The following is a 56772-nucleotide window of genomic DNA, read 5'->3' on the forward strand; positions in this document are numbered from 1 at the left end:
TAGGAATCTGACTTTACCATCTTGATCTCTTGTACCCCCTTCGCGGAGCCGGAGGGGGTCGGCGAAGCCGGGGGGAGGCAAAAACTGAATAGCCGTGGCTGGCTGGGGTCGCGCCAAGCATTCCGCTGGCGCTGGTTGCCCTGGCGGCTCAGGCGAAGCGATCGGGGCGCAGCATTTCCAGAGCGATACTGGGGGATTCCCCTGCGAGCACCTCGCCGACCAGCTTGCCCGACACGGGCCCGAGGGAGAGCCCCATCATGGCGTGGCCCGTGGCGACCACCACATTGCTCCATTTTTCAGGCCGACCCAGGTACGGCAAGCCATCGGGGGTGACCGGGCGCAGGCCGCTCCATGTCGGCAAGCCCGCGAAGTCTGCTTCGGAGAACGCGGGATAGTAGCGTGGCACGGACTTGACGATCCCCGCGACCCGGCGTGGGTTTACGGACAGATCATTGCCCGCGATCTCCATCGTCCCTCCGATTCGGAGTGCGCCACCCATCGGCGTGACCGCGACACGCGCCTCGACGAAGATCGAGCAGATCTCGGGGAGCTGTTTTGGGTTTTCCAGAGTTATGGAATAGCCTTTTCCCGCCTGCATCGGCAGCGTGAGACTCAGACCACGCGCCGCCTCGGGGCTCCACGCGCCGCCCGCCAGCACGAACTGATCGGCCTCGAACTGCCCCGCACTGGTCAGCGCCGCCGTCACCTGGCCCTTTGTCGTCACCCAGCCCGCCACCGACGCGCTGTAAACAAAGCGTACGCCGCGCTCTTTGAGTCGCCGTGCCAGCCCCGCCATCAGCTTGCTGGGCGAGAGGTGACAGTCGTTAGGAAAGTACACCGACCCGGCGATCTCCATGGTAATATTCGGGTCGAGCTTCGCCGTCTCCTCGGGTGTCAGCACCTCGGCGGGAATGCCCAGCATACGGGCTTTGGCCGCCATCGCCGTCTCTTCCTCAAAAGCAGGCGATGTCTTGGTGAGCATGAGCAGGCCACGCTTTACCAGTCCAAACTCATTGCCAAATGTCTGGGCGAGCGTCTCATACTCCGCCCGGCTGGTGTTGTTCAGATCGCGTAGCAGAGGCGCACTTCTGTCCACGTGCTCCTGCGTCGCGGACTTCATGAACTTCAGCCCCCAGTCCACCAGCTCTTTTGTGGGCTTGGGGCGAATCCAGAACGGGCTCTCCGGGTTAGCGAGCTGCCTCAGGCCGTAGAGCATCATCCCCGGCGCGGCCAGCGGGACAAAGTGACTCGGGACGATCATCCCGGCGTTGCCCAGCGAGCAGCTATCCCCGCCCTCAGGATTGCGCTCCAGCACGGTTACCGAGAAGCCCCGCTCCGCCGCATACCACGCCGAGCAGAGCCCGATAATCCCTCCGCCAATAATGCAAACCGTCAATGCATTCTCCTTTATCCGTAGCGGCGTTTGGGGAAGATACTCGTATCCCCGTGCGCTTCGGCAATACTTTCTAGGTAGGAATGAAGCTCGTCGGTGTAGCCCCAGCCAAAACCGTCCCCGTCGCTGTAGAGCTGCTTTAAGCGCGGGAGGAAATGTGAGTACAGAGTCTGGTTTTCCGGCTTCTCCAGAACTTTGGCAACGTCGCCCATCACGGAGAGAAGACTGCTGTAGAAACTATCGGTTATATCGCCGAAATCATTGGTGAACTGGGTTCCGGTCTCAATATAGTGCAGCTGCAAGTCGAGGTAGTTTTGCAGATCGCCGGGTCGGGCTTTCTTAAACTCGCTGAGCACCGCTTTCCCATCGCGCAGTTTGGGGTAGCCATTGGTGGGGCCATGTTTGCTGCGCGAGTAGAACGCTACCCGAATCCGCTCTTCGAAGTCGGCCAGAGAGATCTCGCCCCTCAGAACCCGCGCTTGCAAAAATGCCTTGTTGCTCGCCGATGCATCGTAGATGTCTTTGAGGAGGTTGAGCGTCTCTTCTTGATTGAGGAGGATCAGCTCTTTTTTGATCGTGGTCCAGGATACTCCAGATGCCATGCCGTTATTGTACCGCTACCAAACGAACCTGAAGGAGTTAGTAGGGGGGATTAGCGGGACCTTCGTAGCCGCACATTCCCAGACGCGGCGAGTTGACCAAGAGCACAGGCACATAGTCCTCCATGTGTCCGTGTGGCTCCAGGCAGGCATCGCACAGAACAACCCACTCCCCTTCTTCTGCCATGCACTCTGAGCAGAGCCAGCGGGCGGGCTTCTCGCACTCCTCGCAGCTCACCTCAGGGATCTTGTTGCGAACCATCAGCGCAAGAGGCCGATCCGTGGTCGGAGCCCCTTTGCGCTCGACCATCACCCGAAGCGTGGTCTCGGAGGTAGAGCCCATGTCGTAGAGGTGCGTGATTTCCTTGTGGTTTTTGAAGACGCTCTCTACCTTGCGCGAGGACGAGATCGTGTCCTCCCACGCCTCGTAGGCGAACTCGCTCAGGTGGCCGCAGCACTCCAGCCAGATCGCGCGAAGATAGGTGTCCAAGTCGCTCAAGGTCGCGGAGCCGCGCACCTCCAGATCGAGAAAGAACGCTTTCGTGTGAGCGGACTCGGCCCGCAGATAAAACAGCGTCTCGGCTTTCCCGGTCGCTGCGCCTATCGCCGCCTGACGCGGTGCACACTTTTCCAAGTGCTTGCCAATGCTCTGCTTGGCGACTTCCTCGCCGCAGTAGCGACAGATGCCTCGTGGTCTTGCTGCCATGTTGCTATTGTACCTTTAGCAGTCAAAATCAGCCACAATGACAGTATGAGCCAGAATGATGTCTACAATATCGAGCCGACTAAAGAGAATCCCCGTAGCTCCGAGGGGGCGTTTGTGACGCTCACCAACGGGCGGATTCTGTTCTGCTACACCCAGTTTTACGGAGGAGCTGCCGACGAAAGCCCGGCGCGGCTGGTGGGGATTGAGTCAGGGGACGGCGGCAAGAGCTGGAGCGTGCCGCGTGAGATTCTCATCAACGACGGGGGCAATAACGTGATGAGTGTCTCGCTACTGCGCCTCAAGTCCGGGCGCATCGCGCTGTTTTACTTAAAAAAGAATAGCTGGATCGAGTGCCTGCCCTACGTCCGCTTCTCCGAGGACGAGGCAAAGACTTGGAGCGCTCCAACTCTGATGACAGCCGCGCCGGGCTACTTTGTGCTCAACAACGACCGCGTGATTCAACTAAGCTCCGGGCGGCTGGTTGCACCGCTGGCGTTTCATCGCTCGAAGGGCACTGACCCCCACAGCTCGCGCTCGTTCGATGCCCGCGCCGTCGCACTCTGGTCGCTCTCCGACGATGAAGGGAAAACCTGGCGCGAGGCGCGGAGCTGGTGGGCGCTTCCCGTGGCGAGTGGTACGGGCCTGCAAGAGCCCGGCGTGGTCGAGCTCGCCGACGGTGCGCTGCTCTGCTTTGCCCGCACGGATAAAGGCGCACAGTACGAGATGCGCTCCACCGACAAGGGCGAGACCTGGAGTGCGCCCGTGGCTGGGCCGCTGCTCTCCCCGGTTGCACCCGCCAGTATCAAGCGCCTACCAAACTCCGCGCGGCTGATCGCCCTCTATAACGATCATTCTGGGCGCATCACGTTTCCCAAAGGCAAGCGCACGCCGCTCACCCTCGCGCTCTCCGACGATGGCGGCAAGAGCTGGCACGGGCACCGCGAGATCGAGACTGACCCCGACGGCTGGTACTGCTACACGGCGATTCATTTTTTAGAGAAAACCATTCTGCTGGGCTACTGCGCGGGAGATAAAGTCGTTGGGGGGCTTAACCGCCTGCGGATTCGGAGCATCTCGCTCCCATGAGACAGACAGAGACCCCACTCACTTACAGCGATCCCGCGCCCAAGCGCTATGCACTCACGGCGCGTGCCAGCCAGCTCGATCCGCGTGCCCGCCCCCACCCGGAGATCGGGTTTGTGTTTGAGAAAGACGGCAAGCCCGCCGACACACAGCATGCCGCCGTGGATACCCGGGTCGCGCCACTGGGCAGGCTGGTGATCTGGCTGATGGGCTACAGTGCGCCGCTCTTTGACCGACTGACGAGCTACGGCCTCCACGCGATTCAAGTGCACTACGCCAACGGTTGGTTCGGGCAGTTTGGCGACAAAGGGCCCAAGGGCGACACCACATTTAATGGCCGGATTCGGCTTGAGGCTGCCACGGGCGAAGACGTGAGTGAGGCGGTGAGCATCCCTAAGCCCGATAGCATCATGGAGAGGGCACTGCAATTCGTGCGCTGGCTGGCCAAAGAAAACCCGCAAGGAGGCTGGGAGTATTTCCTGACGGCGGATCAAAAAACCCTGCGCTGGGAGCGCGTGATACTCTCAGGCGCGTCGCACGGCTCCACAACGGCGGCGCGGCTGGCCAAGCACCAACGCGTCGCGCGGGTAGTGATGCTCTGCGGTCCGCGGGATCAGCTAGAAACCTGGCAGTCGCTGAAGTCGGCGACTCCCGCAAATCGCTACTTTGGGTTCAGTCATGTGCTCGACGGCGGCTGGACGGGAAACCACTACCCGCGCTCCTGGGAAATGCTCGGGCTGGAAAAGTTCGGCCCGATTGTGAACGTCGACAAGGCCAAAGCACCCTACGGCGGCACCCGCCGCCTCATCACCGATGCCGAGGTGCAAGGAGATGCCAACCGCGCCCATAGCTCCGTCACGCCGGGTGGCAATGCCGTGAAAGATGCCAGCGGAAAGTTTATCCATGAAGATGTCTGGCGCTATCTATTCACGCACCCCCTTGACTGAGAGGTGAGAAAAGTGAGAGGGGGGAGCTCAGGCGGCTTTGGAGAGGGTGCTGACCACATCAAAGGCCGTCGTGAGTTTTTCACGGGTCAGCAGGCGGCCCACGGCCTCACCCGGCATCAAGCTCACGTCGCACCCGAACTTCTTGCGCTCCTCCGCGAAGCGATGAAGCAGCGCGAGCGTCCCGATATCCAGAAAATCTACCTCGCGCATGTCCAGCTCGACATGGTCCAGAAAGCTAGGGAGCTGGCGCAGGTGGAGCTCCAGATACGGGCGGTTCTCCTCATTGGCTGCGCCATCAAGCACCAGAGCGGCCAGGTTGCCCCGGAGTGTCGTGCGCACTTCCAGAGTCTCCGGCAACTGACCGCGCAGGGCATCGGTGAAGGTCTGGTAGACCCGCAGTCGTGACTGCGCCTGCGAAATTTTCAAGACACTCTTCAGATGCGACGGCACCCCGACCAGGCGCACCTCCCGCCCCACAAACGCAGCGCGCTTGGGCAGGTTGAGCAGTGTTCCTAAGATCGCACTGTCCATGTCCGTTGTATTTTGAAGATCCAATACCAAGTGCGACGGCAGATTCAGCGCGTGCTCCGCCTTGGCTTGGAACTTCGAGAGCTGCTTGCTGTCTAGCGAACCCACCAGCGAGATCACGGTGCAGTCGCCCAGAGCAATATCCGCGACCCGCGCCTTCCCCTGCGTGTGCTTGCGGCGACGCATCACCCAGAGCTGAAGCGTGATAAAGCGCGCAAAGTGAACAATATCGCGCACGTAGCGCCGCCAGAGCCGCCTAGGTTCCTGGCAGAGCCGGTGGAGCCACTCAAACCCGGATTTTTGCATCCACTCGGGGGCGCGCACGGTCGCTCCCGCCAGAAAGTCAAATGTCCCCCCAACCCCGATGCACACGGGCACTTTTAGCCGATCCCGGTGCATGTGAATCCACTTTTCCTGCTTGGGGTTCCCAAAGGCAACGAGCAGAATATCGGGCTGCGCTGCCTCGATCTCAGCGAGTATTTTCTCGTTGTCCATCGTCACGATGTGCGAGGGAGCCGGGGAGCTGCATCCAACAATTTGCAGGCCGGGGTTCTCTTGCTCCATGCGGAGCTTCGCCTTTTGGGCGTTCTCCGGCTTGCCGCCTAGCATGAAGATCTTGTAGCCTTTTTGCGCCGCACGCTGTGCCAGCATCGGCACCAGATCCGCACCCGTGACACGCTCTTTCAAAGGCGCATCGAGCCACTTTGAGGCGAGCACAATGGGCATGCCATCGGGCACCACGAGATCAACCGTCCAGAGAATCGCCTTGAGCTCCGGATCATCGAGCCCCTGGATTAAAAAGTCCGTGTTCGCTGTCGCCACTTGATGAAATCGCTGCGATGCCACAAACTCATCGAGGCGCTCCATGACCTGCTCGGTGTTGAGATCATCTATAGGGATTCCCAGAATGGCAACGGTGTTTCGCATAGTTTCAGAGGTAGTATCGGAATTTCAAGACAACATCTGTACCGGGCAGCAGCAGAGCGCTTGAATCACTCGCACTCTAGTGCTACACTGCGCTACAATGCAAGAGCGACGGTATGAGACGAAAAGTATTCTCGGATGGACGGCAAAGATCAACGTCGTGCTGCGCCAACAAGATGCCGCTGCACTGGACTGGGCGCTGGTGCTACTGACCTCGCAGCTCAAGGCGATCTGTAAGCTCGTGCCACCCAAGCCACTTGTGGAGCTGAAACGCGTGACGCTCTGGCTCTCGCCGGAGTACCCGAGAACGCCGCCTCGCGCCGAGTACCATCCGGGCGCCGGGTGGCTGCGCGAGAATGGCCGCAATCCGGAGATGGTCAAGGGTGTCGAGATCACCGATGTGAAAAACTTCGACGCGGAAACCCGCCGCATGCCGCTGTTTGTGCTCCATGAGCTGGCCCATGCCTACCACGACCAGGTTCTAGGCAACGACGAGCCGCGCCTGCTGGCGGCCTACAAGAGCGCAAAAGCCAGTGGCAAGTACGACAGAGTGGAGCGCCAGGACTCCGAGGGCCGCAGGCGCTTTGACCGCGCCTACGCTCTTACCAGTGTGCAGGAGTACTTCGCCGAGGGCACGGAGGCATTCTTTGGGGCCAATGACTTTTTTCCGTTTAACACCGCTCAGCTCAAAGCCCACGACCCGGAGTTGTACGCACTGCTCGCGAAACTCTGGCGCTAAAACCAATGAATATCCTCTTTGCCTTTGCCGATGACTGGGGACGCTATGCCAGCGCCTACCGGGGGCTGGCCGGAGCGAGCCCGCTCAACGACTTAATCGAGACGCCGCACTTTGACCGAATTGCACGCGAGGGAGTGCTCTTCCAGAACGCCTTAGTGCCCGCCCCAACTTGCACTCCCTGCCGCAGTGCGCTGCTCTCAGGGTCGTACTTCTGGCAGACGGGCCTCGGGGCGATCTTACAGGGCGCAGTCTGGGACGAGAGCATCCCGACCTACCCACTGGAGCTGGAAAAGAGCGGCTACCATATCGGCTATACTTACAAAGTCTGGTCGCCAGGCCAGGCAATCAATGCACCGTATGGCGGAGCCCGCACACGCTACGAGCCCGCCGGAGATCTCTGGCGACACTTCTCGCAAAACGCCGTCGTCTCCGGCAAGCAGCCCCTCTACGACGAAGTCCGAGCCAACTTCGACGCGTTTCTGGCGGCGCGGCCTGCCAATACCCCGTTTTGCTACTGGTGGGGGCCAACCAACACCCACCGACTCTGGGAGCGCGGCTCGGGCAAGAAATTATGGAGTTTAGAGCCCGGTGATCTGCGAGGCCGCTTGCCGGCATTTTTGCCCGATGTCCATGAGGTTCGCGAGGATGTCTGCGACTACTTAGGGGAGTGCCTGGCGCTGGATGCAGGGCTCGGGGTGATTCTGGAGCAACTGGAAGCGACCGGTGAGCTGGACAACACGCTGATTGTGGCCAGTGGCGACCATGGTATCCCCGGCTTCCCTCGTGCCAAGTGCAATCTCTACGATCTGGGCTGTGAGGTCGCACTGGCCGCACGCCTGCCTGGAAAGATACCCGCGGGCCGCGTCGTGACGGACTTCGTGAATCTTATGGACCTAGCCCCAACGTTTCTAGAGGCGGCGGGTGTTCCCCTTCCCACAACGATGACGGCACGAAGCCTCTGGCCCGTGCTCACGAGTAGCCGCTCCGGCCAGGTAGATGCAACCCGAACATCTGTCGTCACCGGGCGCGAGCGGCATGTGGCGTCGGCACGCGAGGGCCACCGGCCCTACCCGCAGCGTGCTCTGCGCACGGCAGAGTTTCTCTACATCCGCAACTTCGAGCCGGAGCGCTGGCCCATGGGGAGCCCGGAGAGCATGGACGATCCCTTTGTCACACCGCCCTCCTACGACGAGCTGGCCAACAACACAATGGTCTGCTACCCCGACCTCGATGCCAGCCCGACCAAGGCGTGGATGATCCACCACCGTGCTGAGATTCCCACCGCGTTCGAGCTTGGCTTTGGTAAGCGCCCTGCCGAGGAGCTTTATGCGCTGGGCACAGACCCGCACTATCTGAATAATCTCGCAGCCGATCCCAGCTACACAGAGATTAAAGCTGCCCTAAGTGCCCAGCTCCTCGCTGTTCTTACCGAGCAAGCCGACCCACGGGTCGCTGAGACTCCCTGCCGCTTCGAGAATCCCCCCTACACGGAACCATCCTCATGAAAACAACGCTATTGCTCCTCGCTCTCTCTCTATCAGTGCTCCCCCACTCAGCAGGAGCTAGAGGGCAGGCAACGGAGAGACCCAATATCGTCTATTTCCTGGTGGATGATATGGGCTACGCCGACTGTGGATTTAACGGCGGCAAGGACATCAAGACCCCCCACATAGATAAGCTCGCCAAGGCGGGCGCGATTCTGAAGTCGTTCTATGTCCAGCCCGTCTGCTCGCCCACGCGCTCGGCGCTACTGACGGGGCGCTATGTCACCCACACCGGGGTCTATACCATCGTCCGCCCAGGCGCACCCTGGGGCCTGCCACTCGCGGAGCGCCTGCTGCCCCAAGCCCTCAAAGAAGTGGGCTATACCACGGCGATCTGCGGCAAGTGGCACCTCGGCGAGTTTCAGGCCGCCTACACGCCCACCAATCGTGGCTTTGATCATCAGTACGGCCATATGTTCGGCGCGATTGACTACTTCACCCACATCCGCGACGGCAAGGCGGACTGGTACCGCGACGATAAGCCGCTCAAGGAAGAAGGCTACTCCACGGAGCTGGTTGCCAAAGAGGCCGTGCGCCTCATCAACGCACAACCAAAAGACAAGCCGCTCTTTCTCTACCTGCCCTTCAACGGGATCCACGCCCCCCACCAGGTGCCCGAGCGCTATCTCACGACCTACAAAGACCTGCCAAAGCCCCGTCAGACCATTGCGGGAATGCTCTCCGCCGTCGATGAAGCCATTGGGCAAGTGGTCGAGGCTTTAGAGGCGAAAGGGCTGCACCAGAACACGCTGATTATCTTCTCCAGCGACAATGGCGGGCCGGGGCCGGGACGCGTCACCGTGAACACGCCGCTCCGTGCGGGCAAAGGAACAATCTTTGAGGGCGGCATCCGCGCTGCCGCGTTTGCAACCTGGCCGGGCAAGATCGCGGCAGGCCAGACCATTGACGAGCCTCTACACGCCGTGGACTGGTACCCCACACTGCTCAAGCTCACGGGGGCCTCGCCCGTGCAGAAGCTCCCCGTAGACGGTAAAGACCTCTGGCCCGTGCTCACGAAGCGTGCAAGATCACCCCACGATGCGCTGCTGCTCCATGGAACCCGCCCTGGTGTGGCCGCCGTGCGCAAGGGTGACTGGAAGCTACTTTTCAACGCCTCCGAGAAGGATGCCGAGGAGGGCAGCGACAACGATAAGCTCGCTGGCAAAGTAGAACTCTACAACCTCAAAGACGATATCGGAGAGCACAAGAATCTCGCGGCGACCCAGCCCGAGAAAGTCAAAGAGCTCCGCGCCGACTTAGAGGCGCTTCTCAAAGACGCCGTACCCAGCGGCGCGGACAAACCCACCACTGCCGCGCCGAGCGCGGCGAAGGGCCGCGATACCCTCTTCGATCAGAAAGACACCAACCACGATGGCAAGCTCACGCTGGAGGAGTTCCTGGTCGGCCCCAACAACCAGGCCGCGCCCCAGCAAGCCCGCATGCGCTTCACCAGCTTCGACACCAACAAAGATGGTTTCCTTAGCCGCGAGGAGTTTGTCAAGCAGGGCAAAAATCCGTCGTCTGGAGAAAGCAATGAATAGTGGATTATTTGGAGGATGGGTTGCACTGGTTGCCATGCCTTTTGTACTCCTGATTTTCAAACGCACGATGCCTCTACCGAAGGGCTACCGCGACGACGGGCCGTCTTTAGACGAGCTCAAAGAGCACTTAGGCAAGCGGGGGAGTGCCGCCGAGGGAAAAGGGGCAGCTATTGGCGCGGCGGTGGGCGTTGCGCTCTGCGGCGTAATTGGACTGGTGGCCTTCGGGCACTACCAGCGCTTCGCCAACGAGCCGCTTGCCGTGGCGGGGCAGAAGCTATTCTGGGCGATTCCGATGCTCTTCACGGTAATGGCGGGCGGGCTTGCCGGGACGTTCTACGGGCTGAGACGTTTTCTCGGGGAAGATTACGAGAGCTATGTTCGACTAAGTCGGTTGAAGGCGAACTACTGCGTGGATACGATCAACCGCTATCTTGTCGGGCTGATTTGTGGCATTGTTTTCTTGCTCTGTGGGCACTTTTTTGACAACTACACGGTGTTTGGCAAAGACACCATCACCCTCAACCCCTTCTTCTCTCTCGGCACGACAACCCATAGCTACAGCGAGGTCGAGAGCATTAAAGTGACGGAGAGCCTTCAAGCCCCCAACGGTAATATCATCCCCCGCCACGTCTGCGAGATTCGCTTCACCAGCGGCGATGTCTGGAACTCGGACTTTGGTCCCAGCTTCGAGGAAGATGACACACGGCTCAGCGAGATCGAGCAAGTGGTCTCCCAGAAAAGCCACAAACAAATCGAAGCCGTGGAACGCATGACCCGGTAAAATGGGAGTATGAACCCCCACTTCAAGCTCCCTGCCCAGCTCAGCAGCTTCTCCGCGTACTTCGATCTCAAGGCGCGGGCCGAAGATGTCGCGGCGGCGTGGGGCTACCATTTAGAGCGACGGGTTCTGGAGCTTCCGCAGAGCACAGGGCCACTGGCGTGGGTTCCGGCGCTTCAAGTGCGCCTCACGGACCTGCTGACCCTCACCGACCTGACCAGCGAGCAAGCGCGGCGTGAGGTGCTGATCGGCCCTGTGCTCACCGAGGCGGCACTGTACCTGCGGGCGCGGCTTGAGATTGAGTACCCTATCGAAGTGGCGGACAACCTCAAAGGGACACTAGACTATCTGCTGCAAACCACGCACCATCTTCTCGTGATCGAGGCCAAGCACGCCGACCCGACGCGGGGGTTTATGCAACTTGTCGCCGAGCTAATCGCGCTGGATAAATGGACAGACCTGCCCGACGAGACACTCTATGGAGCGATCTCGTTGGGAAGCTCCTGGCAGTTCGCCTGTCTCCAGCGCGAGAAAAAGTGCCTGATTCAAGATGTTAATTCCTATGCACTTCCTCGTGATCTGGAGACAATCGCCCAAACAATAGTTGGGGTATTACAAGCCTGAAAAATGAAAAAACCTAATATTTGCCTGATCTTCATGGACGACATGATGCACCGCTTGCTCTTAGACAAGGAAGTCGAGACGCCAAACTTAGACAAATTGGTGGCACGCGGAACGACGTTTACACACGCCCACAATCAGGGTGCGTGGTCGGGCGCGGTCTGCATTCCTAGCCGCGCGATGCTGATTACGGGCCTCTCGCTCTGGCACGCACGTGAGCGTATCGAGAAGACGACGCTGCTGGGCGAGTGGCTGGGTAGTCACGGCTACCAGACGCACTTTGTGGGTAAGTGGCACAACTCCGACGCGGCCCTTCAGCGCAGCTACCAGACCCTCGGGCCCCACGCCGGTGGCTTCTATCCTTCAACAGACGAAAAAGGCGATGCGTATTTTCGCCCCGTGCCCGGCAACAATTGGCGCGCCGACGACACCACGCGCAAGGGGCACTGGCTGGAAGTAAACGGCAAGATCGTCCACAGTAGCGAGCACTGGGCCAACGGGGCATTAGCCTTCCTCAAAAGCTCCCCCGTGCGCGGGGGGGGCACGGAGCCTTTCTTTCTGCATGTCGCGTTTCATGCACCGCATGACCCGCGCCAAGCTCCGACCGAATATCTCGACAAATACCCCGTTGAGCGTGTCAGCCTGCCGCCGAACTTTCTGCCCGAGCACCCTTTTGACAATGGAGACCTGAAAGTGCGCGACGAAAAGCTCGCGCCCTGGCCGCGCACGCCCGAGGCCATCAAGCTGCACCGCAAAGAGTACTACGCGATTCTGACACACGCCGACTACCACATCGGGCGCATCCTAGACGCGCTTCCCACCGATACCCTGGTCGTGTTTTCCGGCGATCATGGGCTCGCCGTGGGGGAGCACGGCTTGCTGGGCAAGCAGAACTGCTACGATCACTCCGTACGCATTCCGCTGGTCTTTGCCGGGCCGGGAGTTCCGAAAAACAAGAAAAATGATGCCCTGATCTACCAGAACCAGATCTTTGCCACGCTCTGTGACTTAGTGGGGATTCCTCAGCCACCCAGCCTCGAAAACCCCAGCCTCGCGCCGCTGGTCAAGGGGGCAAAGCAGGAGCGCGACGCGGCGATCTTCGGTGCGTATCTCACTGTCCAGCGCATGGTGCGCACGAGGGATTACAAGCTCATCGTCTACCCGAACGCCAAGCACGTCCAGCTCTTCGACATTCAGCGCGACCCGTGGGAGACCAAGAACCTCGCCGCCGAGCAGCCCGAGCAGGTCAAGAGCCTCTGGGGACGCCTCAACACGCTTCAGAAACAACTCGCCGACCCACTGGAGCTGCAGTTTTTTCCTAACGGTTCGTGATTCCCCAGCAAAATGGGTCAGTATCATCAAGAAGCAGCATCGCTTCGGCGCTAATCCACGCGCGGCCCGTGATCGTGGGAATCACCCCTTCGGCTTCGCGAAGGGGGGTGAAAGTTCCCTCAAAGACACTGCCGATGACGCTCTCTTGTCGCCAGATTGCGCCGGGGGCGAGCTTCCCATCGGCGGCAAGGCAGGCGAGCTTGGCGCTGGTTCCCGTGCCGCACGGCGATCTATCGTAAGCACCACCAGGGCAGAGAACGAAGCTGCGGGAGTGGTTTTCGGGGTCGCGGGGCGGACCGAAAAGCTCGATATGATCCAGCTCCGGCCAGCGTTTATTGGCCTCGTGCCGAATCTCCCACAAGAGCGCCGTGAGCCGCTCCATATTACCAACATGAATGTCTTCGCCGTGATCCGCGCACAGAAAGAACCAGTTCCCGCCCCAGGCAATGTCCCCCGTCACGCTCTGGCCACTCGGAAGCGTCAGAGCCACGGCCTTCTCGGTACGGTAACTCACCACATTTTCGATACTCACGCGGCTATCGGAGTGGAGCGTGGCGCTGACGACACCGACGGGCGTGTCTATTTTATGCGTCCCCGACGCAAGCTTGCCCAGATGCGCCAGAGTCGCTATCAGCCCAATCGTGCCGTGCCCGCACATCCCGAGATAGCCGACATTGTTAAAGAAAATAATCCCACAGACACAGCCCGGCTCGTACGGCTCGACGATCAGCCCGCCCACGATCACCTCGGAGCCGCGCGGCTCGTTCACGGTCGCGCTTCGGTAGTGATCAAAGTCCCGCTCAAAGATGGCGACGCGCTCGGCGAGCGGGCCGTTGCCTAGCTCGGGACCACCGGAGATAATCAGGCGGGTAGGCTCGCCGCCGGTGTGAGAATCAATCACTGAAATACGTTGCATAGGCTTATCTCTTTTTACCATCTCCGAACGAAGAAGGTGGGAACCTGGAGTGTGCCGTGCTCCTCTAAGCAGTAACATTTGGAGAAGAGGAAATAACGATGAGATTTATAGCATGGATCGTGGTTGGCTTGATCGCGGGTGTGATCGCCAAAGCTCTGATGCCAGGGTCGCGGGAAGAGCCATCAGGCTTGCTCTTCACTATACTTTTGGGAATTGTAGGGGCGGTTATTGGAGGATTCCTTAGTGGTATGCTCCTGGGCGGTGGCGGTGCCAATGGGATTAATATCAGTAGTATCGTTATCTCCGTGATTGGTGCCTGTGTCTTTATCGGCATTCTGCGGCTGCTCAGGCGCTAAGGCTCATAAAGCTTTTTGAGGAGAGCATTTTTGAAGGCCGCTCCAAGGAGATAGTTATGTTCGCATCCTACCCCATCAAGAAACTAGCCATAACCCTCACCAACGCGATGGTTCTGATTAAGCTGCTGGCTATGGTTCCTTTTTTCAAGGTGATCGAGGATGACCCCGCTAGGGAATAGTGGTCGTGTTGCCACTCATAAACATCTGGACATAGTCCTAGCGCAAAAAGCTCTTCGGTAGTGATTGAGTTGCATAAGAAAAAAGAATCCCATCTGTGGTCTGAGGTTCCGGTACAATTCGCGCATGAGCAGTAGACTGATTTTGGGCGGGCACTCGTTTATCGCACAGCTGGGCTCCGACCCTGCGCCGGATGCGAAAACTCAAGATGCGATTGTGGCGGCGTGCTTGGATCACGGGATCACGACTTTCGACACCACGTATCTGCCCGAGCGGGTCGCGCTGGGCAACGCTCTCAAGCGCCTCGGCAGACGAAGCGAGGCCCAGCTCATCGCCTGGAACTTCTTCACGGACTTCGGGCCAGAAGGCTCCGTGGGTGGCCATGCGCCCTACGAGCCGCCGCACTTGGAGCAGCTGCTTGCGGAGCTTCAGAGCGAGCATATCGAGCACTTAGTGGTGCATCCCGTCAGCGATCCGGCGGCGCAGGAGCGGCAAGAGGCGCTCGCGGTGAAATGGCAAGAGGCAGGTCATGTCGGGCGGCTGGGGACGTGGATGCCGCCCTTGGACTTAGACTCCACCACCCCCGGCACGTATGCGTTTGCCGTCGCCCCGTGCAATGTCACCAACACTGATGACGCCACGCCGCGCTTTGCTGCCTACAAGGCCCTCGGCTGGGAGACCCTCGCCACATCCCCCTTTGTACGCGGCTGGGAGCTGGATAAGCAAGTCGAGAGCCAGGGAAAAGACAAGGCCACCGTCGCCGACGAAATGTTGCGTTTCTCTGCGTTCTTCCCCAACGTGGACAGACTTATCGTCGCCATGCGCCGCCCGGAGTGGGTCGCGATCAACTGCGCCAGTATCGGGCGTGGGCCACTGGCTTAAGGATCTGGCTATGTGCTATGGCAAATTTCACTTGCACTCTTGAGCATTGCCCCTCATAATAGCCGCGAGTCCACGAGACTCTTGTTAAGATCACGGAGGTTGTGATGCGCTTAGACTTTTCGTTTTTTGCTCTTCTTGCTCTGGTTCCACTGGCGGGATCGGGAAGAGCTCAGGAGCCCAGACGACTAATTCCAGTGCAGAGAAGTGAGAAGGTTGCAGTATCTCGGCTCGATACTCTCAGCTTTACCAACCCTATTGACACGCGGCTGACAGTGAAGCCACCTCGTCCTGCCAACCCCACCGAGCCACCCGACTTTGTCTTCCAGTCCAACAACCTGTCTGTAGGAGGAGTCCTTCCTCTGCCTGGTCGCCAAGAGAGAGGCGGGCTCTGGCCTGCTGTGGGGGCGACAGGGTGGTACCCACCCGATCCCGATCTCGCCGTGGGTACCAACCATGTTGTTGCTGTGGTGAACTCGTCCATCGCTTTCTTCACCAAGTCGGGGACGAAACAGTTTCAGCAGACTGCGGGGAGCTTCTTTAGTGGAGTGGCGGTGGACACCTTCATCTTTGATCCGAAGTGCTTCTACGACAGGGCACACGATCGCTTCGTGCTGGTCTTTCTGGAGCAGGACGACGCGACTCAGCTCAGCAAGCTCCTGCTGGCCGTGAGCGACGATGGCGACCCAAACGGAACTTGGTATCGCTATAGGATAGAGTCCAAGCTCACCTACAATGGCTCTACCTACTGGCTGGACTATCCCGGCTTTGGCTACAATAAAGATGCCTATGTTGTCTCGGGAAATATGTTTGGCTTTGTTTCCGGCTTCGCAGGGGCACAGTTTGTCGTCATTCCCTCCGCGCCCTTGCTATCAGGTCAGCCTGCCACATCTGTCTCAATCCACGATCCCGGCTCCTCCAGTGTGCAGATAGCGGACATGATGGACGTTAACCGCGAGGTGGTCTTTGGGGCCTCGCGCTCTTCTTCCACCACCGTCAAGCTCTTTGCGATCCAGAATCCTGGCACACCGAGCCCGACCCTAGTCTCCTCCAATGTCACGGTTCCCTCCAACTCCAGTCCTGCAGGGGCTGCCCCCAGTACTAGTGGACGAACTCTGAGCACGGTGGATGGGCGTGTCTTCAACGCTGTCTGGCGCAACGGGCGACTCGTGACAGGGCATACAACTGCGGTGGGCGGGATCAACGCTGTGCGCTGGTACGAGCTCAGCACCGGCACTTGGCCTGAGTCGGGGGCACCCTCGCTTGTGCAGGCAGGCAATATCGCCTCCTCTACCGAGCACTACTTCACCCCGGCTGTTGGGATCAACTCCCAAGGCGCGATCAGTGTGCTCTTCACGGCTTCCAGCTCAACTCTGACCGCCGACATCCGTATTGCCAGCCGGGCCGCCACCGACCCACTGGGCGCGATGTCTACCCCTACCACCCTGGAGTCCAGCGCGGGGAACAACTACCCAGATGGGCGCTGGGGGGACTACTTCGGTGTGGATGTCGACCCTACCGATGACACGACCTTCTGGGGAATCGGTGAGTCGGTTTCCTCGACCAATGCCTGGCGAACCTCGGTTTTTAGCTGGAATGTCAGCTCACCTACCAACACCGCGCCAAGCGTGACGATCGCTGCGCCTACAAGTGGGAGCACCTTCACCAGTGGCTCGCTGATCACCTTCACCGGCACAGCCAACGATATCCAAGATGGCAACCTGAGCTCTGCCCTTGCCTGGACTTCCTCGCTCCAGGGAGTGCTTGGCAATGGCTCAACCTTCTCGCGCTCGGATCTGGTGGTCGGAACCCATGTCATCACCGCCAGTGCCACAGACTCGGGTAGCCTGACGGGAACGGCAACCACCACGATCACGGTTCAATCGCTCAGTTCGCCTCCGTCGGCTCCGAGCAACCTTGTGGTGGCCAAACAATCTGCAGGGGTGGCTCGGCTGACCTGGATCGACAACGCGAACAACGAGACAGGTTTTGCGATCGAGCGTGAGAAGAAGTCAGGTGGCAACTGGATCAATCCCACGACCCTCACCGCAGGGGCCAATGTCACGACTCTGGACAACGCGGCGGGCTCGGGGAGCTTCCGCTACCGCGTCCGCGCGGTGAACGCTTCGGGGGCTTCCAGCTGGACGGCTTGGGTAAACTCCCCCCGCCTCTAAAACGAAGTTAGTTCCTTTGTGCCGCAGGCTCGTCCCTGCGGCACTTTTTTCAAAGTACGGCGTTTTTCAGGTCGCCGTGACCTCTACTTCCCTCTTGGCTCCACACCCAGCAGGTTCTTGACAAAGAAATCCATGCGGCGGCGCTTTCCATACGGGCTCTCGCCTGCGCCGTGGTTGGCTCCGGGAAAGACGATCAGCTCGTAGTCTTTGTTGGCCTTGATCAGCGCGTCCGTAACTTGCATCGTGCTTGCCGGATCCACGTTGCTGTCCACCTCGCCGACCGTGAGCAGGAGCTTGCCGGTAAGAAGATGGGCGTTCACGACATTGGAGCTCTCTTCGTAGCTCTTGTCCACGGGGTAGCTCATCCACTGCTCGTTCCACCAGACTTTATCCATGCGGTTATCGTGGCAGCCGCAGTCGGCGACGGCGGCTTTGTAGAAATCTCCGTGCCAGAGCAGGGCGGCCAGCGCGTTTTGCCCCCCCGCGCTCCCGCCGTAGACCCCGACGCGCGTCAGATCGAGCGACGGGTACTTTGCCGACAGTGCCTTCATCCAGGCGATCCGGTCCAAAAAGCCCGCGTCTTTGAGGTTCTTGAAGCACACATCGTGGAAGGCTTTGCTGCGACTATCGGTGCCCATGCCATCTATCTGCACGACCAAAAAGCCCAGCTCCGCGATTTGCTGCGCATTGCCGGAGCTGCTGCTCCACTGTTTAGGCACAAAGAACCCCTGCGGCCCCGCGTAGATCTGCTCGACCACGGGGTATTTCTTACTCGGGTCAAAGTTCGTGGGCCGCCAGAGGACGCCCCAGATGTCGGTAGTGCCGTCGCGACCTTTCGCCACAAAGCGCTCGGGCTGCTTCCAGCCAGTGGCGAGAAGTGCTGTTGCATCGCCTTTCTCCAAGAGCGCCAGCTTCTTGCCATCGGTAGTGCTTCGTAGCTCCGTGACGGTCGGCAAGTCCACGCGGGAGTAGCTGTCCAGATAGCGCGAGCCGTCAGGCGAGAGTGCGATTCTATGGGTGCCGTCACCGTCGGTGAGTGGCGTGAGTGCACCCGTAGTCACAGAGACTCGTGCGTAGTGGACATGATAGGGGTCTTCGCCGGGCGTGCGGCCCGCCACTTTGAGGAGTAGCTCGCCTTTGTCTTCGTCGAAGCTCTCGACACCGCGCACTGTCCATTCGCCTTTAGTGAGCTGCCGCTTGAGCTTTCCCGTGGTGGCATCGTGGACGAAAAAGTGGTTCCAGCCGTCGCGCTCGCTCATCCAGAGAATCTCGTTGGACTTCGCTAAATACCGCGCCCAGAACTTGCCCGAGTAGTTAATAAAAGTCTTAGTGCTGTCCTCGAAGAGTGTCTTGGGGGTGCCGCTGGCCGCGTCCACACTCAGCACACGCAGGAGCTGATGCCCGCGCTGGTTGTAGGCGAAAAAGAAGCGCGACGAGTCCGCGCTCCAGGTGATACCCGCCCCCCAGCCGGAGTCGCCGAGCGCGGGCAGGCTCCAGGGATCGGGAAAGAGCGACTCACTCAACGCTGTGGCTTTCTTTGCCGCCACATCAAAGAGCACCGGGCGCGGGTGCTCGATCTTATCGCCGGGCTTTAAATAATCCAGGGTCACCAACTTGGGCTGTAGCTGGTCTCTGGGCGATGACTGCACGGTGTAGACTTTATGCTCCTGCGCCGCCTCCGTACGAAAGGCAACGAGCTTGCTGCTATCGGGCGACCAGAAAAATCCCGTGCCGCTGTAGGAGTCCTTGGTCTTGCCCTCACTACTCAAGGAGATCGCCTCGCCGCCTTGTGTGGGCCGCACCCAGAGATTATCGCCTTTCGTAAACGCGATCCACTTGCCATCGGGCGAGGCTCCATGGTTGCCGCGCGGTGTCTCGCGGCGTGTCGGGGGGGCGCGCTTTCCATCCACGATCACGGTGGCGGCGACACCCGGCGCGCTCACATAGCCCAGCGTCTTACCCGCCGCATCGCGCACTTCCCAGGCATGGCCTCCAAAGGTTCCCATCTCGCGCTTCTCGCCTGGCTTGACGGTTCCATACGGCGTCCGCTCGCCCCCGTTCACCCAGAAGAGCGCGAGCTCCCCGCTGGTCTGGTTGTCAAAAGTAAGCCCCACTCGCTCGCCCACCTCGCCCGGCTGCACCCGCGCCGAGAGCCGCAGAACACTCTCAGTACCCAGCTTTCCCCCCAGCGCCGCTCTGAGCGCCGCCTCGCTGGCAAAGCGCGTCAGCTTGCCATCGACCTCGACCAGCACCCACTCAAAAACATTCGGGCCGCTCTCTAGCCGATACCAGAGCCGTCCGCCTTCAAGCCAGTTGGGGGCCACACTCGCGCGGAAGACTTTTCCGCGCGACAGCTCGCCTAGCTTGCCCGCCCGCTCATAATCCGCCTTCGTTCCCTGTGCCCGTGCCATGCCTGTTGCTCCCAAAAGTAATGCCGCGAGAGCCGCCCACACGAACGTGGGCGTCTTCGGGCGGAACGCCGTAATGTCGCGGAGCGACTTTGTGGCCGAAGGATCGTAGATGTCGCTTTCAATCGGCGGGAGGGGTAGCGGATTTCCGTAGTGTTTCATAGTTAAAATATCTCAGCAGGAAGTTCGTCATTGTTGGCCGCAGCGACTTTCCCATTGCGCAGGATAAAGACCGTGCGCTGCGAGTCTTTGGCACGGGCGAAAAGCTCGTAGTTGTTGCCGCCGAGCGGCTGGAAAAAGAGAATGCGCTTGTCCTCAAGCGTGTCGAGAAGTGGACGAGGAATGTTCAGCTCTTTCACGCTCTGCGGAGCACTCTCACGGCCGACGAGCGTGAGCGAGAGGGCCTGGAGCGCCGCCTGGGTCGCGAGGCGTGCTTTAACATCGGCGATCAGCGTGGGTAAGTGCAAGACGCTTTCCAGGGCTTCTAGGGGAGGGAGAAATGTCTCCTCGAAAAAGCCTGAGAGCTTATCAAAAACGCCTCCACCGAGACGGGCTAGGGTCTGATCGGCGCGGCTCAGGACACTCGTGCGCTCGTCGGAGGCAGGGGCGGGAGCGGCGAGGACTCCGTTTTTACTGACACTTTGCTGACCGGCGGACACAATTGTTTTTTTATTGCGCACGACCATTCGCGCATCGCCCGTGCGCACCGTGAGCACCGAGCGGGCACCGTCGCTGCCGACACTGAGCACCGCGCTTCGGCTGCGAACACGGATGCGAAACGTCCCCGCTAGTACCTCAAAAAGGGCATCACGACGGAGCGGATCCACCTGTGCGATCACTGTCCCCCGCTTGAGAGAGAAACGCCGGATCGCACCGTGGGAGTAGCGTGCGGTCTTGACCAGAAGCGCCGTGTTTTGCCGCAGGAGCAGGCGTGCGCCACGGGTCGTCAGCGCCAGTGTCGAGGTTCCGTTGGTGGAAAAAGCAACCTCGGGTGCGAGCCGCACCCGCATTCCTGGAACCGCGGGCTTCTCCTCGCCACTTTCATTGATCACACGTGGCTCGCCAGTAACGGCGGCAACGGTGGCAAATTGGTAGTCGGGCATGCGAGTGGCCGTGTAGATCCCTCCTACCACCGCCACCCCCAGTACACTGAGCAGGCCACGAACCAGCCGTTGCCGCCGTGCGAGCGCCTCCGCACCTCCTTGGCTACGCCGCCACCGTTCGGCCTTGAGAACCCGCTCCACCGCCACGGAACCATCAGCCTCAATCTTCATCGGGGCTTCGTCGCCCATCTGGATAGTCGTTTTGTTGCTTGGGTCGCTCCAGCGTCTCATAGCTCTACTATAAGTCTCATAGTTCCACTATAACATGTAACACTATAATCCGAGTCAGTCTAGGCTCGGGCGCTCGGCGAGGCCTTTATGGATCAGTGCGAGAATTTCCTCGCGCTCGGCTCCCGCAAGAGTGAGGCGCGGAGCACGTACCCACTCGGCCCCGAGGCCCGCCTCCTGAAGCACCAGCTTGATCTTCTGGACAAAGTGCGGCCCAATATCAAGGGTCATCAGCGGGAGGAACCAGCGCCAGAGATCACGAGCCTTGGCCCAGTCACCCGCCATCATCAGCTCCCACATCCGGGCGTTCTCTTTGGGAAAGGCAAGCCCGACACCCGCGATCCAGCCAGTTGCGCCCATTAAGACACACTCCGGGATAATCGTGTCCACACCGCCAAAGATAGCGTAGCGCACGCCGCAGGTGTTAGCGAGCTCCGTGATACGCGTGGTGTCTGCCGACGACTCTTTGATCGCGACGAGTGTTTCCACATCCGCGAGCTCGGCGAACATCTGGGGGGTGATGTCCACACCGTAGCCAACCGGGTTGTTGTAGACAATAATCGGGAGCTTACTCGCTGCCGCAACCGTGCGGAAGTGCGCCATGGTCTCCCGTGCATCGGACTTGTAGACCATCGCCGGGAGTACCATCACGCCATCGGCTCCGAGTGCTTCCATGTCCTGAACATACTGACACGAGGCTGCCGTGCTCATCTCGGCGACGCCCGAAAGCACAGGAAGACGGCCCCCAGCCACTTCCTTGGCGTGCTTCACCACGGCGCGTTTCTCGGCGGGCAATAGGGTCTGATTCTCCCCAAGCGACCCGCACATAATTAAACCGTGGACGCCGGAGTCAATGAGAACTTCTAGGTGCTTGGCCTGTGCTTGCCAGTTGATACTCTGGTCTTGATGCATCTGGGTGGTGACAGCGGGAAAGACACCACGCCAGGAAATTTGCTGATTTGCCATATTTTAGATTATAATTCACATTGCGTACAATGTCAAAAAATTTATCTCAGTTTATTAGTGAGGATCTCAGGGCCAATCCCCCTCCCCGCCAAGCCCCCCTCACCCTGGCGGCTCTGGCAACACACTATCAGGTCAGCCTCACACCGGTTCGCCAGGCCGTGCGGGAGCTGATCGCCGCTGGAGTGCTGGAAAAATCCGCGACGGGGCGGCTGCGCTACCGAACCACCCCACACACACCCTTGCCACCGACACGGGTGCCTCTTCCTCCTAGCCTGCCTCGCGCCTGGGAAGACGAGCTACGCCGCTCTATTCTCCAGCGCTCGCTACGGGGCGACCGGGAGTTTCTACGCGAGGAAGCACTTTCGGAGCATTTCGCGATTGGGCGGACGGTTCTACGGCAGGCGCTGCACCGCTTGGCAGGCCAGGGATTTGTAGAGCATGTCCCGCGCTGTGGCTGGCGGGCGCGGGAGCTGACCCTGACCGAAGTGGACGACTGGCTGCGGGTGCGCGAGCGGTTGGAGCTTCTCGCCCTGGAGCTCGCCTGGCCCCGCCTAGACCCCCCGACCCTCACTCATCTTCGGGATGGCAACGTGGGGGCACGGCTCGACAATGACCTTCACCGCTACCTGATTGAGTGTGCCGACAGCCCGCTCTTGCGTACACTCTTTGCCCAGCACGGTGCTTACTTCGCCGCTCTCTTCGATCACGCCGCTCCCGAAACCCGGATGGAGGAGGCCATGGCCGCTCAGCACCGCGCCATTCTAGATGCTCTGATCGAGCGCGATCTTGACCGCGCGTCCGCCACGCTCGCCGCCCACATCCGCGCCCAGCGCCGCATTATTGAAAAGCTCCTCAGACAGCTACGCAACGACCAAAAATAAGAGAAGCCGCCCGATAAACCGGGCGGCTTCTCTTTGGATTTCCACAGAACCTATCTGCGAATGATTGCATCCTTGAGAATCAGGTTGCGCGGGAGGCTTTGCATCAGCTCTGGACGGATGAAGTAGTGTGCACTCTTGGCCTTAACCCACATCGCACGGCGACCGATCTTGTGCGTGCCGTACTTGATGTACATAAAGCCACGCTGGCTACCGTAGCCGCAGGTCTCGCCCCAGTCGGTTCCCCAGGAGTTCTTGATAATCCAAGACTGTTTGCTATCGTCCCAGCCAACAATCAGAATCGCGTGGTTGGTGTTGCTGACATTATCAACGTGATCGAAAATGCCGCCCGTGTAGGCCAGGAAGTTACCATCGGCGTAGAGACTCGCCTCGACCGGGCCGTGCTCACAGAGTGCTTCCTTGATCTTCTGTACCGAAGGAATATCCACCGCTGCATCGACGAATCCCCAGGCGAGGGCATCGTAGGGTGTCGCAGTGCCCGCTGCCGTGGGCGTGTTCATGGTCGCATTGTACGGGCAGGTCGCCTCCGTTGTCGTCCCCTTGGAAACGAGCCAGGCATTGGCGGGGGCACGGTCACCGCCGCCCGTGTTGCCCGCTCCACTGTAGGAGACCATGAACTGCTCCGACGCGTCCACCGTGACATTGTTGCGAATCAGCCACGACGACTCCAGTGCGCCCATACACGAGAATGCCCAGCAGGTTCCCGCCGGGTTCTGGTCCTTGACGGGGCTGACCTTGCCTTGGGAGCGCCAGTCCCAGCGTCTCAGATTGGGGCTGGCGATGATCTGAAACTCATAGATCTTAGCACGCAGAGCCGGGTTAAGCTTTACCGCACTCTCCCGCTCCTGCTTATCTAGCTCCAGTACTCGTTTGGAAATGGGCTCCTGAGCATCGGCGATCTGCTGGATATTGGGTGGGATAATGTCGCCCGTGATCTGCTTGAGATCCTTGCCCAGAACACTGGTCTGGCCGATCGTGAAGTTGATCTTCTGGTTCTGGAGATCAAGGCGCAGCTTGTTGAGGTCGAGCCCCTTCTGAGGCTGAGCCGAAACAACGGCAGCAAGGGCGACCAGAGTAGTCCCACCCAAAAGGCGGGTAAGTGGATATTTCTTCATCTAACCTATTCTCCTAAATTCAGGCTACCCATTTTGGCACCCAATCAAACATGGCTATAAACTCACTGTTTTACCCTTGGTAACAGCCCAAATCGGTTAACTCAATTCGAGCCGTGCCTGTAGCGTGCGGGGCCACTGTGAGAGCTGGAGCCCGTGCTCGGCGAGTAGTGCCAAGACGATACGCTCCATGCCGAAGGCGAGGCAGGCGGTGTGCGCTGTCTGACCATCCGCCGTGTGGATATCGAAGAGATGCCCGAAGTGGTCTTTGTGGTAGTTCGATGACATCACTGCGGTCGGGCGCTCGTCGGAGACAATGGGGATGAGTAGCTCGAACTTGAGGGCTTGGGCACGCTGTTGAGCCGCCATGAGCCGCTCGCCCGCGCCAAAGAACGGGTCGCTAGCGGCCTCGACCGTGGCAGTGAGGCCCAGTAGAGCGAGAAACTCCTGCGCTCGCTCGATCCAGTTATCACGAAAACTGAGCGCCTGTTCGGGCGTCCCCGCGTGGACAAACTCCCGCATCCGAAACGAGCGCATCCGCATGGGGTTGAGTGAGGGCTCGTGGCGGTAGCACCAGTTCTCGATATCCGTGGTCTTTCCCTCAGCAGGGAGTGTCCCGGCGAGGTAAGGATAGACATAGTAGCAGGCCGCCGGGGCCATCACGACATCGGCAAGCTCCAGGTGCGGCAAGAGGTTCTCCCCGGCATCCACGGCCTGCATCAGCGCATCGTGCTCCGTCGTTCCGCCTGTAAACGAGCACATGCAGCCTAGAAGCTGTGGAAAGGACTGAAAATAGCCGCACTTCTCCACAATGCTGCGCGGCAGAACAGGCGGACAGCGCAGGAGAATAGTCTCCTTGGTGCGCCCGTAGCGCGTGATGGCGTGCTCCAGGCCCTCCATAAGCTGCGCAAACGCCGAGCCACGAGCGTAGATGCCAGGCAGATCGGTGGGCAAAAGAAGCTGGGCGGCAAGAAGGCGATCCAGGTAGGCCTCTTCGGCGGTGGCATTATGGGTTGTGAGAGCACTCATGGTCAGATTCCTTTCTGCATCAGCAGGAGCGAGCCACTCACCGCGTGGAGGCGCTCGTTGCCGATCATCACGGCGGCGGAGAGGGCATCGCGTAGGTGGCGGCCCAAACTGTAGGGAGAGTCGTTGCGGTAGCCCTGAATTCCGGTGATCGCAAGGCACTGCTGGATAATCGAGACAATCAGCTCGCTCGTGCTGGTCTTGAGGTTGTTGATACGGATCGCCCACTCAAACGAGAGCAGGCCGCGCGTGTCATTTGAGGCGCAGAGGGCTTCGTAGTAGCGCAGGCACTCCGCCAGATTCGCCCGCCCGAGCTGGAGCTGGCTCATTGCCTCAGCGAGACGCAGCTCGCCGGTACTGGCCGCACCAGGAGCATTTTTTGCACGGGAGCGAACATAGGCCCGGGCGCGGGTAACCGCATCGGCGGCAATCCCCAGCCAGACACCCGCCCAGAGCAGGTGCGATGCCGGAGCCATGGTCTGGCTACAGATCTCGCCAAAGCCCACTGGGAAGAGGGCACTTTCTGCCACGGGGCTAGAGACCATGAAGCCAGGGCTACAGGTGCCGCGCATGCCGAGCGTGTCCCAGTTGCCGGTCTGCTCCAAGTCGGCTCCTTCGCGCCGCAGGAGTACCAGGGCTTGGTCGTTCTCAGGGGCGTCGGGCTGACGGCGGCAGGTCAGAAAGTAGGCATCGGCATGGGCACCGTAGGAGAGGGTCGTGGCCTTCTTCGTGATCTGGCCATTTTCGAGTGCGCAGAGACTCGTGCGAATGTCTCCGCCCACGCCCACCTCGCTAGTGATCGAGGCGATGAGGAGCTGCTTTTCTCGGAGCTCATCGGCGAAGGCATCCCAGGCGGTGTGGCCCAGGCCATGGCGGACAAGGCAGGCGACCTGGCTCTGGTGCATCGCGTAGATCATCCCCGTGGCCGCGCAGCAGCGCCCCAGCTCCCCACAGAGCGCCACAACCTCTGTCAGGCTCTGGCCATCGAGAAGTGCCGAGAGCAGACGGGCATCTTTGAGGGCGGTGATTGCCTCGATCGGAAAACGGGCATCGCGGTCCACAGCCTCGGCATGGGCTTGAGCCGTGGTGCGAACAGCCTCAGGCAGCGACATGACTGGCTCCTAGCTGGCGCATGACCTGCTCAATCCGACCAATGGTGGCAAACGTGTCGCGTCCTAAAAGCTCGCTGGAGAACTCGACTTGAAACGTACTCTCCAGGGCCATCATGACCCGAACGGTCGCCAGGGACTTCAGGCCCGCTTGGTAGAGATCAGCATCAATAGGAAGACTCTCGGCAGGAATTCCCGCGCTCTGGGTGAGTATCTGTCGAATCTGGTCTATCATAGAAATATCCTCATTAAATATCAACGATTAGCAAAAGGTAGCTCGTGCTGAACCTGAGCCGGATTTCCGGCAACGAAGGTGTGTGCAGGGACGTCCTCGGTGACAATGGAGCCCGCCGCAACCACTGCGCCGGGGCCAACGGTGACCCCAGGAAGGAGGAGTGCGCTCATACAGATCCAGGCACCATCGCCTACGGTCACGGGAAGAGCGTTGAGTTTGGGAGTCATACGGCGCGAGCCAAAGCCCATAGTATGGGTGGCAGTGCAGAGAGTGACATCGGGGCCTAGCGCAACATTTTTCCCGATCACCACAGGCGCGTCTAGGCCGATGCGGACACCAGGTGCGAGAATGCATCCCTCGCCTATCTGGATTTGTGTGAGGTCTTTGCGTCGCCCCACCAGCCGGAGCCGTCCCTGAACCGTCACGCCGCGGGCGATTTTTATTCCTGCCCAGCGGTACAGAGTGGCACGAACGCTCACCAGAGCAAACTCGGGCAAGCACCCCACGAATGCTTGAGCGATGGCAAGGCGCAGGTGCAAACACCCGCTCAGACTCTCTAGCTCACGCCGCAGCCCTGTCTTTACCTGCTTATTAAGTTGTGGGGTTAACAAGGACACTCTGCCCATACACTATTTATGGGCAGAATCTATACCAAACAACAGCCTGGAAATTATTTCAGTACTGCATTCTCGATGACAATCTTTGCCACAGCCTGGGCCAGCGCGTCGTAGCCTGCGGGGGTGAAGTGGACATTGCGCGGCTGTTGGAGCGTGGCCAGTATTGCGGAGACGGCAGTGCAGAGATCATCGAGCGGGATTTGGTTTTCTGCCATGATTTTCTTGACAACTTCATTGTAGGCGCGCTCACTTCCTGCGATCCTGCCCGTCGTGCCCTCAGGAACAGGCGTCGTGGTAGCCCAGACCAGCTTAGCCTTGGTAGCGCGAAGCCGCACGACGAGCGCCCGCAGATTGGCCTCATAGTCGGCCAGCGAGATAAGCTGCTTGCCTTTCTCTACCGCGACCATCGTGCCTTTTTCGTCCACAAATTTTAGGTCATGGAGGCCAAAGTTCACGTGAATGACGTCCCAGGGCTTGTCCCCCAGCCACTTATCCAGCTCACGCAGCCCGAAGCCGCTGTTGGAGCAGTTCACGGGCGGATGAACCACGTTGGCCTTGCCAGCCAATAGACGCCGTACGGGCAGCGTGTAGCCCATGGAGATCGAGTCGCCGATGAGCAGTACGCGCGGCAGGCCCGGCGTCTCAGTGATCGGACGGAGCGCCGGGTCTATCTTTGCTCGCTTCTTGAGCCACCCCAGGCCTTCCAGAAAGCCCTCCATCTCGGCGATGGTCTTGCCTAGATACGGCTCCTTGTTGAAGAAGCCATGTGCCTGGCCGGGGTAGACCACCAGCTCGGACTTCACTCCCACGGCGCGCTGGGCATCGCGAAACGCCTCAGCGGTCTTAACAGGCACGAGCTTGTCCATGTCCCCGAACAGTACCAAAGCTGGTGGCGATGTTTTATCTAGGTTCTGAAGCGGCGAGAACTCTTTCACGCGCTCTTTAATCCGCTCGCTACCGTAACCGCCAGGGCCATTGTCATAGACGGGGTTGAAAAGCACCAGCGCATCAGGCCGACACGAGATCGCTTTATCGTCTTTCGGGTCATCAAGGGCGCTGACAGTGCCGCAGTGCGCTGCCAGATGCCCGCCCGCCGAGCCCCCACCCGCCCCGAGCCGCTTGGGGTCAATGCCGAGCTCCGCTGCGTGTCCGCGCACCCAGCGGAGCGCCGAGCGTGCGTCGTTCACGGAGCTTTCGGGTGCCTTACCTTTCTCCGCCAACCGATACTGTGCACTGATCGCCACCATGCCACGTGCCGCCAGCGCCTTCGCCTGCGGGTAGAGTGCTGTCGGAGTGCCACCGGTCCAGCCGCCGCCATGGAAGAAGATAAAGGCGGGGCGCCTGTCGCTCGCTTTCCAGCCGGTCGGCTTGAACACCTGCAAAACCAGCGACTTACCATCGGCTTCTTTGTAGGGAATGGCCTCCTGAGCACGTGTCGCGCAAGTCAGGGTGGCCAAGAGCAGAAAAGAAAAAAGAATGTTTTTCATGGGGTTACCTCAGTGTCAGAACCACAGCGCTCAGGTGCATCACTTCAGCACCTGGAATCTCCAAGGCACGGAGCGTTAGGGGACCGCGGCCGCGCTCTAGGCGGAGCTTGCCCAGCCGTAGGGTGTGAAACTCTTTCAGGCGCGACTCCGCCGGGGGGCGTGGCAGCGTGTCCTGGTTGGTGTAGAGCGGCGGATCCCAGCCGGGAGCCACGCGCCCCTCCAGCCGACTGCCTTGAAAGCTCAGCGCGATGCGGGAACCCGCATCGGGCAGGGGGCAGGTGTAGTGTAGCTCCACGTCGTAGGTTCCCGCTGTGTTGACCTCAATCTCCCAGGAAATCGTGCCGTCGGTGCGGGTCCAGTTGCGAAAGTAGGAGCTATTGGGCGCACTTGAGCTGCGCTCTACTCCCCCTCCCGGCGTGCCATCACGTGCGGGAAGCCAGGTGCGCGGGAAGATCTTATAGCCCACGGGAATCGGGCGTGGATCCACGGGCGAGGCGGGGCGGGGCGAGCGCGAAAATAACTCGGTGCGCCAGGCTGCAACCGCAGAAGTGAGCTGCCGCGCTGTATCCGGCTGTTGCGCCGTGACCGAGCGTGTCTGGTTCGGGTCGGCAACCATATCAAACAGCTCCCCTGATGCATCCAGGCGGTGTGTTTGGGAACGCACACTCACCCGGCCACCCCAGGTTGTGAAAAGCATCCGCGGTGGTGCAGTGAGCGTGCGGCCCGCGAGAAGCGCTGAGAGATCGCGCCCATCAAGGGGCTTCTCCCCCACGCGTGTCACGCCCGTCAGCGCGCTCAGCGTAGGAAGCAAGTCAATCGCTCCCGTGATCTCTGGCACCCGATGGCCTGCGGGGAGCTTGCCCGGCCAGCGCATAAAAAATACCGAACGCACGCCGCCTTCGTCGGTGGTGGCTTTAATGCCTTTCATCCCCCCGTTCCAGCGCGCCGTGTTGGGGCCGTTATCCGAAAAGTAGACAACAATCGTATTCTCGGTGAGCTTGAGCTGCTCCAGCTTTTTGAGGATCCGCCCGACATTGCGATCCTGATTCTCCAGCATCGCCAGGGCGCAGCGGGTCTGCTCGGGGATCTCCTTGCCGGGCTCGGTGGCTTGCTGTAAAAGCGGCTTGTCTTTAAAGCGCTGCCAGTCGCTCTCAGGGACGGCCCACGGGGAGTGCGGGGTGGTGAAGGGGACATAGCAAAAAAACGGGCGGCTCCTGTTCTTTTCAATAAACGCCAGCGCTTTATCGGTGCAAAGATCAACGATATAGCCGCGCTCACGAACGGGCTTGCCGTTATGCTCTAAAGGCGGGTTGAAGTACTCGCCCCAGTGCCCCGATGTGTAGCCGTAGTACTCGTCGAAGCCACGCGCCATCGGGTGATACGGCCACTGGCTCCCGTTATGCCACTTCCCAAACGCCCCCGTGGCGTAGCCCGCTCTCTGGAAGGCATCGGCGATGGTTTTCTCGTCCAGATTCATCCGTTCCTGGCCGGTAGAAACGCCGTAGACACCGGTTCGCGGATGGTAGCGGCCGGTTAGGAACTCCGCACGGGTCGGGGCACAGACCGGGCAGACAAAGAAGCGCTCCAGTGTCACACCGTCGCGGCTCAGGGAGTCAATATGGGGTGTCTGCACCGTGCGGTTGCCACTGGCGCTGTAGTCGCCCCAGCCCGCATCGTCGGCGAGGAATACCACTACATTGGGTGGCCTCCTCATTTGTGCGCCTCCAGCCCCAAGCGCTCCCACTGCTCTTGTGGCGCATCGTACTCCCGCAGAAGCGTATCCAGTGAGACCAGGAGCCGTGCTTCGACGGCGGCATCGGTGCAGGGCTGGCTCTGGCTGGGGTCGGTGTGCAAGTCCCAGAGCGCGGTCTGTTTGAGGCGTGGGTTGCTCCCCGCCATGCTCTGGTGCGTCGGAATCTGCATCACCGGACAGGCTTTCGTAAACGAGAAGGGCGGCGCAATCGTGACTTCTTGAAGCTCGCTGAGAGGCAAGAAGCCACGCATCACCGTGGGGCAGAGCGTGTAGTTGTAGAGCGGCGCGTTTTCGTCGTTGGCGGCGCGCCAGTAGACATAGCGGCCATCGGTGATATTCACCTGTGCACCGTGCATCCCAAAGATCGCCGCCTCGCGCACGGGCATGTCGCTTGCAAGAACCGGCGCGAGGTCTTTGCCGCGCATATCGGGAGTTGGAAGTTGACCAAAGAAGCCCAGGATGGTCGGGGCCAGGTCAATCGAGGGCTGCACCAGTGCCGAGCGCCGCTGACCCGCTGCGCTGGCAAAGCGCGGGTCCCAGAGAAAGAACGGCGTGTGCGCCACCTCATCGTAGAACGGCATCCAGATCTTGGCCCAGAGATCGTGCTCCCCGAGTAGAAAGCCGTGATCGGTCCAGACAATCAGCTGCGTATCGTCCCAGAGATGATGCCGATCCATCGCGTCTAAAACCAGGCCGAGGCTATGGTCACACTTGGTCATCAGTGCGGCATACTCCGTCCGAATGTGGGTTACTTCCTCGGGTGTCTCGCTGACTTCTTGGTAGTAGGGCCAGTCAAAGAGAAGATCACCACGCTCGCCGGGGTACTTCTTGCGCCACTCCTCATGCACAAAGAACGGCTCGTGCGGATCAAAGGTCTCAATCGTCAGGAACCAGTTGTCCTCGGTGTGGTTACGCTCGATAAAGTCCAGCCCGGCGGCAAAGGTTCGGGTCTGTGAGTGCTCGGCATCCGTGGGAGTCGCCCTGCGGTTGACTAAGTCCTGGCGGGCATAGAGGTCTTTGGGATTGGCGTGCCGGCCGCGTGCATGGGCGGGAAACGCGGGGTCGGCCACTTGTCCGACCCAGAGGTCACCCTCTTGCCCCCGGATCAGCTCCGCCGTGGAGTAGCGGTTGTGGTAGGTCGCGCCGCCGTCTTCCCAGTAGTGGTAGTGGTCTGTCACAAAATGCGAATAGACCCCAATAGTTTTCAGTAGCTCCGGCAGAGAGTCGTCAAAAGGCTCGAGCTGCCCCCAGCGTCGGTGCAGAAAGTTCGGGCGGCCCGTGTGCAGATCCCGGCGTGCGGGCATGCAGGGCATGGAGCAGACATAGCTCGTCTCAAATGTGGTACAGCGCTGCGCCAGCCGCGTGAAGTTCGCCGCTTGCACCTCAGCGCCCCCGTACGGAGGAAGCATTCTCCGGTTGAGCGAGTCGAACATCACCATGATGGCTTTCATTTAGATAGGGCTCCGTACTGCTTCTCGTAGCGTGTCTTAAACGGGTTGACTTTCAGCGCGGTTTTATACGCGTCCTCGTTTTCGAGACAGGGCAGAATGCTTGTCCACCAGGAATCGTAGGCGGCGTTGACTTTCTGCACCAGCGCGGGATTCTGGACCGAGATGTCGGTTGCTTCGGCGGGGTCTGTGTCGAGATCAAAGAGCTGCCAGCGGGCGCTCGGGTTCTGCGTGGCAACCGCATTGTAGTGCGAGAAACGGATGCCCGCGTTGCCGTATTTACTGGGCGACTGGCCCGGCTCCCAGCGACCGGTGTGGGCAAAGAGCATCCGCTCGCCCCACGCGGCTTGTGGGTTCTTGAGTAGCGGCAGCAGGCTACGACCATCGAGCCCACGTGGCGCTTTGGCTCCGGCAAATTCAGCCAGCGTCGGCAAGATATCTAAGTGCGCCGCGAGGCGGTCACAGTCGGCAGGCTTGAGGGTACCTGGCCAGCGCCAGAACGATGCGGCGCGGGTGCCGCCCTGATAGACCGTATTCTTTGAGGCCCGCATCCCCGCATTGAACACTTTGACGCCCGCCGTGCCGCCATTATCGTTCATGAAGATCACCAACGTCTCGCGCTCAATGCCAAGTGCTTTGAGTTTCTCGACCAGCTTCCCCACATTGTCGTCTATGTTGGCAATCATCCCAAAGAACTTCGCCGCCTGTTTATCGGCTACTTTCCCGGCGTAGCGCGCCTCATCCTCAGGGCGCACTTGCAGCGGTCCATGAGGAGCGTTAGGCGTAATGTAGGCAAAGAACGGCGCTTTCCCCCCTCGTTTCTCCTCGATCCAGCGGGTTGCTTGGTCAAAAAACACATCGGTGCAGTAGCCTTTGGTTTTCTCGAAGCGTCCGTTGTGCCAGATGGCGGGGTCGAAGTAGGTATTGCCCGGTGCATCACCGCCGGTGCCGGGGTAGCTCTGCCCGATCCCACCCGCGCCATGAATAAAGACCTCATCGAAGCCGCGCTTGTCGGGTTGGTAAGCGTCTTCGTCTCCGAGGTGCCACTTGCCAAAAATCCCCGTGGCGTAGCCCGCTTTCTTCAGCACCTGTGCCAGTGTCGTGGCTTTAAGGGAGAGCCGCTCCCGCTCGTAGATCGTGTGGCTGATCCCCGAGCGCATCTCGTGCTTGCCGGTAAGTAGCGCCGCACGGGTCGGCGAGCACGTGGGGCTGACATGAAAGTGGGTGAACCGAACCCCTTCGTCGTGGAGGCGGTCTATATTTGGCGTCTTGAGAACCGGGTTACCGTGGCAGGAAAGGTCGCCAAACCCCTGATCATCGGTGAGAATCAGGACAATATGGGGTTTCTTCATTCCGCTATTCTAACAGAAGACACTATAGTCTCTGTGTTACAATGGGGCGAAATGCAAAAAATATTCGATGTTTTCGGGATGTGTAATGCGCTCTTTGACCTTCAAGCCGAAGTGAGCGAGACGATTTTAAGTGAGCTCGGGGTGGAAAAAGGGACGATGCGCCTGGTCAGCGCCGACGAGCAGCGGGCACTGGTTCCGGCGGTCTACACGCATATCGTGAACACCCAAGCGGGCGGCTCCGGGGCGAACACCATGATCGGGATCGCGCAGATGGGGGGCACGACCAGCTTCACCAGCCGCGTGGGCCGCGATGAGCACGGGCCCATGTACAAAGCAAGCCTAGAGGAGTTTGGAGTCAAGCCGAATCTAGGTGAGGCACTGGCAGGAGAGACCGGCCTCTGCCTGGTGCTGATCACGCCCGATGCCCAGCGCACGATGGGGACGTTTCTGGGGGTCTCTCAGGAGCTGCACCCGGAAGACATCAATGTGCCTGATCTGATCCTGAGCCGGTATCTCTATATCACGGGCTATCTCTGGGACACGGATACCCAGAAAGAAGCGGTCACATTTGCCATGCGTGAGGCCAAGCAAGTCGGTACCAAAGTCGCGCTCTCGCTCTCGGATCCGTTCTGCGTGGGGCGACACAAGGCCGACTTCGAGTGTTTATTAGCTGAGTACGTGGATGTTGTTTTTGCCAATCGTGACGAGGCCCGGATGATGACGGGTGAGGACGATGCCCGGGTGGCGGCAAAGCGGCTGGCGGAGATGTGCGGCGGGCTTGCAGCGGTGACTCTCGACAAAGAGGGCTCCATTCTTGTGCAGGGAGACGATATTTATGAGATTCCGATCTATCCGGTGCAGGCAATAGACACTACGGGTGCGGGCGATATGTACGCGGCGGGGATTCTCTACGGCCTTGCCAAGGAGCTGCCCTTGCCCGTCACGGGCCGGATCGCGGCTTGGGCGGCGGGCAAGGTTGTCGCGCACCTGGGGCCACGGCTGCCGTCGCTGGATGTGGATGCGATTGCAGAGATTGAGCGCGGGGGATTTCCCCATGACGCGTGAGCAGGTAATCGAGGCAGCGCGGGCTGCCTTCCTGGCTCACTACGGCGTGGCTCCCACGGCGGTCGGTGTTGCACCGGGCCGTGTGGAGCTGCTAGGAAATCACACGGACTACAACGAGGGCTTCGTTCTCACGGCAGCAGTAGATTACGTCACAGCGATTGCGGGAGCCCACTCCGAGCGCCCTCTGACGCACCTGGCGAGCTCGGCGGGCTTTCCTGAGGCCACTTTTGATCCGAGTGCAATGGAGAAGAGCACGGGTGAGGATCGCTGGGCGAACTATCTTAAGGGCATTGTGGATGAGCTCCAGAAAACCGGCACTCCCGTGGGCAAGTTCGCCGGGTTCGTGGTCTCATCGGTGCCCGATGGCTCGGGGTTATCGTCGTCCGCGGCGCTACTCATGGCGGCGGCGCGGCTTCTCACCACACTCTGGCCTGACCCCCTTGCCGACAGCCCGATGGAGCTTGCCAAGCTCGCCCGGCGCGCTGAGAACGGCAAGTTTGTGGGGGCACCCGTGGGACTGCTGGATCAGTTTTCGTCGGCGTGTGGCATGGCGGGCAATGCGCTCTTTTTAGACTGCCGCAGCTGCGCCTGGCGCGCCGTTCCCCTGCCCTCTGACAAGGCCGGAATTCTCATCGCCAACACCAATGTCAAGCACGAGCTCGCCGCAGGGGGAGGCTACTCCGAGCGCCACGGGCAGTGCCTTCAGGCGGCGCGACAGCTTTTAGGGCGCGGCGATGCCAAGCTACGCGATGTGACTCCAGCGCTTCTTGAGAGCAAGGGCATCGGCCTCAACCCCGTGCTCAAGCAGCGGGCACACCATATCGTCTACGAAAACGCTCGGGTCGAGAGAGCCGCCGAAGCGCTAGAGCACGGCGACTTAGCTGAGGTTGGCAGGCTCATGAAGCAATCGCATGAGTCGTGTCGGCGCTACTTTGAGAACTCGTGCGATGAAGTGGACTTACTGGTGGAGGTGGCATCGGCGCTCCCTGGTGTCTACGGTGCGAAGCTCACCGGCGGCGGCTGGGGCGGCTCAGCGGTTATTTTGCACGACCCTACCGTAATCGAGGATCTCAAAGCCGCGCTCACCGAGAGCTACACGACAAAGTTCGGCAAGGCTCCCACACTTCTCACGACAACTACTGCACAAGGGGCGGAAGGTATCTCGCTGTGAAACACTATCGTATTGGCATTGTTGGCCTCGGCTGGGTGGCTGGGGCGCATATCGAGGCGTTTAAGAGCGTCCAGGGCGCGGATGTTGTCGCCGTCTGCTCCCGCCGCGCGCTAGACGCAGCAACTATCAGCGCGCAATTCGGTACGCCGCTCGCCGTCACCTCAGACTTCAATGACTTGCTCGCCGACGACTCAATAGACATTATTGACATCTGTACGCCCCACCCGCTCCACCCGGAGCAAGCCATCGCCGCCGCAAGAGCCGGGAAGCACTTAATTATTGAGAAGCCCATCGGGATTGACTGGCAGAGCTGCGTCGCCGTTCGTGATGCCCTCCGAGAGGCTCAAGTTCAGGCATGCGTTTGTTTTGAGGTGCGCTTCAGCCGTCAGGCGCAGGCGATTCGGGCCGCGCTCGATAAAAATTTACTCGGCGATGTTCACTACGCTGAAGTGGATTACTACCACGGGATCGGCCCCTGGTACGGGCAGTACGCCTGGAACATCAAGAAAGACTTCGGCGGCAGTAGCTTGCTCACAGCGGGCTGCCACGCGCTGGACTTGTTGCGGCATTATTTGCCCGGCCAAATTGAGGAAGTGACCTGCTACGCCACTCAGTCCAAGAACCCCCAGTTCACGCCCTACGAGTACCCGACCACCACCGTCTCGCTCCTGCGTTTCGCCGATGGGCAGCTTGGGAAAGTCACGTCGTGCATTGACTGCCTCCAGCCGTACTATTTTCACCAGCACCTGGTCGGCAGCGAGGGCAGCATTCTCGATGAAAAACTCACCTCGCTCCAGTGGCCCGGCCTGAGCAAAGATCTCTGGACCAAGCTGGGCGTCCCGACGGTAGACTCCGGCGATGTGAGCGATCATCCGTACCCGCCGCAGTTCCAGGCGTTTATTGACGCGCTGCAAGAGAACCGCCCCATGCTCCACACGGACTTCGCGACCGCCTTCGAGACCCACAAAGTCGTCTTCGCCGCCGAGCTCTCCGCCACGGAGCGCAGACCCGTCAAGCTCAGCGAGTTCGCTAGCTGAGTTTTGAGTCGCTATTTTTTGATTACTTGGAACCTCAGGTCTTCTTTTTGACTACTAACTTCAGAAATGTTTAATACAATAAATCGCCACGCAATTTTAGTCGGCCTGACTCTCTTGATTTCCACACCTCTCACTGCTCGGGCAGCGGATCCGACTTCTAAAGAGTCCGTCGCCCCAAGTTCCGTGATTAAGATGACCCCCGTGGGCTCAGTAAGTATTCGCTACGTTGCCCTAGACTACGGCGTTTCGGGAGGCAAGATTTTCCTGCATGAGTTCAAGAAAGAAAACGGCACGGATATCGTGCGCTTTGTGGACATCATCACTCCCAATGGCAAGCGCATTCAGCGCTTCAAGCTAGTTTACCCAGCAGAGACTGCGAAGGCCAGCTATAACATTCGTCCGATGTGGATCATTCCCAGCCGCAAGAAGCTCGCGGGCTTGCTCTTCGAGGGCACTGAGGCGCACCTGATGATTGTCTTTGCTCAGGGGTTCGGGCAGCCGGGCAGTCAGCAGTTTTTCGCGGAGCAGAGGGATGCAGAAAAGCGCGAGATCAGCTTCAATGAGCTGGATCGTCGTGGCTATCGCATGGTGCGCCTTGACACCAATGAGCCCGCTACCGGGGAGAGCCCCGCCCTCAAGACAACCGCCTACTACTTCTGGGATGGCACAAAGTTCAGCGAAAAGCCGCGCTAAAGTGGGGTAAACTAATCCGGAAATACCAGAGGCCGGTGCGATTCCGGCCTTTTTGTCTGTCTGGAGGATACGTGAGATGAGTGGTAAGGCGAACTTTGACCCGTCGAAGGATACGGATGTTGTCGTGATCGGGGCCGGGCCGGGCGGCTATCCGGCGGCCAAGCGTGCGGCGCAGCTCGGGGCGCGGGTGGTCTGTATTGAGTCCGATAATCCGGGTGGGACGTGTTTGAACTGGGGCTGTATCCCGACGAAAACGATGATCGGCTCCGTGGCGGCGCTCCACACGCTCAAGCACGCCAAAGACTTCGGCCTGATCGCTGAGAACGTCGGCTACGACTTTCCCGCGCTGATGGGCCGCAAAGATAAGATCGTCACGGGGCTTAACAAAGGCGTCGAGTTTCTCTTAAAGAGCGCGAAAGTGAAGCATATCGCGGGCTACGGCAAGATTTTAGATAAGAACACGGTCGAAGTCACCAAGGCCGACGGCTCGGTGGAGAAGATCACCACGGCCAATATTATTATCGCCACGGGCTCTGTGCCGAGCAAAGTGCCGATTCCGGGTGTGGACAGTGCCGATATCTGGGTGGACAATGCGAGTGTCAAAGCCAAGAAAGCCGACGGCACGCTCGCAAGTGGCGCACTCTGGACGAGCAACGAGGCCGTGAGTGCGAAAAATGTCCCGGGCGAGCTCGTGATTGTGGGCGGCGGCGTGATCGGGGTGGAGTTTGCCTATGTCTACGCCGGGCTCGGCAGTAAAGTGACAGTGCTGGAGTTTCTGCCGCGCGTGATCGCCAACATGGACGAGGATCTGTCCAAAGAGCTGGCCAAGAGCCTCAAGAAGCAGGGCGTCGCGATTCAGACGGGCGTGAAAGTGACCCGTGTCGAGGACAAGGACGGCCAGAAAGAAGTGTTCTTTGCCGGAGCCGATGGCGCGGAGAAGAGCTTGCCTGCCGATGTGGTGCTGATCGCCACGGGTCGCACGCCGTTTACGACCGGCCTCGGGCTGGAGAGCGTGGGTATCACGCTGGGCTCGCCCAAGGGCCGCGCCGCGATTGCAGTGAATAATAAGCTCGAAACCAGCGTCCCGGGAATCTACGCCATTGGCGACGTGATCGGCTCCGGGCTGGCGCACACCGCCACCGCCGAAGGGCTTGTCGCGGCGGAGAATATCTGCGGCCACGCGGCGACCATGAGCTATAAAGCCATCCCGAGCTGTATTTACACCGAGCCCGAAGTGGCTTCCGTGGGTCTCACCGAGGCGCAGGCCAAAGAGCAGGGCTACGAGGTCAAGACCGGGACTTTTCCGTTCCGTAACTTAGCAAAAGCCATGGCAATTGCCCAGACCGAGGGCTTTGTCAAAGTGGTGGCGGAGGCCAAGTACGGCGAGATTCTCGGTGTGCATATTATTGGCCCCCACGCCACGGACTTGATCATGGAGGCTGTAGTGAGTATTCAGCTAGAGAACACCGTGGACGAGCTCATGAAGACTGTCCACTCCCACCCTAGCCTCGCCGAGGCCATGGGGCAAGCCAATGAGGATGTCAAGGGGCTGGCGATAGACAAGTAACCTCTCGATTCTGTCTAGGCGGGGATTTCGCATCCCCGCCTGGAGCTTCTTGACAAAATCTAATCGTTTAGATAAAATAGGCATCAAGCAGTGATGGTAACAATTCGCGATGTCGCAAAAGAGAGCGGAGTGTCGGTAGCAACCGTCTCCTATGTTCTCAATAATGGCCCCCGACCCGTTCGTGCTGAGACACGAGAGCGGGTGGTTTCGACCATGCGCCGTCTGAACTACCATCCGAACGCCGTTGCCCGGAGCCTGGTACGTCAGCGCACTCACGTGATGGGGATTCTCGTGGGTGATGCGCAGTCCGAGATTGTAACCAATTACTACTACGCGGGCATTCTCGCGGGGGTGTTTGGGGGAGCTCGGCTGCGTGGCTACAACATCACTTTTTTCACGGCGGCTGCAACCGATGAGGGTATCGAGCACCATATCCGTGCCCAGCGTCCTGATGCCATGCTCGTGATTGCTCCTCGGCTCGGGCAAGACTTTCCCAAACGCTTAAAAGCGGTGGGAATTCCGCTGGGGGTTGTGGGGGCCGACGACGTTTACATAGACTCTGCGGCGGTCTCTCTGGACGTGGACAATGTGGCGGGAATGCAGCTGGGGATGCAGCACCTGCGGGAGCGAGGGCACCAGCCCAGCTCTATTGCCTATGCCATGGGCGATCCCAATCAGGAGAGCACACGGATTCGGCGCGCTGTCTATGAACAAACCTTGCGAGACTGGGGAGCTGCGCCGCAGGAGCAAGACATTATCGCGCACTCTTTTCATTCCGATATTGTCTATGCCGCCGTCAGAGCACGCCTGGAGCTACCCCATCCTCCCACCGCGATCTTTGCGGGCAACGATGGCATTGCGCTGGCCGCGATGCAGGCCATCCGAGACACTGGGCGGCGCATTCCTGAGGATGTCGCCGTAATCGGCTACGATAACTGGCCAATAGCGGCGCATATCACGCCTGGGCTCACGACGATCCAGCAGCCCATGCATGATATCGGGGAAGCGGTTGTTTGCGCCCTGGCAGATCGGCTGGAAGAAAAAGCATCCCGCACAGAGAGTATGATAAAACGATTTATGCCGACCCTCATCGTGCGAGGTTCGACATGAGAGATAAGCTTTTCTCGGTCGTCGGACAGCCTTGGTTCTGGATCGTGGCGGGTGGCGGAGGACTTCTTTCCCTCCTCGCCCTGATGCCCGGAACGCCAGAAACACCCGTGGCGGTGTCAGCATCCCCGCTGCCCACCTCGGAGGAGAAGATGCAACAGGATCTACGGCGCATGCGGGAGTGGGCTGTCAAGAGTAATGGCGACTTTGACAAGGTTCCCACAGAAGTGCAAGGTTACATGAACCACGTGTCCCTGGGGCATGGAAAAGAGTGGCTCCGTCAAGAAGCGGAGCGACTGAAAAAACAAGGAGCCATCAAGAATGGCTCTGATAAAGGGAAGTGATCACAAAAACATCCAGGACATAATTCCTACGATGTATTACTATCGCATTCTCGATCCATTGAAATGGATCAATGACCTACGAGAGGAAATTTTGCAATGTTTCGCAACCGAAGAGTGTTTACGCTCATTGAGTTGCTTGTCGTGATCGCGATTATCGCGATTCTGGCAGCAATTCTGTTCCCTGTTTTTGCACAGGCTCGTGCCCGTGCGCGTGCTATTTCTTGTATCTCGAACCTCAAGCAGCTCGGTACCGCATCCATGATGTACGCTCAGGACTACGACGAGGTTCTGCCCGGTGGCTGGACCAAATCCTGCGACGGCACGTGTGGTGCCAATGCGGGCTGTATGCACTGGCGTGACACCATCTTGCCCTATGTCCAGAAGTACAAGACAAATGCCGCCAACAACTACGAGGCTCTCTCTAGCAACACGGTGCTCTCCTGCCCCGAGTACAAGGCAGGCAACCAGATCGGCCCCACCAGCTACGGCATCAACGATGCCGAAGTGAACCAGGGTTACTGGACAAACGGCGACTGTACCAATGGAATCTTTGGACGTGCAATGGCCAGCCTCAATCAGCCCGCGGGTCTGGTGATGCTAGCCGATGCCGCGCAGACCACGGGCTCGCTGGCCCTGGATCCCGCCTTCAACCAGGGCAGCGGGAACTGTAATATCCAAGCAGGAACGGGCGACTGTGGCCCCTTCACCTTCACGCCTGAAAAATGGAAAGCCATGCAGGGCTGGGGTGGCTGCGACTGGAACTTTGCCGTTCCGGGCCGTGGGCACGGCGACTGGCCGCAGCCGAGCGGCAACAATGCTCGTCGCCCGGTGTTTCGTCACGCACTGAAGTGTAATGTCGTCTTTGCCGACGGTCATGCCAAAGCGGTGGGCGGCGGCGGTCTGAAGGCACGCCTCGGCACCTCCGAGGATATCTGGCACAACTGGTAGCGAATATCCGGGCCAGGAGGAAACTCCTGGCCCACTTTTATTCTCTTGAACTCCCTTGAAAAAACACTATCAGGCGGTGGGTGGGGCTCTTGTGCTGGCAGTTGCCATCGGCGCGGGCGTGTTTACCTACCAGCAATCGGAAACCTATCAAGATCGGCAGTGGAGCCCGCTCACGCTACCGCAGTTTCAGGCGCGTCTGGCGCAAAACAAAAACAACCCCCTTTTTCTTTTTCACTTCGGCCAGCTCCTTAACTCACAGGAGCGGTTTCGCGATGCCCAGACACTTCTGGAGCAGGCGGCGGAGCGTCAGCCTGACAGCGCCCGCATCCGTGATGCGTGGGCAAAGGCACTGATTGGTCAGGGAAATATCACCGGCGGCTTCAATGTTCTCACGCAGTTCTCCAAGGCCTATCCCAACGATGCGGAAGGGCACCTGAGCCTTGCACGTTTTTATGTCTCGCAAAACTCCACAGCCCGTGCGGGAGAGGAGCTGAAGCTCGCTCTGACCTACAACCCCTCGCTGGGAGAGGCCTGGTTTCTGAAGGCCGTGGTGAGCGAACACGGGGGGGATCAGGCGGCGGCGCTCAGTGCCATTCGCGAGGCAGTCGCTCTGCGCCCGCAGAGCGCCCCGGATCAGGCGATGCTAAGTAGCCTCCTGCGCGACTCCAATGATCCCGTGGGCGCGAAGAAAGCACTGGCGAGAGCCATCGAGCTCGACCCGAAAAAAGCGGGCTACCACGAGGAGTTTGGCAGCTTACTACTGAGCCAGCAGGACTATGCCGGGGCACAGCAATCCGCTGAGAAAGCGCTCGCGTGTGATCCTGAAAGTGGAGAAAGTGCCCTGCTTCTGGGGCAAGCATTCCAGGCGCAGAAGCTCTGGAAAGAGTCGCTCGCTCCTCTGGAAAAAGCCGCCAAATCTCTTTTTTATGCTTCCTTACCCGCGAATCTGCTACGCAAAGCCTACCGTGAGCTCGCGGATGGCTCCAAGGAGCAGCTCTGGAACCGGGAGTTTCTGGCGCGGCGCGAGGAGTCCGATGCCTTTCAGCGCGCCGAGGAGACACTGCGTCGCGCTCCAGATGCCCCCGCCTCGCACCAGGAGATGGCACGCCGCCTCGCACACCGCGCCGATGCCACCGGAGTGCTACGGCATCTGGGGGCCGCGCAGCGCAATCCCGTTGACTCCCCAACCGTTCTGACCGCAGGGGCGCGCCTCTTATTAAATGAGAAACAGGCACCGCTTGCCCTGCTACTGCTACGCGATGTGTTTAAGCAGACCCAGAAAAGCCCAGCGGCGTTTGAGGCGATGGGCGATGTGCTTCTGGCGCTCGATCGTCCTCGGGAGGCATCTCTGTACTACCAGACCGTGGCAGGCTGGGAGCCCGAGAAACAGGCACGCTTCAAGGCAAGCCTCCAGCGTGCCTACGAGCAGCGCACCGCACACGGGGGCGAGGCGGAGAAAGCCTACCAGGAAGCGCGCACACAACAAACCAGCCGACTCGGGCCAAGCCTCACCACCGATCCTATTGTAGAGCTACTCAAAAAAGCGGTCACCCTTGCCCCTGAGGTTACCGACTACCGTCGGGCACTCGTACGCGCCTATGTGGAACGCAAAGAGAATGACAAGGCCATTGCGGCGGCACGGGAGCTACTCGCACTCTCCCCCGAAGACACGCTCAACAGAGCACTACTAGGGGTCGCAATGCTGGAATCGTCGGTGCAAGACAAAGACTTCGCCGAGATCTTTGCCCATTTCAATGTCGCTTGGCCCGACCCCGTTGCCCGCCCGATGGTTCACTATGGCCGAGGGCTACTGGCACTGCGGCGTAAAAACGCGGACGAAGCCATTGGGGAGCTCAAAAAAGCGACTGTGCTCTCGCCGGACTCCGAGCCGGTCTGGTACCAGCTCTCCCAGGCGTTGCGCCTCAAGGGGGACGAGGCAGGAGCCCGTGAGGCACTGAACGAATCTACACGCATCCGGGATGCGAAGCAAGCGGAAGTGGATGTGCTCAAGGCGATTGTGGATCAGCCCAGTCGGCCCGAGCTCTACGACAGAGCCATCAGCTTCTACACACAGCGCGGAGGGTTGGCGCAGGCCAATGCCATCCGTGCCGAGCGGCAGCGCCGCTTCAGCCAGCCTACATCAGGGAAAAAGGAAAAACGAGAGTGAACCTTAAAGAGAGTGCGGGTCCTATCGCGACCATCATCGCAGTGATTGTCGTCATCGGGATCATTATATTTGTCGTCGTCAAAGGGAACCAGCCCGATTCTGTCAACCCTAATGGACCCATCGGGCAACCGCCGGGTTATGCTAAGGGAAATGTGCCCGCAGGACAACTCCCTGTCGGGAATATGTCCGCTCCTAGCCAGGGAGGCCCTCCTGGTGGCGCGGGTGCCTACGGTCGCCCCATGGGAGGCGGACGCTGAGACACGCTACAGGAGGTCTTTGCCTTCTGGGACTGCTCGCGCTCTCGGGCGCGAGCTGTCCCAAAACGCCGACCAAAAACGCGCCTCCTTCTCCTTCCGCCCCGGTCGGCCCTCTCTTTAGTGATGTCGGCAAGGCCGCGGGGCTGAACTATGTCTGGGAAATTAGCGGCACGCGCCCCCTTAATATTCTTCAGACCATCGGCAATGGCTGCGCCTTCTTCGACTTCGACAACGACGGCAACCTGGATATCTTACTGGTTGGCCCCAAGCCGGGGCTGTTTAAGGGCGATGGGAAAGGGAAATTTACACCCAGTAGCGCCCTCCCCTCCCTCACTGGACACTTTATTGGCTGCGCGGTGGGCGACTACGACGGCGATGGTTTTCCCGATCTCTATCTCTCTGCCTACCGGGGCGGTGTCCTGCTGCACAACGAGAAAGGCGAGAAATTCACCGATGTCACGGCGGCAAGTGGCCTCAAGGCGCAGCCCTGGGGAACATCGTGCACCTGGGTAGAGCTGGTGCCCGGCTCCGGGAAGCTGGATCTGATCGTGGCAAACTACGCACGCTTTGGCCAGGAGCCGGGGATATTGCAGCTCTGCGAGGGCAAAGATGTTGACGGCAAGCCGCTGCAAACGTCCTGCGGCCCCCGCCACTACGAGCCGCTCAAGGCGGCACTCTTTCGCAACCAGGGGAGCGGAAAGTTTCTTTTTGAGCCGCTGAAACAGACAACGGGCCGGGGGCTTGGGGTGGCGAGCTGCGACTACAACGCCACGGGCACGCTCGGGATCGCCTTCGCCAACGACGAGATCGCGGGAGACTTGCTCCAGAGCACGGCAGCGGGGCAGTTCAAGAATATCGGGCAGGAGTCCGGCACCGCCTACGACCGCGACAGCAGTGTCCACGGCGGCATGGGCACGGACTGGGGCGATGTGGACAACGACGGCAAGCCTGACTTAGTGGTCGCGACATTTCAGAACGAGCCGAAGTCGCTCTATCACAATGAAGGCAATAACTTCTTCACGGATGTCAGCTACCCGGCGGGGCTGGGTGCCGCGACACGTCCGTATGTCGCTTTTGGAACCCGCTTCTTTGACTACGACAACGACGGCTGGCTGGACCTCGCCTTTGCCAACGGTCATGTCCAAGACAATATCGCCCGCATTGACAAGAGCACCAGCTACCGCCAGACGTCCCAGCTCTTTCACAACCGGGGCGCGATCGCCAAGAACGAGCCGCAGTTCGAGGAAGTCAGCCAAAGTGTTGCGGCGCTCAAGAAGCCTCTGGTAGGGCGCGGGCTAGCAACCGGCGACTACGACAACGACGGGCGCGTGGATCTGCTGATCGTGGACAGTGAGGGCGAGCCGCTCCTGCTACACAACGAAACCACTCAGACCGGACACTGGCTCGGGCTACAGCTAGAGGGAACAAAGAGCAATCGGAGTGGCTACGGTGCTCGGGTCACGGTAGAGGCTGGGGGACGTAAGCTCGTGCGCTACTGCCGCGCCGATGGCTCCTACCTCTCCAGCTCGGATTCTCGCGTGCATATCGGGCTGGGAGCGGCGAGCAAAGTGGATAAAGTGGAGATCCACTGGCCCAGTGGGCAGACCGATACCTTGACAGAGTGCGCCCTCGATAGCTACCTAGAGATACGCGAAAATAAATAAACAAAACACCCCTGGAGCCTGGCTCCCGGGGTGTTCTTGTGTGTGTGATTGAGTTCTCCGAAATTTACTGCGGGTTGTTGCTACCCGGGTAGGCCAGTAGACCGCGTCGTGTTGCCTCACGAAAGGCCTGAAGACGGTTGGTAACACTGAGCTTGCTGTAGATATTAGCCAGATGAAAATCCACGGTTCGCTTGCTCACATAGAGCTGATCCGCCACTTCTTTGCTGGACTTTCCCTCGATGACGAGAGATAGTACTTCGACCTCACGCTTGGTGAGTTTGACTTGGCTGTCCGTTGACATACCGCTATTCGTATAAATGCCCATGGGGCTTGTTCCCTCCTGTATTCTCTCCGCGACTGTTTTTCAGTCTAAAGCTTTGGGCCCTCCCTTGCTCTGTACTTGATTTTTGCCATAACCAGGTAAAGAATTCATCTATAAATTTACTAGGTTTCGAGTGTTTTTCTCAGCTAGTGTAGAATACGAGGTAATGCAGGCAGTAATTCTGGCCGGGGAGCGGGGCGCTCCCCTCTATCCCCTCACGGCGCGCACGCCTCGCGCCATGCTTCCGATCGTCGCCAAGCCCCTGATCCAGTACTCTCTGGAGCAGCTTAAGCGCCACGAGATTCGTGAGGTGATCCTCTGTCTCCAGGTGCTTCCCGAGGTCTTTGAGAGCCGCTTCGAGGACGGCAAGGCACTCGGGCTCAATATTCGCTACCACCGCGAGCAAGTGCCTCTCGGGACGGCGGGCGCGGTGCGTGCTGTGAGCGATCGGCTGGTGGGCAAGAATATTCTTGTGCTGAATGGCCATGTTCTCACGGACGCCGACCTGAGTGCGCTGGTAGCCTTCCATGAGGAAAAAGAAGCAGCCGTGACGCTCTTGCTCACCAGCGTGCCGGATGCATCACGCTACGGCGCGGTGGTGCGCGATGCCGAGGGACGTGTCCAGGCCTTTGCCGAAAAGCCGCCCGTGGGGGAGGTGGCCACCGACACGATCAATGCGGGGGTCTATGTCATTCGGCGTGAGATCCTACGGCGCATCCCGGTCGGCACGGAGTTCTCCTTTGAGCGGCAGCTCTTTCCCCAGCTTGTGGCCGAGGGTGCACCCGTCTATGGATTTGTGGCCCCGGAGCACTACTGGCGCTCGATCACGACTCTCAACGACTACCAGCGTGTCCAAGCCGATGTGCTGGAGCAGCGCGTGCAGGCAACAATAGAAGGCGTCGAGGTACGGGAGGGAGTCTGGGTAGGCGAGGGCGCGACAATCCACCCGACGGCGGAGATTCGGGGGCGGGTCTTTCTCAACCACCATACCGAAGTGGGACGCGATGCCAAGATTCGGGGAACCGTGGTGATTGGCTCGCGCTGCCAGATCGGGGAAGGCGCACTCATCGAGGACTCGGTGATCTGGCGTGGCTGCGTGCTTGAGGAACAAACTGAGGTGCGGGGAAGCATTTTAGGCAACCACTGCACGGTGCGCGCGGGTGCCCGTATTCGCCCGGGTGCCGTGGTCGGTGCCGATGCCGTGATCGCATCCATTGTGGCGCACCTGCCCAGCCAGAGTGAGATCCAGCGCGCCGGAATTCGCTTCGGCACCGATGGCTGGCGCGGGATCTTAGCCGACGATGTGACGGTGGAGAATGTCCGGCTCCTGACCCAGGCACTCTGCGACTGGGTCAAGAGCGACTCCGTTCCAGGCGACGGGGTGATTGTCGGCTACGATACCCGCGCTCAGTCCGACCTCTTCGCCCGCGCCGCCGCCGATGTGGTAGCTGCCAACGGCCTGCGCACACGCCTCTCGCACGCTGCCTGTCCCTCCCCCACGGTAAGCTTCGCCTGTCGTTTCTTCGGAGCCGCCGCGGGGATTGTCATTACGGCAAGCCACAACCCGGCGAGCTTCTCGGGCATGAAGGTGAAGGCGCACTACGGCGGCCCCGCCTCCCCGGCCATGACGACGCGGATTGAGGAGAAGCTCCGGGAGCTGCTCATGAGTGGGGGGACACCCCGCACCGAGGGCGGCACCGTGGAGCTGACGGACTTTGCAGCTCCTTACCTAGCGCACTGCGCCCGCCTCGTTGATCTGTCAGCACTCAAGCAAGCAGGTCTTGTCGTGGTAGATACCCTCCATGGCGCGGCGGCGGGCTATCTGTCCCAGCTCCTGGCTCCCGCAGGAGTTGCTCTTCAGGAGATCCGAGCGGAGCGCAACCCATTTTTTGGGGGTGTCACACCCGACCCAACCCCTGAGAACCTGGAAGCACTCTTTAGAGCCGTGCCTGCTGCCAAAGCGGCCCTCGGGCTGGCACTCGACTGCGATGGCGACCGGCTAGGAGCGTGTGACGCAACAGGCACGTTTGTGGATGCCCACAAGCTCTTCGCACTACTACTACGTCACCTGGTAAAGACACGCGGCCAGACGGGCGGCGTGGTGCGGACAATCTCAACCACACAGATGGTGGATAAGCTCTGTGCGGTGTACGGCCTGCCCCTTGTGGAGACACCGGTGGGTTTCAAGTTTCTCACAGAGAAGATGCTGGAGGGCAATATTTTGATCGCGGGTGAGGAATCGGGGGGCTTCGGCGTGGCGGGGCACTTACCGGAGCGCGATGCGATTCTCTCCGCACTTCTCATTCTCGAGGCAGTGGTGCTCTCAGGCAAGTCTCTGGCGGAGCTTCTCAGCCAGCTCGCTGAGGAAGTCGGGCCACATGAGTACATCCGCATCAACCTGCGCCCTACCCCGGCGCAGATGCACCGCATCCACACCGCGCTCCAGAGCTTCAAGGCGACAAGCTTTGCGGGCGCTCAGATCGCGGCGATCCGCCGCCGTGATGGCACACGGCTTGACTTCGAGGACAGCTCCTGGCTCCTGCTGCGCCCCTCGGGCACGGAGCCCCTGGTGCGTGTCTACGCGGAAGCGGCCACCCGTGCCCGCGCCCGGGAGCTCACCGAGGCAGGCGTGGCATTTATTGTCACAGCCTAGATTTTTTTATTTTTTCTACAAATGGAACATTACCTGTATAATGTGCGATCTGAATGAATCGTGCACGGCCATTCAGTTTTGCCTCCCCCGCCCTCGTTCCTCGGGCACCCCCTCCGGCTCTCGGTCGTTCCTCCCTGCGAAGGGGGACGCACGGGAGCCCCAAACCCTTCGCGGAGCCCGTACCCAGAGGGTGCCCATGGCGAGCCTAAGCGAGCCGGGAGGCAAAACTGAATGGCCGTGTGAATCGTGCCTCAAAGAAGGCAAGTGGTATAGTCGAAAGGAATGTATAAGATGTCGTTAGTTAAAGAATTTCGTGAATTTGTAGGCTCAGGCAGCGCCGTAGATCTCGCCGTCGGTGTTCTTGCCGCAGGGGCACTCGGAAAGATTCTCCAGTCGTTTGTGGACGAGATGATCATCCCACTAACAGGACTGTTAGGCAAGGTAAGCTGGGCCGATGCGTATGTGGTTCTCAAGGGCGACGTTCCCGCAGGGAAAGCACTGGTCGAAGCACGCAAGATTGATGGAGCTGTTATCCTAGGATACGGCCAGTTCATGACGGTTGCTGTCAACACACTTATTCTTGTCTTTGCCGTTTTCATGGTCGTTAAGGCAATCAACGCCATGAAGAAGAAGCAGGCCGAGGAAGCCGCCGCGGCACCGCCGCCCGCACCGCCCGCACAGGAAGTGCTCCTCACCGAGATTCGCGACCTGCTCAAAACAAAATAATTTTCGGGAACCCCGAAAAGCTCTCCGCTGTATGAGAATTCAGCATGGATAGCAAAAGTCTCCAGGCGGCGAGTTGTGCACTCGCCGCCTTTCTCATGATCGGCCCCGCGTGGGCCCACTCTCCCGCGCAGCGAGAGAGCTTCAGCCTCCCTACCACGAAAAGCGCTCCGAAAATAGATGGGGATCTCTCCGATGCCTGCTGGAAAACGGCGTTTAAGGCGGGAGAGTTCGTGCGCTTCACCGGCGGCGCCCCTATTGTGGAGCAGACCGAAGCCTGGGTGACGACGGATGGCACGACGCTCTATATTGCGTTTGAGTGCCGCGACGAGCACCCGGAGCTGATGCGCGCCAGTGAGACGCAAAGGGGTAGCTCGGCGGTGGAGGGCGACGATCACGTGAGCGTGGTGATTGACAGCCAGAACCTGCGGCGTGGCGCGTCTAGCTTCTCGGTGAACGCGCTAGGCACGCAAGTCGAGCATCTGGAAGGGGGCACGGCGGGCAATATCACCTGGGCAGGCGACTGGAAAGCCGCTTCCAAGCCCCTCCCGGAGGGCAAGGGCTGGAGCTGTGAGATTGCGATTCCCTTTCAGCTCCTGCGCCACCCCGCGCGAGCACGGGCGTTTGGACTCCAGGTAGGTAGGTCGCTGAACCGTGAGGGCAACCAGATGATCTGGCCCGCGCTCCCCCCCGAGGGCCAGTCGTTTTTCTCCCGCGCCTCGTTTCTGCCCGAGCTGCGCCTCGCGCAGCCGATGCCCGACCAGCGCCCTCCCGTGGTAGTGCTTCCCTACAGCCTGACAACCGCCCGCACCGAGGGCGCCAGCGCCCGTCAGGGTATGGACATCAAGTACCCTTTCAGTACGACGCTCACCGGGTTGCTTGCGGTGAACCCGGATTTCCAGACGATCGAGCAAGATGTCGCCAGCGTCAATTTTTCCTATAACGAGCAGCAAGTCCCGGATCGCCGTCCGTTCTTTGCCGAGGGCAATGAGTTCTTACCCTCCAGCGAGGTTTTCTACTCACGCCGTGTCGGGCAGTTCGATGACGGCCTCAAGGTGGTGGGTCGTGAGGGCGCGACTTCCGTGGGGCTTGTCACGTCACAGTCGCGAACGGGGGAGCCCGATCGGACGAGTGCGGCTCTCGCGCTCCGTCAAGCCGTGGGGCTTTTCAGTGAGTACAGTGTCTATGCAGCCAGCGATAATCGCGCGGACAAGCTCAGCAACCGCGTGGTGCGGGCGGCGGGCAACTACGGTTGGGTGGATGGCACGCAGCGCAATAGTATTTACTTCTCCCGCAGCCAGTCCTGGCAGGGAGGGATGCAAAAAGGCGGAGCCAGCGATCTGACACTCAGTAGCCGAGGGGCGCCGGGCAGGCCACGCTACCGGGTTTCCAGCTCCTCCCTCTCCGAGGACTTCATCAGCAATCTGGGGCTCGTGCAGGATCGTAACCGCAAGGGCTGGTCAGCCAGTATGGGGATTCGTAACCAGCTTGATCGGGGCCGCTTGCTCTCGTACGATGTGGACTGTGACTATTTCTCCAACAAGCGCCTCACCACGGATGCATTCTTCAACGAGAGTATCTCCCTTGATCTTGGGGTCAATACCCGGGATGGCTTTGGCCTCGACATCAATCTCGACGAAGGCCGTCGCCAGCAAGATACTGCCACGCGTTACCACGACCGGCTGGCGGGAGGAGGCTTCTCCTGGAACCAGCGCACGCTCTTTCAAGGCGGCGGGTTGCGCTACCGAAGCGGCATGCAGGGCGGACTGCCCACGCAGAGCCTGAGCATCGGTCAGGGCTTTCTGGTGAGCAAGCCCTTCTCGGTACGAACCTCGTCTAGTCAGCAGAAGCGCGGTGGCGTCACCACGCGTCAGACCATCATCACAGGAACCTATCGCCTCGACAGCCTGCGGGCACTCTCGGCACGATTGCTCTCCCAGAACGGCACGGGCAACGCCGCCAATGTCGGCTCCCAGACCGGAACCAATCTCTACTTTGCCTACTCCCAGCGCTCCCGCAAAGGCACCGATTTTTTTCTTCTGCTCGGCGACCCCAACTCCGGCAGTACGCGCTCGCAGATGACGGTTAAAGTTACTCGCCCGCTCTAGCTGACCTGTGGTGTCGAGAAAAGCATACTATAGTATGAGTAACAGAGTGAGTGCGTGATGTTTTCAATTGGTATCACCTGTTTGTGATTTCGAATTTGATTGAAAACGATCCCTCAAGTTCTCCAATAGCATTGGGTCTGAGCAAGCCGATTGATGCATATTTTTTATTTCTTTGTTCCGTAACGGAAAAATTTGCCCATATTTGATCTTCTGGGTAATTCATCAAGTCTGGCCTATTATAAAAATATTTCAATGACAAATTTTCACATACAATCTGAATTGACGAGGCCAACTGGATTTCATAAGGAGTATCACTAAATGGTATCTCCGCTTTCTTCTCTTTAATCATTTTTTCTTTAAAATCATCAAGGATATTTTTCACACTTAACACAAGAGTTCCTAACCTGTCAGTTTTATTAGTATTATTATTTTCTATATAATTTAAAAATGGTAGAATCGTTGCATCTCTTAATGCAATCTGTAATTGTGAGGCCGATTTTGGATGGTGAACAAGTTTTTGAACTAGCTTTTTTTGTTGTGGTTGATTTATCAACTCAAGTTCAAATAATTTTTGAACACTTCTAATAATTCTATCATCGCTGGTAGCGGCCTTATTTATGATTTCGATCGGCAGTCTTTTGATGGGATCGGATAAAACTAAACGGTTCTTCTCTGAGAATTGTAAATCTAGTGCGTCACGGAGAAAAATACCTTTTGATGGTACTAATTTGCTTTCTCCAAATTTTTTGTCGATATTAACTTCTCTGCCTAAAAGTAACCTTTTCCCATTTTCATTAATTAAAAGCAATAATGAACTACCTTGTGACAATTTATTATCTATAACTACTTTACATTTATTGATATTTAAAAAATCTGGAAATACTCGTTTCAGATACATCAGAGCATCCCCAACTGTAGAATATAAAAACAAATTGTACAATGTATCTATATTTGATTTTTCCAAGAGAGTTATTCGAATGGGAGAATTATATTTTATTAATCTATTTTTTTCTGAGAAAAACATTTCTTGTAATTTTTTCTCAATAATTATTTGATATGTTTGTTTTGCAATTCTGATTTCAGGAAAAAGATTAATCAATATATCGAACCAATTTTGCCCAGTTTGCATAATTCCTTCAGGGCTTACGCAGGGAAAAACTATATCCTTATCTTTATAAGATTTTCTTAACAACCAGGCATTATTGTAAGGCTTAATCAACTCATATCCAAAATTATCCGCCACATAATTTATATTTACATTTGAGTAAGTCTTATTTTCTTTATGGTTTAAATCAAGTAAAGATCCTTCTGTAATCAAACAAATATTTCTACGCTCTACTTCTTTCCTTATTAGATCTCGAACAAAAATTCCGTATTCAATTTTCTGAACCGTTCTTATGCTCATTAGTTTGCTATTAATTTATTCCTAGAATTACAGGACGGAATCATATTCCCGCCCTGCAATCTACTAACCAAAAATAAGATTAATCTGAAAGTACCGCATTCGCACTGGCCCGTGCTTCTGATGCCCATGAAGATGAACTAGTCCCACTTGCAGATGCACCTAAATCGAAATAGAAAGTTATTATATTCCATGAAAGTAGGTTAGGAACAATTTTAATATCACTTGAACCGGCTACGGGATTTGGATGCGTTGAATATGTCGCTTCAATTTGAGATGTAGGAATTAATCCAGGCTCCGTCGGATTCGTTTGACCGCAAGATGCAATAGCGCCATTCATGACTCCATGCGTAGTGGTTGCTTTGATATTCCAGAAGCCTTTAACAGAAAACGCTCCAGAAGCATTGGAACCATTCCAACTGAAGATAGATTTAAGTGTACCGGATATCGACGCGTTACCAGTGGGCGTAGCGTACATTACAGGAAAAGATGTTCGCCAAGTTTTGGCATAGATATAATCAAAAGTTCCACCATTGAGTTCCGTAGGAGGAAGAGGCTGACCATATTCATTAATTATAGCATCAGCCCCCATCGAACTTGATGCCGATGATGCATTTCCGTTACGAATCCAAACATCTGAAGATGTCCATTGTGCAAAAGCAATTTTGTCACAGAAACAAGCCATACTCAGAAGAGATGCACAGATAACAGAAGAGATTTTCATTTTATTTTTTACCTTCCTAAACAGTAGCTCAAAAACGGTGAGCAGAAGATCAAAGATCATTCCTCAATTTCTGAAATGGAAGTATGCATTATGGTGGTCGTGTTTGTCAAGAAAATCTTGAAAGCCTTTCCCAAAAGAAAAAGCCCCGGGAAAGTCTCCACCGGAGCTTTTCTAGTCGGTAGCTCGCTGCTACCGCAGGCGTTTTGCGGCCCAGAGGGCGCTTACCACGGCCAGCCCGAGAGCGACTGTCATGTTGGCGAGTGTCCAGGGAAGCGCACTCGCTCCAAATGTCGCGGTGGTGAAGGGGATCGTCGCGTTGTTCCAGTTTGCGAACAAGTTCACGCCCACCCCCAGCGCCGCGCCCGACGCCACTTTCAGGCCGGGGCCTTTACGCAGCATCCAGACGAGGAGCGCGGGCGTGAGGGCGGAGAAGCTCAGTAAGTTCCACGCGGAGTCCGCACCCACGAAGTTGGTCACGGCATCCGGGACAAAGAAGCCCCCCGCAATCGCCGCTCCGATACCAGCACGCAGCGCGAGGTTACGGCGGCCCAGCGGCCCGCCAAACCCGATCAGGAGGCCCGCGAAGCCAATCGCCAGGGCGTGGCGCAGCTTCCAGGTATTCTCCGCCGCACCCTTGGCGGTGAGCTTGCCCACATTAAGAATCCCCGCGCCGTATTTTTTGGTGTTGTTCTCCTTGGGCTTGCTGGCCGTTTTTTGCAACAGGTCTTTAATCTTCGCAGGGTCTTTGGTGCCCTGGCTGTAGGCCAGCGCGGCGGCTCCGGCAACATGGGGCGACGCCATAGACGTTCCCTGGAAGGCGAAGTAGTCGTCCTGGCCCTGGTAGACCGTGTTCTGAAGGATGCCGTCTTTGGGGTCTTTGGAGTCAATCATGTCGCCACCCGGCGCGGCAAGGGCCACTTGCTTGCCCCACGACGAGAACTTAGAGAGCTTCCCGCTCGGCCCGACACTGGAGACGGCGATGCACTCGGGGAACGCCGCCGGGTAGCCGACGCCTTCCTTGAAGCTGTTGCCCGCCGCGCAGACAATCGTGACCCCCTTCTTGCGAGCGTACTTGCAGGCTTCGTGGATCACATCGGACGGGTACATCGAGCCTAGGCTCATGTTGATAATGTTTGCGCCCTTGTCGGCGGCAAAGCGAATGGCATCGGCAATATCGGCACTGGAGCCACTCCCCTCGGCGGAGAGCACCTTGAGCGGCATGATGGTCGCCTCAAACGCGATCCCGGCCACGCCCTCGTTGTTATTGGTGGACTCGGCAATCGTCCCGGCGACATGCGTCCCGTGCCCGTGGTCGTCGTCGGCGTTGGTGGTCTTGCTGACAAAGTTATAGCCCGCCGTGAACGTCGTTTGCTTAAAGTCCCGCGCCTTGCTCACGCCGGTATCAATCACCGCGACAACCGCGCCCTTGCCACGGGTACGCTCCCAAGCGCCTTCCGTGTCAATCATCCGAAAGTTCCACTGCTTGTCATAAAGCGGATCGTTCGGCTTCGTGCCCATCGGGGCATCGTCGGCAACAAGCTCAATAATCGAGGTGCCGCCCTGAACTTGCGATGACTTTATTGTATCCACAGACTGATAGGCCCAATGATCTTCATTGTGAACAGTCGGATCGGCCATCGTCGTGGTTTCGACTGTCGGATCAATCACGCGCGAACGGGCGGCGGAAGACCCGGCTTGCTCCAGATTAAACGTGATCTCCGGCTCGGCGGCTTGCACACGGGAGTCGTGGCGCAGGGTGTTGAGATCGGCGTTGCCATCGGTGACGCGGTAGAGGCGGTTGTCCTTGGCCTCGATGGAATTCGGAGCTAGCTTGAGCTTGTACTGTGTCGCAAACGCCTGAATGTCGGTGTCGCTGACGTTGTCGTTGAAGTCCACGAGAACTGTTGGGGTTGCGTTATTAATCAGAGCACCCAGCGGGTCGTTGAGGCTGAGTGGCTCGTGAGTCTCTTTTGTTGTCCAGACGGAGAGCATCGGAATTGCGGTGGCACCGACGGCGGCGGCGATGCCGAGGGTGGCTAACGTATTTCTCAGAGATTTTGTCATGATGGTTTGATCCTCCGAATAGGTAATGATTTCTTTTTGGCGAGTGGAGTCACGAGATCAAGCGGGCTTTTTTGCTCATTGAAGTGCGGGCTGACGCCCGCCACTTGCCGGTCTTTGTTCACTTCCGGCGTGCGCTCGTCGAACTTGGGGTTTCCCCCCGTGTGGGATTTCATTTCTCAAGCTCCTCTTGTAGCTTCGGGTTGCGCTTTAAAATATACTCGTAGCGGTCTTTGAGGCCCGGCGAGCGCTCGTCGAAGAGCGGGTTGCCGCCGGCGTAGTGGGTGTCTTTGGGGTCGCCGTACTCGTTGCGGCCCTCGCGCTTCACCCAGTCGTCAATCTTTTGTTTCAGCTCATCCGAGATCATAAAATAGCCCCCTGACCCCCGCCCGGCGGGGGGACAATAAAGTTCGGCCTTCGGCCCGTTATCTACCAAAGACGATGTCGGCAGGATTATGGTTGCACCGTAGTAGAAATTATAGACCATGTTAGCCCTTCTTCGCCCACTTCTGGTGGGACTGCTCTTAATCCCCGTGTGTTGCTACTGGTCACAGGATCAGGTCATTGACCGAATCTTCTCGCTGATGGTGCCGCCACTGGCTCTGACCATCGTCCTGGCGCTGCTCAATATCCCCGTGCGGAGAGTGCTACCGAAGTGGGCGCTCAACGGACGGGAGATCGCGGTGGTCTATGCCATGCTCACGATTGCCTGCGCCATGAGCGGCGAGTGGATGGACATGGTCGCTCCGGCGAGCTACGGCTTTGCGGTCTACTCCTCCAACAACCCACGCTACGGCACGTATATCCTACCCTACGTCCACGACTGGTTCTTCTTCCGTGACCCCGCCCCCCTCAAAGCCTTTGGTGAGGGCGGCAAGACATTTGGCTTTTTTGTCTCCCAGTTGCCGCTCTGGTGGCCCAAGATCGGGGCGTGGACGCTGCTTCTCACGCTGGTCACCACAGCCATGCTCTGCATCAGTGCGCTGCTCAAAGACCAGTGGGTGCACAAAGAGCGCCTCGCGTTTCCCCTAGTGCAGCTCCCTCTTGCCCTCACCGAGGAGAGCGTGCCAGGGCAGACACCGCTCTGGAAGAACAAGCTGTTCTGGGGGAGCTTCGCCGTGGTATTTGCCATTGACATGCTCAATGGGTTCTCCTTTCTGTACCCTCAGCTCCCCCACTTCAATATTCGCTTTATTGGCGACTTCAACCGCGCCTTTGTCTCGCCGCCGTGGAACCAGACCGGCTGGACTCCTGTCGGGATCTTTCCGTATCTGTCGGCGCTGGGCTTTCTCATGCCCACGGACTTGCTCTTTTCCCTTCTCGTGTTTTTCTTCGTCCGCAAGGCGCAGCAGATTATCGCCTATAGCATCGGCAACGAGCAGGGAGTCTTTGGCGGGGGAGGGCTCACGCCCAGCCCGCCGTATTTCTCTGAGCAGAGCTGGGGAGCGTTTATCGGCCTCTTTGTGAGTGCCCTCTGGCTGGCCAAGCCGCACTTAAAGCAGCTCTGGGCGCAGATCAACAGCGGCGAGCGCGATCCCAGTGGGGGGCTTCCCGCGCGGTTTCTCTTTGTCCTGCTGCTGGCCTGCATCGCGGGCACGGCGGCTATCGGTGTCGGGATCGGCCTTCCCCTCCCCTTCATCTTGCTTTATGTCCTGCTCTTTCTGGCCTTCAGTGTGGCTGTCACACGGCTACGAGCCTCGCTGGGCGCTCCCACCCATGAGATGGCGTTTATGGGCCCCCACCAGCTCGTCTTAGACTTTCATGGTAGTGCGGGGCTCT

General features: G+C 59.0%; 51 protein-coding genes (1 of these 51 only partly in view). 28 read left to right on the forward strand and 23 right to left on the reverse strand.

Annotated elements, in window-relative coordinates; genetic code table 11:
- Positions 1-148: 148 nt before the first annotated feature.
- From ACH2ED_RS16795 to ACH2ED_RS16805, 3 genes are read right to left on the reverse strand one after another with little or no spacing between them, the layout of a single operon-like run.
- Positions 149-1396 carry an NAD(P)/FAD-dependent oxidoreductase gene (locus ACH2ED_RS16795; protein ID WP_395093603.1) on the reverse strand — a complete coding sequence of 416 codons (1248 nt, stop codon included), beginning with the start codon at positions 1394-1396 and terminating at the stop codon, positions 149-151.
- Positions 1397-1407: 11 nt separating this feature from the next.
- Positions 1408-1995 carry a hypothetical protein gene (locus ACH2ED_RS16800; protein ID WP_395093606.1) on the reverse strand — a complete coding sequence of 196 codons (588 nt, stop codon included), beginning with the start codon at positions 1993-1995 and terminating at the stop codon, positions 1408-1410.
- Between the two features lie 37 nt (positions 1996-2032).
- The gene (locus ACH2ED_RS16805; protein WP_395093609.1) at positions 2033-2698 is read right to left on the reverse strand and encodes a hypothetical protein; all 666 of its coding nucleotides are present in this window, start codon (positions 2696-2698) and stop codon (positions 2033-2035) included.
- A gap of 45 nt (positions 2699-2743) precedes the next feature.
- Between ACH2ED_RS16805 and ACH2ED_RS16810 the strand changes: the two genes are divergently transcribed.
- On the forward strand, positions 2744-3784 hold the full coding sequence (locus tag ACH2ED_RS16810; protein WP_395093612.1) for a sialidase family protein: 1041 nt from the start codon (positions 2744-2746) through the stop codon (positions 3782-3784).
- The gene (locus tag ACH2ED_RS16815; RefSeq protein ID WP_395093615.1) at positions 3781-4728 is read left to right on the forward strand and encodes a BPSS1187 family protein; all 948 of its coding nucleotides are present in this window, start codon (positions 3781-3783) and stop codon (positions 4726-4728) included. Before ACH2ED_RS16810 ends, ACH2ED_RS16815 begins: the two co-directional genes overlap by 4 nt.
- Before the next feature lie 27 nt (positions 4729-4755).
- On the opposite strand, the gene ACH2ED_RS16820 is transcribed toward ACH2ED_RS16815, so the two are convergent.
- Positions 4756-6183, reverse strand: a complete 1428-nt coding sequence (locus ACH2ED_RS16820) for a WecB/TagA/CpsF family glycosyltransferase (protein ID WP_395093618.1) — start codon at positions 6181-6183, stop codon at positions 4756-4758.
- A 97-nt stretch (positions 6184-6280) separates the two neighbouring features.
- Between ACH2ED_RS16820 and ACH2ED_RS16825 the strand changes: the two genes are divergently transcribed.
- Genes ACH2ED_RS16825 through ACH2ED_RS16850 form a run of 6 tightly spaced genes read left to right on the forward strand, consistent with a single transcriptional unit; the run spans position 6281 to position 12735 of the window.
- Complete coding sequence (locus tag ACH2ED_RS16825) at positions 6281-6919, forward strand: hypothetical protein (RefSeq protein WP_395093621.1); 639 nt, start codon at positions 6281-6283, stop codon at positions 6917-6919.
- A gap of 5 nt (positions 6920-6924) precedes the next feature.
- On the forward strand, positions 6925-8424 hold the full coding sequence (locus tag ACH2ED_RS16830; RefSeq protein ID WP_395093624.1) for a sulfatase: 1500 nt from the start codon (positions 6925-6927) through the stop codon (positions 8422-8424).
- Complete coding sequence (locus ACH2ED_RS16835; protein ID WP_395093626.1) at positions 8421-10004, forward strand: sulfatase-like hydrolase/transferase; 1584 nt, start codon at positions 8421-8423, stop codon at positions 10002-10004. The genes ACH2ED_RS16830 and ACH2ED_RS16835 overlap by 4 nt, the downstream gene beginning before the upstream one ends.
- A complete protein-coding gene (locus ACH2ED_RS16840; protein WP_395093628.1) occupies positions 9997-10785 on the forward strand; it encodes a hypothetical protein in 789 nt (262 codons plus the stop codon). Before ACH2ED_RS16835 ends, ACH2ED_RS16840 begins: the two co-directional genes overlap by 8 nt.
- A gap of 9 nt (positions 10786-10794) precedes the next feature.
- On the forward strand, positions 10795-11406 hold the full coding sequence (locus ACH2ED_RS16845; protein WP_395093630.1) for a hypothetical protein: 612 nt from the start codon (positions 10795-10797) through the stop codon (positions 11404-11406).
- 3 nt (positions 11407-11409) lie between these two features.
- Positions 11410-12735, forward strand: coding sequence for a sulfatase-like hydrolase/transferase (locus ACH2ED_RS16850; protein WP_395093633.1), 1326 nt, complete (start codon positions 11410-11412; stop codon positions 12733-12735).
- On the opposite strand, the gene ACH2ED_RS16855 is transcribed toward ACH2ED_RS16850, so the two are convergent.
- Positions 12722-13651, reverse strand: a complete 930-nt coding sequence (locus ACH2ED_RS16855) for a proline racemase family protein (protein WP_395093635.1) — start codon at positions 13649-13651, stop codon at positions 12722-12724. The two genes, ACH2ED_RS16850 and ACH2ED_RS16855, sit on opposite strands and share 14 nt — an antisense overlap.
- A gap of 98 nt (positions 13652-13749) precedes the next feature.
- On the opposite strand from ACH2ED_RS16855, the gene ACH2ED_RS16860 reads away from it, so the two are divergent.
- From ACH2ED_RS16860 to ACH2ED_RS16875, 4 genes are all read left to right on the forward strand, one after another.
- Positions 13750-14007: a GlsB/YeaQ/YmgE family stress response membrane protein gene (locus ACH2ED_RS16860; protein ID WP_395093637.1), complete on the forward strand. Its 258-nt coding sequence runs from the start codon at positions 13750-13752 to the stop codon at positions 14005-14007.
- A gap of 56 nt (positions 14008-14063) precedes the next feature.
- A complete protein-coding gene (locus tag ACH2ED_RS16865) occupies positions 14064-14186 on the forward strand; it encodes a hypothetical protein (RefSeq protein ID WP_395093639.1) in 123 nt (40 codons plus the stop codon).
- 124 nt (positions 14187-14310) lie between these two features.
- A complete protein-coding gene (locus ACH2ED_RS16870) occupies positions 14311-15066 on the forward strand; it encodes a hypothetical protein (RefSeq protein ID WP_395093641.1) in 756 nt (251 codons plus the stop codon).
- A gap of 194 nt (positions 15067-15260) precedes the next feature.
- Positions 15261-17237, forward strand: coding sequence for a fibronectin type III domain-containing protein (locus tag ACH2ED_RS16875; protein WP_395093644.1), 1977 nt, complete (start codon positions 15261-15263; stop codon positions 17235-17237).
- A gap of 83 nt (positions 17238-17320) precedes the next feature.
- Here the strand turns inward: ACH2ED_RS16875 and ACH2ED_RS16880 are convergent, their stop codons facing one another.
- Genes ACH2ED_RS16880 through ACH2ED_RS16890 form a run of 3 tightly spaced genes read right to left on the reverse strand, consistent with a single transcriptional unit; the run spans position 17321 to position 21942 of the window.
- Entirely contained in the window at positions 17321-19807 is a 2487-nt protein-coding gene (locus ACH2ED_RS16880) for a prolyl oligopeptidase family serine peptidase (protein WP_395093646.1), read from the reverse strand.
- A 2-nt stretch (positions 19808-19809) separates the two neighbouring features.
- Positions 19810-20979, reverse strand: a complete 1170-nt coding sequence (locus ACH2ED_RS16885; protein WP_395093649.1) for a hypothetical protein — start codon at positions 20977-20979, stop codon at positions 19810-19812.
- A 54-nt stretch (positions 20980-21033) separates the two neighbouring features.
- Positions 21034-21942, reverse strand: a complete 909-nt coding sequence (locus ACH2ED_RS16890; protein ID WP_395093651.1) for a dihydrodipicolinate synthase family protein — start codon at positions 21940-21942, stop codon at positions 21034-21036.
- Positions 21943-21971: 29 nt separating this feature from the next.
- Here ACH2ED_RS16890 and ACH2ED_RS16895 point away from each other — a divergent pair, with 29 nt between their 5' ends.
- The gene (locus ACH2ED_RS16895; protein ID WP_395093654.1) at positions 21972-22823 is read left to right on the forward strand and encodes a GntR family transcriptional regulator; all 852 of its coding nucleotides are present in this window, start codon (positions 21972-21974) and stop codon (positions 22821-22823) included.
- A gap of 50 nt (positions 22824-22873) precedes the next feature.
- Here the strand turns inward: ACH2ED_RS16895 and ACH2ED_RS16900 are convergent, their stop codons facing one another.
- The 9 genes from ACH2ED_RS16900 to ACH2ED_RS16940 form a co-directional block, all read right to left on the reverse strand.
- A complete protein-coding gene (locus ACH2ED_RS16900) occupies positions 22874-23956 on the reverse strand; it encodes a C1 family peptidase (RefSeq protein WP_395093656.1) in 1083 nt (360 codons plus the stop codon).
- A 96-nt stretch (positions 23957-24052) separates the two neighbouring features.
- Positions 24053-24982 (reverse strand): amino acid--[acyl-carrier-protein] ligase, encoded by a 930-nt coding sequence (locus ACH2ED_RS16905; RefSeq protein WP_395093658.1) that lies wholly within the window; start codon positions 24980-24982, stop codon positions 24053-24055.
- A gap of 2 nt (positions 24983-24984) precedes the next feature.
- Positions 24985-26091: an acyl-CoA dehydrogenase family protein gene (locus tag ACH2ED_RS16910; RefSeq protein WP_395093659.1), complete on the reverse strand. Its 1107-nt coding sequence runs from the start codon at positions 26089-26091 to the stop codon at positions 24985-24987.
- The gene (locus ACH2ED_RS16915) at positions 26078-26323 is read right to left on the reverse strand and encodes an acyl carrier protein (RefSeq protein WP_395093661.1); all 246 of its coding nucleotides are present in this window, start codon (positions 26321-26323) and stop codon (positions 26078-26080) included. Before ACH2ED_RS16915 ends, ACH2ED_RS16910 begins: the two co-directional genes overlap by 14 nt.
- Positions 26324-26343: 20 nt before the next feature.
- Complete coding sequence (locus ACH2ED_RS16920) at positions 26344-26940, reverse strand: acyltransferase (RefSeq protein ID WP_395093663.1); 597 nt, start codon at positions 26938-26940, stop codon at positions 26344-26346.
- A 53-nt stretch (positions 26941-26993) separates the two neighbouring features.
- Positions 26994-28427 carry an alpha/beta hydrolase fold domain-containing protein gene (locus ACH2ED_RS16925; RefSeq protein ID WP_395093666.1) on the reverse strand — a complete coding sequence of 478 codons (1434 nt, stop codon included), beginning with the start codon at positions 28425-28427 and terminating at the stop codon, positions 26994-26996.
- Positions 28428-28431: 4 nt separating this feature from the next.
- Positions 28432-30141 carry a sulfatase-like hydrolase/transferase gene (locus ACH2ED_RS16930; protein ID WP_395093669.1) on the reverse strand — a complete coding sequence of 570 codons (1710 nt, stop codon included), beginning with the start codon at positions 30139-30141 and terminating at the stop codon, positions 28432-28434.
- Entirely contained in the window at positions 30138-31631 is a 1494-nt protein-coding gene (locus tag ACH2ED_RS16935) for a sulfatase (protein ID WP_395093672.1), read from the reverse strand. Before ACH2ED_RS16935 ends, ACH2ED_RS16930 begins: the two co-directional genes overlap by 4 nt.
- Positions 31628-32980, reverse strand: coding sequence for an arylsulfatase (locus ACH2ED_RS16940; RefSeq protein WP_395093674.1), 1353 nt, complete (start codon positions 32978-32980; stop codon positions 31628-31630). Before ACH2ED_RS16940 ends, ACH2ED_RS16935 begins: the two co-directional genes overlap by 4 nt.
- 51 nt (positions 32981-33031) lie before the next feature.
- On the opposite strand from ACH2ED_RS16940, the gene ACH2ED_RS16945 reads away from it, so the two are divergent.
- From ACH2ED_RS16945 to ACH2ED_RS16995, 11 genes are all read left to right on the forward strand, one after another.
- Entirely contained in the window at positions 33032-34045 is a 1014-nt protein-coding gene (locus ACH2ED_RS16945) for an adenosine kinase (RefSeq protein WP_395093677.1), read from the forward strand.
- Positions 34035-35216 carry a galactokinase gene (gene galK / locus ACH2ED_RS16950; RefSeq protein WP_395093680.1) on the forward strand — a complete coding sequence of 394 codons (1182 nt, stop codon included), beginning with the start codon at positions 34035-34037 and terminating at the stop codon, positions 35214-35216. Before ACH2ED_RS16945 ends, galK begins: the two co-directional genes overlap by 11 nt.
- Positions 35213-36253 carry a Gfo/Idh/MocA family protein gene (locus tag ACH2ED_RS16955; protein ID WP_395093682.1) on the forward strand — a complete coding sequence of 347 codons (1041 nt, stop codon included), beginning with the start codon at positions 35213-35215 and terminating at the stop codon, positions 36251-36253. The genes galK and ACH2ED_RS16955 overlap by 4 nt, the downstream gene beginning before the upstream one ends.
- 66 nt (positions 36254-36319) lie before the next feature.
- Entirely contained in the window at positions 36320-36946 is a 627-nt protein-coding gene (locus ACH2ED_RS16960) for a hypothetical protein (protein WP_395093685.1), read from the forward strand.
- Between the two features lie 76 nt (positions 36947-37022).
- Positions 37023-38513 (forward strand): dihydrolipoyl dehydrogenase, encoded by a 1491-nt coding sequence (gene lpdA / locus ACH2ED_RS16965; RefSeq protein WP_395093687.1) that lies wholly within the window; start codon positions 37023-37025, stop codon positions 38511-38513.
- Positions 38514-38606: 93 nt separating this feature from the next.
- Positions 38607-39623: a LacI family DNA-binding transcriptional regulator gene (locus tag ACH2ED_RS16970; RefSeq protein ID WP_395093830.1), complete on the forward strand. Its 1017-nt coding sequence runs from the start codon at positions 38607-38609 to the stop codon at positions 39621-39623.
- The gene (locus tag ACH2ED_RS16975; RefSeq protein WP_395093690.1) at positions 39620-39964 is read left to right on the forward strand and encodes a hypothetical protein; all 345 of its coding nucleotides are present in this window, start codon (positions 39620-39622) and stop codon (positions 39962-39964) included. The genes ACH2ED_RS16970 and ACH2ED_RS16975 overlap by 4 nt, the downstream gene beginning before the upstream one ends.
- Positions 39965-40060: 96 nt before the next feature.
- The gene (locus tag ACH2ED_RS16980) at positions 40061-40912 is read left to right on the forward strand and encodes a DUF1559 domain-containing protein (RefSeq protein WP_395093693.1); all 852 of its coding nucleotides are present in this window, start codon (positions 40061-40063) and stop codon (positions 40910-40912) included.
- A 55-nt stretch (positions 40913-40967) separates the two neighbouring features.
- Complete coding sequence (locus tag ACH2ED_RS16985; protein ID WP_395093696.1) at positions 40968-43079, forward strand: tetratricopeptide repeat protein; 2112 nt, start codon at positions 40968-40970, stop codon at positions 43077-43079.
- Positions 43076-43336 (forward strand): hypothetical protein, encoded by a 261-nt coding sequence (locus tag ACH2ED_RS16990; RefSeq protein ID WP_395093699.1) that lies wholly within the window; start codon positions 43076-43078, stop codon positions 43334-43336. The genes ACH2ED_RS16985 and ACH2ED_RS16990 overlap by 4 nt, the downstream gene beginning before the upstream one ends.
- Positions 43337-43533: 197 nt before the next feature.
- Positions 43534-45000 (forward strand): CRTAC1 family protein, encoded by a 1467-nt coding sequence (locus tag ACH2ED_RS16995; RefSeq protein WP_395093832.1) that lies wholly within the window; start codon positions 43534-43536, stop codon positions 44998-45000.
- A gap of 64 nt (positions 45001-45064) precedes the next feature.
- Here the strand turns inward: ACH2ED_RS16995 and ACH2ED_RS17000 are convergent, their stop codons facing one another.
- The gene (locus tag ACH2ED_RS17000; RefSeq protein ID WP_309696347.1) at positions 45065-45301 is read right to left on the reverse strand and encodes a LuxR C-terminal-related transcriptional regulator; all 237 of its coding nucleotides are present in this window, start codon (positions 45299-45301) and stop codon (positions 45065-45067) included.
- Between the two features lie 187 nt (positions 45302-45488).
- Here ACH2ED_RS17000 and ACH2ED_RS17005 point away from each other — a divergent pair, with 187 nt between their 5' ends.
- From ACH2ED_RS17005 to ACH2ED_RS17015, 3 genes are all read left to right on the forward strand, one after another.
- On the forward strand, positions 45489-47975 hold the full coding sequence (locus tag ACH2ED_RS17005) for a sugar phosphate nucleotidyltransferase (protein WP_395093702.1): 2487 nt from the start codon (positions 45489-45491) through the stop codon (positions 47973-47975).
- A gap of 291 nt (positions 47976-48266) precedes the next feature.
- Positions 48267-48701 (forward strand): large conductance mechanosensitive channel protein MscL, encoded by a 435-nt coding sequence (gene mscL / locus ACH2ED_RS17010; protein ID WP_395093705.1) that lies wholly within the window; start codon positions 48267-48269, stop codon positions 48699-48701.
- A gap of 44 nt (positions 48702-48745) precedes the next feature.
- Entirely contained in the window at positions 48746-50806 is a 2061-nt protein-coding gene (locus tag ACH2ED_RS17015; protein ID WP_395093708.1) for a DUF5916 domain-containing protein, read from the forward strand.
- Positions 50807-50879: 73 nt separating this feature from the next.
- On the opposite strand, the gene ACH2ED_RS17020 is transcribed toward ACH2ED_RS17015, so the two are convergent.
- From ACH2ED_RS17020 to ACH2ED_RS17040, 5 genes are all read right to left on the reverse strand, one after another.
- A complete protein-coding gene (locus tag ACH2ED_RS17020) occupies positions 50880-52211 on the reverse strand; it encodes a hypothetical protein (RefSeq protein ID WP_395093711.1) in 1332 nt (443 codons plus the stop codon).
- A gap of 79 nt (positions 52212-52290) precedes the next feature.
- Complete coding sequence (locus tag ACH2ED_RS17025) at positions 52291-52992, reverse strand: hypothetical protein (protein ID WP_395093713.1); 702 nt, start codon at positions 52990-52992, stop codon at positions 52291-52293.
- Between the two features lie 129 nt (positions 52993-53121).
- The gene (locus ACH2ED_RS17030; protein WP_395093716.1) at positions 53122-54996 is read right to left on the reverse strand and encodes a S8 family peptidase; all 1875 of its coding nucleotides are present in this window, start codon (positions 54994-54996) and stop codon (positions 53122-53124) included.
- On the reverse strand, positions 54993-55169 hold the full coding sequence (locus ACH2ED_RS17035; RefSeq protein ID WP_395093718.1) for a hypothetical protein: 177 nt from the start codon (positions 55167-55169) through the stop codon (positions 54993-54995). Before ACH2ED_RS17035 ends, ACH2ED_RS17030 begins: the two co-directional genes overlap by 4 nt.
- Positions 55166-55480, reverse strand: a complete 315-nt coding sequence (locus ACH2ED_RS17040; RefSeq protein WP_395093721.1) for a hypothetical protein — start codon at positions 55478-55480, stop codon at positions 55166-55168. The genes ACH2ED_RS17035 and ACH2ED_RS17040 overlap by 4 nt, the downstream gene beginning before the upstream one ends.
- Here ACH2ED_RS17040 and ACH2ED_RS17045 point away from each other — a divergent pair.
- Positions 55479-56772, forward strand: partial view of a DUF6785 family protein gene (locus tag ACH2ED_RS17045; protein ID WP_395093724.1) — the 5' portion only. Its footprint extends 629 nt past the window's final position; only the first 1294 of its 1923 coding nucleotides appear in the window; its start codon is at positions 55479-55481; the stop codon falls past the right edge of the window. The two genes, ACH2ED_RS17040 and ACH2ED_RS17045, sit on opposite strands and share 2 nt — an antisense overlap.

The organism is Armatimonas sp. (assembly GCF_043757465.1).
In the GTDB taxonomy this organism is placed as follows: Bacteria; Armatimonadota; Armatimonadia; order Armatimonadales; family Armatimonadaceae; genus Armatimonas.

Excerpts from the sequence above, each read along its gene's own strand:
- ACH2ED_RS16835 (WP_395093626.1), top strand. The coding sequence starts at position 8,421 with ATGAAAACAACGCTATTGCTCCTCGCTCTCTCTCTATCAGTGCTCCCC.
- ACH2ED_RS17000 (WP_309696347.1), bottom strand. The coding sequence starts at position 45,301 with ATGTCAACGGACAGCCAAGTCAAACTCACCAAGCGTGAGGTCGAAGTA.
- ACH2ED_RS16810 (WP_395093612.1), top strand. The coding sequence starts at position 2,744 with ATGAGCCAGAATGATGTCTACAATATCGAGCCGACTAAAGAGAATCCC.
- ACH2ED_RS16880 (WP_395093646.1), bottom strand. The coding sequence starts at position 19,807 with ATGAAACACTACGGAAATCCGCTACCCCTCCCGCCGATTGAAAGCGAC.
- ACH2ED_RS16935 (WP_395093672.1), bottom strand. The coding sequence starts at position 31,631 with ATGAAAGCCATCATGGTGATGTTCGACTCGCTCAACCGGAGAATGCTT.
- ACH2ED_RS16890 (WP_395093651.1), bottom strand. The coding sequence starts at position 21,942 with ATGGCAAATCAGCAAATTTCCTGGCGTGGTGTCTTTCCCGCTGTCACC.
- ACH2ED_RS16860 (WP_395093637.1), top strand. The coding sequence starts at position 13,750 with ATGAGATTTATAGCATGGATCGTGGTTGGCTTGATCGCGGGTGTGATC.
- ACH2ED_RS16945 (WP_395093677.1), top strand. The coding sequence starts at position 33,032 with ATGCAAAAAATATTCGATGTTTTCGGGATGTGTAATGCGCTCTTTGAC.
- ACH2ED_RS16900 (WP_395093656.1), bottom strand. The coding sequence starts at position 23,956 with ATGAAGAAATATCCACTTACCCGCCTTTTGGGTGGGACTACTCTGGTC.
- ACH2ED_RS16975 (WP_395093690.1), top strand. The coding sequence starts at position 39,620 with ATGAGAGATAAGCTTTTCTCGGTCGTCGGACAGCCTTGGTTCTGGATC.
- ACH2ED_RS16865 (WP_395093639.1), top strand. The coding sequence starts at position 14,064 with ATGTTCGCATCCTACCCCATCAAGAAACTAGCCATAACCCTCACCAAC.
- lpdA (WP_395093687.1), top strand. The coding sequence starts at position 37,023 with ATGAGTGGTAAGGCGAACTTTGACCCGTCGAAGGATACGGATGTTGTC.
- ACH2ED_RS16905 (WP_395093658.1), bottom strand. The coding sequence starts at position 24,982 with ATGAGTGCTCTCACAACCCATAATGCCACCGCCGAAGAGGCCTACCTG.
- ACH2ED_RS16870 (WP_395093641.1), top strand. The coding sequence starts at position 14,311 with ATGAGCAGTAGACTGATTTTGGGCGGGCACTCGTTTATCGCACAGCTG.
- ACH2ED_RS16885 (WP_395093649.1), bottom strand. The coding sequence starts at position 20,979 with ATGAGACGCTGGAGCGACCCAAGCAACAAAACGACTATCCAGATGGGC.
- ACH2ED_RS17020 (WP_395093711.1), bottom strand. The coding sequence starts at position 52,211 with ATGAGCATAAGAACGGTTCAGAAAATTGAATACGGAATTTTTGTTCGA.
- ACH2ED_RS16910 (WP_395093659.1), bottom strand. The coding sequence starts at position 26,091 with ATGTCGCTGCCTGAGGCTGTTCGCACCACGGCTCAAGCCCATGCCGAG.
- ACH2ED_RS16960 (WP_395093685.1), top strand. The coding sequence starts at position 36,320 with ATGTTTAATACAATAAATCGCCACGCAATTTTAGTCGGCCTGACTCTC.
- ACH2ED_RS16800 (WP_395093606.1), bottom strand. The coding sequence starts at position 1,995 with ATGGCATCTGGAGTATCCTGGACCACGATCAAAAAAGAGCTGATCCTC.
- ACH2ED_RS16895 (WP_395093654.1), top strand. The coding sequence starts at position 21,972 with ATGTCAAAAAATTTATCTCAGTTTATTAGTGAGGATCTCAGGGCCAAT.
- ACH2ED_RS16925 (WP_395093666.1), bottom strand. The coding sequence starts at position 28,427 with ATGAAAAACATTCTTTTTTCTTTTCTGCTCTTGGCCACCCTGACTTGC.
- ACH2ED_RS16940 (WP_395093674.1), bottom strand. The coding sequence starts at position 32,980 with ATGAAGAAACCCCATATTGTCCTGATTCTCACCGATGATCAGGGGTTT.
- ACH2ED_RS16830 (WP_395093624.1), top strand. The coding sequence starts at position 6,925 with ATGAATATCCTCTTTGCCTTTGCCGATGACTGGGGACGCTATGCCAGC.
- ACH2ED_RS16825 (WP_395093621.1), top strand. The coding sequence starts at position 6,281 with ATGCAAGAGCGACGGTATGAGACGAAAAGTATTCTCGGATGGACGGCA.
- ACH2ED_RS17035 (WP_395093718.1), bottom strand. The coding sequence starts at position 55,169 with ATGAAATCCCACACGGGGGGAAACCCCAAGTTCGACGAGCGCACGCCG.
- ACH2ED_RS17025 (WP_395093713.1), bottom strand. The coding sequence starts at position 52,992 with ATGATCTTTGATCTTCTGCTCACCGTTTTTGAGCTACTGTTTAGGAAG.
- ACH2ED_RS16815 (WP_395093615.1), top strand. The coding sequence starts at position 3,781 with ATGAGACAGACAGAGACCCCACTCACTTACAGCGATCCCGCGCCCAAG.
- ACH2ED_RS17005 (WP_395093702.1), top strand. The coding sequence starts at position 45,489 with ATGCAGGCAGTAATTCTGGCCGGGGAGCGGGGCGCTCCCCTCTATCCC.
- ACH2ED_RS16850 (WP_395093633.1), top strand. The coding sequence starts at position 11,410 with ATGAAAAAACCTAATATTTGCCTGATCTTCATGGACGACATGATGCAC.
- ACH2ED_RS16980 (WP_395093693.1), top strand. The coding sequence starts at position 40,061 with ATGTTTCGCAACCGAAGAGTGTTTACGCTCATTGAGTTGCTTGTCGTG.
- ACH2ED_RS16915 (WP_395093661.1), bottom strand. The coding sequence starts at position 26,323 with ATGATAGACCAGATTCGACAGATACTCACCCAGAGCGCGGGAATTCCT.
- galK (WP_395093680.1), top strand. The coding sequence starts at position 34,035 with ATGACGCGTGAGCAGGTAATCGAGGCAGCGCGGGCTGCCTTCCTGGCT.
- ACH2ED_RS17040 (WP_395093721.1), bottom strand. The coding sequence starts at position 55,480 with ATGGTCTATAATTTCTACTACGGTGCAACCATAATCCTGCCGACATCG.
- ACH2ED_RS16845 (WP_395093630.1), top strand. The coding sequence starts at position 10,795 with ATGAACCCCCACTTCAAGCTCCCTGCCCAGCTCAGCAGCTTCTCCGCG.
- mscL (WP_395093705.1), top strand. The coding sequence starts at position 48,267 with ATGTCGTTAGTTAAAGAATTTCGTGAATTTGTAGGCTCAGGCAGCGCC.
- ACH2ED_RS16805 (WP_395093609.1), bottom strand. The coding sequence starts at position 2,698 with ATGGCAGCAAGACCACGAGGCATCTGTCGCTACTGCGGCGAGGAAGTC.
- ACH2ED_RS16820 (WP_395093618.1), bottom strand. The coding sequence starts at position 6,183 with ATGCGAAACACCGTTGCCATTCTGGGAATCCCTATAGATGATCTCAAC.
- ACH2ED_RS17015 (WP_395093708.1), top strand. The coding sequence starts at position 48,746 with ATGGATAGCAAAAGTCTCCAGGCGGCGAGTTGTGCACTCGCCGCCTTT.
- ACH2ED_RS16970 (WP_395093830.1), top strand. The coding sequence starts at position 38,607 with ATGGTAACAATTCGCGATGTCGCAAAAGAGAGCGGAGTGTCGGTAGCA.
- ACH2ED_RS16855 (WP_395093635.1), bottom strand. The coding sequence starts at position 13,651 with ATGCAACGTATTTCAGTGATTGATTCTCACACCGGCGGCGAGCCTACC.
- ACH2ED_RS16840 (WP_395093628.1), top strand. The coding sequence starts at position 9,997 with ATGAATAGTGGATTATTTGGAGGATGGGTTGCACTGGTTGCCATGCCT.
- ACH2ED_RS16930 (WP_395093669.1), bottom strand. The coding sequence starts at position 30,141 with ATGAGGAGGCCACCCAATGTAGTGGTATTCCTCGCCGACGATGCGGGC.
- ACH2ED_RS17030 (WP_395093716.1), bottom strand. The coding sequence starts at position 54,996 with ATGACAAAATCTCTGAGAAATACGTTAGCCACCCTCGGCATCGCCGCC.